This is a genomic window from Burkholderia sp. JKS000303, assembly GCF_002563755.1.
Classification (GTDB): Bacteria; Pseudomonadota; Gammaproteobacteria; order Burkholderiales; family Burkholderiaceae; genus Burkholderia; species Burkholderia anthina_B.
Window position 1 is genome coordinate 4,392,332 of record NZ_PDBZ01000001.1, and the last position, 57,671, is coordinate 4,450,002.

Sequence of the window (57,671 nt, forward strand, 5' to 3'; positions counted from 1 at the left end):
ACGGTGTCGCGCGCGATGCCGCGGCGTTCCTTGCGCGCCATGCGCCGGCGCTCGACCCGTTCGAATTCGCCGATACATGGCGGCGCGAATACTCACCGTCGATGGAGGAGATCCGCAGCGGACGCAGACGCTACGTGCGGCTCGACGTGCTGCATCGCGAGAACCTCGTGCGCACGCTTGATCGCTACGGCGTCGACGGCGTGCCAGACGCGGAGATCGATGCGCTCACCCTCGCGTGGCACCGGCTCGACCCGTGGCCGGATTCCGTCGCGGCGCTGCAGCGCCTGAAACGGCGCTACGTGATCGCCCCGCTGTCGAACGGCAATATCCGGCTGATGATCGACGTCGCGAAACACGCGGGCCTGCCGTGGGACGCGATTCTTGGCGCCGAAGTCGCGCGCGCGTACAAGCCGTCGCCGAAGGTCTATACCGAAGCGGTCGAGATTCTCGGCATCGCGCCGGCCGAGCTGTGCCTGGTCGCCGCGCACAACGGCGACCTCGCCGCCGCCCGGCAACTGGGGCTGTCCACCGCGTTCGTGCTGCGCCCGACCGAACACGGGCCGGCCCAGACGACCGACCTGAAAGCGGATGACGCGTGGGATTTCGACGTCAGGGACCTGAACGAACTCGCGGACCGGCTCGGGTGTCCGGGGTGAGTGCCGGCCGGGCTGTTCCAGGCGATGCGGTAAAGTACCGCCTTCGCAAGGGGCACACACTGAGAGAGCAGCGCCCTTGCTGGATCAGGAGAAAAATAAATGAGTGAAAACCGGTACACCTACGGCACCTGGCAGAATTTGCGGCCCGTCGACGTCTTTGCCCTGGTAGCGATAGACGAGACGCGCAAGCAACTCGGCCTGGACGATCTGGCTGCCGCCTCGGCGATGCTTCTCGGCCAGGCCGACGTGCCAGTTCTCGGCAAGTTTGCAGGGGCAACCGCGGGTACGTCTGTCGCCTCCCTGGCCGCCCGCAAGCTGTTCCCTCAGACGCTGCCGTTTCGCCTGCCGATGATCACAGGCGTGGGGTTGTCCGGTATTCGGATCGCCTACACGCAACGCCTCGGCGCGTGGATCGGCCGGACAATTCCTGTCGTGGGCGAGGTGTTCCTGGCGCGCGACGCGTTCCTGATCATGCGCAACACGGTGTCGACCTACAACCGCATCGTGAAGCCCGAAGACCGGGTGCTCTGAACCATGAAAGACGATACCTGGGAACGCCTGGAAGCCTTCACGCGCGAGGAACTCGGTCGGCCGCTGTTCGGCGGCAAGCTAAAGCTGCAGCCGGAATCCAGGCTTGAGCAGGACCTCGGCGTCACCGGCCTGGACGGGGTGGAATTCATCGACAAGTGGGCAGAGACGTTCGGCGTCGACGCCCAGGGGTTCCCGTACCGGCGCTATTTCGGCCCCGAAGGTCAGGAACTGCTGTCGTCGCTCATCGGGCTGTTCGTGAAGCGACTGCGCCAGCCGGAGCGGCGGCCGCTGACCCTGGGAATGCTGGCCGAGGCAACGCGACGCGGAAAGTGGGACACGGACTCGATCGAGGCTTCGGCAGGGAAGTGATCGTGATGGGAGAGGCCGGTCGACCTGCTGACCGGCCCTTTTCGCTGGCGGAAATGTAATTACGTCATGCGAAATTTTTCGTTCACCGCGGAATGCCGGGGAGGAACGTCGGCGTTCGGCCAAGTCGATCGTCCGCAACGGGTCGTGCGCCGTCGATCATTGACAAGCGCCAGACTGCCGCAGCGATCATTTCGCCGAACTTTTAGAGATGGCCCGGTACTTTGCGGCGTGGCGGCGCCGCGTCATCCGTTCGATTGCAAAGGCTGAAATCGTCGACGTTAGCCCAACGGCACTCGCTGCTGCGTCTATCGTGCTGAACAGAAGTCTGTCCAGCGTGCCACGGCAACGCCAAGGTGCGACCCGAACAATCAGTCAACCCGGTACCAGCGACCCGATTCCGGGCACACAGCGGCGGGTGCGCCGTTCGACCAGACTTGCTCCTCATCCAGGTGCAGCGCGGTCGAAGGGTCGATGTCGAAGACTACCTCAAGTGCTTGCCCGACATGGGCGTCTTCGATGGGAAGCTCCCAAGTCAGGAATATCTGGATGCAATCCTGATCCGGCGCGAAGTCGACCGCATTAAAGCCGCTGCTGCGGCGCTGAATGACGCCATGAGGCTGGCCGGTATCGAATATCACGGCTGTCCCCCGGGTCAAGGGAATGCGATGGCCCGTAGAGGGAAAATGCAAGTCCAGCCCCCGGTCCTCGCTCAGGAAGAGATTGCAGAAGGCCGCACCGCCATATTGCGCGCCGTCATGGTGGTACTTCGCGCCACGACAGGCCATGAGGGCTACGTCACTGGAGGCAAGCACGGTGGGCAGCCCGAGCGCGCACGTCCAGTCGGACATTGCCTGCACGCAGCGCTTGTAGTCCGGCCAGCGCGCTTGCGTTCGCGCCAAAGGCATTGCCTCGACGTCCCCGGGCTCCAGGACGAGCCGCGACGATGTTTCTCTTTCCCAGTCTGCAAGCACGCGTGCGGAGGGAACGGGCACGTCGACCGTGCCTGATAGAACGATGTCACTTACGCGTCGACTGCGAATGGCGTCGCCGCTCCAGAAATAGGAAGTCAGCATGTCTCGAATTCGACGCTGTCGAAGGGGGTATCCGGGCGATTGTAACGATTCAGCCGAATCATGTCGGCGAAAATCGGCCAGTTTCCGGCATTCGATGTCGGCCTTCAGTTTGGTGACAATCGAAAGGCAACGGCGCTCAGTTAGACTTCAACTCTTGCCCAACCTCGTCGAGATGTCATGGACGTCCAGCTTTTCATCATCTGCGGACTTACATTCGTAATCCACGTCATCGCGACGTTAGCCTACGCGGTACGGATAGCTGGCGTCCGCACGCGACGTATCGCTGTGTCGTTCTCTCTGTTCGGGATCATCGCCCTTGCCTCCCGAACGGCGAACTCCTTTCAAGGACCATTCATAGCCAAGCGCGTCGAGCTTGATATCGCCCAGCACCTTGAGGGTGGGCTGCTCGGTGACTTTCGTCTCTTCCTCGTTACGGCCACTGCGGCGAGCGTAGTCGGCGCACTGCTGATCCCAACGTTTCAGCGATATTTCAGTCGTGCTGTCGAACACTTTCAGGCCAACCGTTCGTTGCCACGCCTCACGTTGCATATTTTCAGCCGTGGCGGCATCAACTATCTGCGCGACGGCGCGCGTGTTCCGTCACGCCAAAACATCTCCCAGCTAGCGAGCGGTGCCGGGGTGTCCGGTACGGTGATAGCTCTCAACGTCTTTGCCATGGCCATCTGGACTGTCGGTGTTTTCGCTTCGCTCTACGCGGGATATCTGAAGCCAGACTTGCGCGTGACATGCGCGAATCTTTCGTCGGTGATTAACGGTTTTGCGACGGTGGTGTTAGCAGTGGTCATTGACCCGCAGGTTTCCGTCATGACAGACGACGTGATCGAAGGCCGGATCTCTGAGAATAGCTTTCGGCGAGCTATCACCACACTTGCTGGGGCGCGCGTTCTCGGGACCCTATGTGCGCAAATAATGCTCGTACCGGCCGCGCTGATTATCGTACGCGTCGCCGAACTGATTTAGACCTGAGTACGTCGTCCCGAAACGCGCTGCGATTGACCTCTAACGGGAATAGTATCGCGGCTTCCGACTCACTAGGGTCGCATCTATTGCGCGCAGCCCCAGGACAGTTTGCGCTGCTCGCCATGCGGACCAAATGGTCGACAATTGGGGCGTGGATCTTATGGCGAACGAAATGACAAGCGCCACAATTAATCTAATGGAGGCACAAGCGATGACCTCAAAAAGCATTCGCCGCGCAACAGCAGATGACGTGCAGGTTATTACACAGATCCGAAACGACGCGCATGCGACCAAGGTCGCCCATGGCGATTATGCATGGGGCAAGGACGGAGACGGCTTTTCCGAAAGATGGGTGCTGAATAGTCTCTCGCGAAGAGCGACGTATGTTGTAGAACACGACTGCATGCCGGTGGGGACGTTTTCCCTGGATATGGAGGATGAAGCCTACTGGGGACCTCAGGAGCCAATCGCCGGCTATGTGCATGGACTTTCCGTGAGAAAGGGCTTCAACGGCCGAGGCCTTGGCAGCTTCATGCTCGATTGGTGCGCCAACCAAGTCAACATTCTGAACCGAAGTTTGCTTCGTCTGGGCTGCGACGCGAGAAACACCAAGCTCTGTGCCTACTATGAGTCGCTTGGTTTTGTCCGGGTAGGGGGGAAGCCAATGCCCGAGCTCGGCGACTATGTGGATTCACTGTTTGAAAAAGCGGTGAATCCGATGCGAGGCTCGGGATGCTAGAGAGCGCCGGTGCTTCCAGCTCCGAACGGCCGCTCTGAAGCAAACCGAACGTCCGGAGCGAGTGGCGGCAACCGACGCCCACGAAACTTCACGAAGAACCCAATTTTTCCACGCTGCCTGCGTATCGCGCACAGCTTCACCCGCCGCGCTCTGCGTCATCCACATCGACCGCCCCGCCCACTATTCAGGATCCCCGACGAATCGCAACCGCTCCGACTCCCCCATCAGCAACGCGCGATTCGCGTCCGCCGCCGCGCGCAGGTAATCCCACAGCGCCGTCACGCGCCGCAGCTTGCGCAGATCCTCGCGACAGGTCAGCCAGAAGCAACGCGTGACGACCACGTCGTCCGGCAGCACCGGCACCAGCGCCGGCTGGGTGGCCGCCATGAAGCACGGCAGGATCGCGAGCGCGCCGCCCTGCAGCGCCGCGAACACCTGCGCGATCACGCTCGTCGTGCGCAGCCCGGCGGTGGCGCCCGGCACCGCGCGCTCCAGGTACAGCAGCTCGCTGCTGAACGCGAGATCGTCGACGTAGCTGATGAACGCGTGGTGCGCGAGATTGTCGGTGCACGTGATCCGCGGATGGTTCGCGAGATAGTCGCGCGTCGCATACAGCCGCAGCTGGTAGTCGCACAGCTTCGTGACCACGTAAGGCCCGCGCTCGGGCCGCTCGAGCGTGATCGCGAGATCGGCCTCGCGCTTGGGCAGGTTGACGAAATGCGGGACCGGCAGCAGGTCGACGGTCACATGCGGATGCGCGACGCGAAACCGCGCGAGCTGCGGCGCGAGGAAAAAGCAACCGAACCCTTCGGTCGACCCGATCCGTACATGGCCCGACAGCGCCTCACCGGTATTCGCGACCTGGTCGCAGGCGGACTGCACGGTCGTCTCCATCGCATCCGCGTACGCGACCAGCCGCTGGCCCTCGGCCGTCAGCGTGAAGCCGCCGGAGCGCGACTTGTCGAACAGCAGCGTACCCATCGCGGCCTCGAGCACGCGAATGCGCCGCGCGACGGTCGTGTAGTCGACGCCGAGCCGCTTCGCCGCGCCGCTCGCGCGCTGCGTGCGCGCGACTTCGAGGAAGAAACGCAGGTCGTCCCAGTTCAGGTTGCCGGAAACCGGCTCGGTGGCGTGTCGCATCGGCGGGAAAAAGGGCTGGAGTCTCCGGGCCGGCCGTCGATATGCATAAATGCATATCCAACCGGTTTTCTTGTCGGTACATCATGGATCCGCGCATAACTATACTCGACCGTGACCTGAGGACCATGAGCCGCGGGCAATAAAACCGGAGACACCATGCAGACGCGATCCACCCTCGATGAGCATGCCACCGCCGCGGCGCCGGCACCTGCCCGCACCGCGAAGCACTACCTGCTGGCCGGTTGGGCCAGCATGGCCGGCACCACGATCGAGTGGTACGACTTCTTCCTGTACGGCACCGCCGCCGCGCTCGTGTTCAACCGCATCTTCTTCCCGTCGCTCGACCCGGTCGTCGGCACGCTCGCCGCGTTCGGCACGTTCGCGGTGGGCTTCATCGGCCGGCCGATGGGCGGCATCGTGTTCGGCCACTTCGGCGACCGCATCGGCCGCAAGTCGATGCTGATGATCACGCTGCTGCTGATGGGCGTGCCGAGCATGGTGATCGGGCTGATCCCGTCTTACGACAGCATCGGCTACTGGGCCGCCGCGCTGCTGATCGCGATGCGCTTCCTGCAGGGGATGGCGGTCGGCGGCGAATGGGGCGGCGCGGTGCTGATGGCCGTCGAGCATGCGCCGAAGGGCCGCAAGGGGCTGTTCGGCAGCCTGCCGCAGACGGGCGTCGGGCTCGGCCTGATCCTGTCGTCGGTCGCGATGGCCACGGTCGCCGCGCTGCCGGACGCCGACATGCTGTCGTGGGGCTGGCGCGTGCCGTTCCTCGCGAGCATCGCGCTGGTCGGCCTCGGCTGGTTCATCCGCGCGAAGGTGCCCGAGTCGCCCGACTTCGAAAAGGTCCGCAAGCAGGGCAAGGCCGAGAAGTCGCCGGTGACGGCCGCGCTGCGCCGCCATCCGCGCGAGGTGCTGACGATCGTCGGTGCGCGCGCCGCCGAGAACACGTGGTTCTACATGGTCGTCACGTTCGCGCTCGCCTATGCGACGCAGCAGCTGCATCTGCCGAAGGCCGAGATGCTGCACGCGATCACGGCCGGTGCCGCGCTGTCGCTCGTCACGATGCCGCTGTGCGGGCATCTCAGCGACCGCATCGGCCAGCGCCGGATGTTCGCGATCGGCCTCGTGCTGATGTGCGCGTTCGCCGCGCCGTTCTTCATGATGCTCGGCACGCAGCAGACGTCGTATGCCTGGTGGGCGATCGTGCTCGGCCTCGGCGTCGTGTTCCCGATCCTGTATGCGCCGGAATCGCTGCTGTTCGCGCAGCAGTTCCCGGCGGAAATCCGCTACAGCGGCATCTCGTTGTCGGTGCAGCTCGCCGGCGTGATCGGCGGCGGCTTCGCGCCGATGATCGCGACGTCGCTGCTCAAGGCCGGCGGCGGCCAGCCGCATTACGTGATCGCGTATCTCGTCGGCTTCGGCGTGTTCGCGCTCGTGTGTACCGCCTTGATGCGTCCGCCGCGGGCATGAGCCCACGCAGCAGCCCGCCTCGCCCCGATTTCAGTTCGACCTGCCGTCCGCCGTGGCCGCACGCGCGACGGACGCAGACCACCCTTTTTCTTCGCACCACCGTTTCCCGGAGACATCCATGAACGCCGCAGTTCCCCAGACCACCCTCGCCCTGCCCACCGCCAAGCTGCTGATCGACGGCGCGTTCGTCGAATCGCAAAGCGCCGAATGGGGCGACATCGTGAACCCCGCGACGCAGGAAGTGATCGGCCGCGTGCCGTACGCGACGCTCGACGAGGTCGATGCCGCGATCGCCTCCGCGCAGCGCGCGTTCCAGACCTGGAAGACGACGCCGATCGGCGCGCGCCTGCGCATCATGCTGAAGTTCCAGGACCTGGTGCGCCGCAACCTCGAACGGATCGCGAAAACGCTGACGGCCGAGCAAGGCAAGACGCTGCCCGACGCGCAGGGCGACATCTTCCGCGGCCTCGAAGTGGTCGAGCATGCGTGCTCGATCGGCACGCTGCAGCAAGGCGAATTCGCGGAGAACGTCGCGGGCGGCGTCGACACCTACACGCTGCGCCAGCCGATCGGCGTGTGCGCGGGCATCACGCCGTTCAACTTCCCCGGGATGATCCCGCTGTGGATGTTCCCGATGGCGATCGTGTGCGGCAACACGTTCGTGCTGAAGCCGTCGGAGCAGGATCCGCTGTCGACGATGCAGCTCGTCGAACTCGCGATCGAGGCCGGCGTGCCGCAGGGCGTGCTGAACGTGGTGCATGGCGGCAAGACCGTGGTCGACCGTCTGTGCACGCATCCGGACATCAAGGCGATCTCGTTCGTCGGCTCGACGCGCGTCGGCACGCACGTGTACAACCTCGGCAGCCAGCACGGCAAGCGCGTGCAGTCGATGATGGGCGCGAAGAACCACGCCGTCGTGCTGCCGGATGCGCATCGCGAGCAGTCGATCAACGCACTGGTCGGCGCCGGCTTCGGCGCGGCCGGCCAGCGCTGCATGGCGACGTCGGTCGTCGTGCTCGTCGGCCAGGCACGCGACTGGCTGCCCGACCTCGTCGAGAAGGCGAAGGCGCTGAAGGTCAACGCCGGCGCCGAAGCCGGCACGGACGTCGGTCCGGTCGTGTCGAAGGCCGCGAAGGCACGCATCCTGTCGCTGATCGACGCGGGCGTGAAGGAAGGCGCGACGCTGCTGCTCGACGGCCGCGACGTGAAGGTGCCCGGCTACGAGCAGGGCAACTTCGTCGGCCCGACGATCTTCTCGGGCGTGACGACCGACATGTCGATCTACCAGGAAGAAATCTTCGGGCCGGTGGTGGTAGTGCTCGAAGCGGACACGCTCGACGAAGCGATCGCACTCGTCAACGCAAACCCGATGGGTAACGGCGTGGGGCTGTTCACGCAAAGCGGCGCGGCCGCGCGCAAGTTCCAGAGCGAGATCGACATCGGCCAGGTCGGCATCAACATTCCGATCCCGGTGCCGGTCCCCTATTTCAGCTTCACCGGCTCGCGCGGCTCGAAGCTCGGCGATCTCGGCCCGTACGGCAAGCAGGTCGTGCAGTTCTACACGCAGACGAAGACGGTCACCGCACGCTGGTTCGACGACGACACGACGGCCGGCGGCGTGAACACGACGATCGCGCTGCGCTGAGCGAGGGCCCGCACATGGAAATCGCATTCATCGGACTCGGCAACATGGGCGGCCCGATGGCCGCCAACCTGCTCAAGGCCGGCCACGCGCTGACGGTGTTCGACCTCGACGCGAACGCGGTCGACGCCGCGGTGCGCGCGGGCGCGACGGCGGCCGCCTCGCCGCGCGACGCGGCCGCACGCGGCGCGCTGGTCATCACGATGCTGCCGGCCGCGCAGCACGTGCGCGCCGTCTACCTGGGCGACGACGGCGTGCTGGCCGGCGCGCGCGCCGGCGCGACGTTCGTCGACTGCAGCACGATCGATCCGGGCACCGTGCGCGCGGTGACCGAAGCGGCCGCGCAACGCGACTTCCCGCTCGCCGATGCACCGGTGTCGGGCGGCACCGGCGGTGCGCAGGCCGGCACGCTGACCTTCATGGTCGGCGCGCCCGACGCGCTGTTCGAGCGCATCCGTCCGGTGCTGCTCGACATGGGCAAGAACGTCGTGCATTGCGGCGGCACCGGCACCGGGCAGATCGCGAAGATCTGCAACAACCTGCTGCTCGGGATCTCGATGATGGGCGTGTCGGAAGCGATGGCGCTCGGCGCGGCGCTCGGCATCGAGCCTTCGGTGCTGGCCGGGATCATCAACACGTCGACCGGACGCTGCTGGAGCTCGGACACGTACAACCCGTACCCGGGCGTGAACGACGCGGCGCCTGCCGCGCGCGGCTATACCGGCGGCTTCGCGGCGAACCTGATGCTGAAGGATCTCGGGCTCGCGACAGAGGCCGCACGCAACGCACGGCAGCCGGTGTGGCTGGGCGCGCTCGCGCAGCAGCTCTATCAGTCGATGAGTCAGCAAGGGCTCGGCACGCTGGACTTCTCCGCGTGCGTGAAGCTGTACGAAGCACAGCCCGCGTAACGCAGCGGACGGACGTGCGCCGACCCGCGATGCCCATCAGCGGCATCGCGGGTCGAATCACATTCGGAGGAACGCGAACGCGCGATCGACGCTTACCCGCGCGGGTTCGACGCGGTCTCGAAGGTCGGATGGCACTCGAACGCCAGCTCGGAGCGCGCGTCGACACGGCGGCCGCCGGTCACCGACTCCTGCTTCAGGCTCGCGCGCAACCCGCGCTGCGAGCAGTAGTTGGTGGCCTCGTTGACCGCTTTTTCATGGGCGTCGGCCCACGTCGTCGACACGCCAAGCGTGCGCGTCGTCACGGTGAAAACGTTCGGGTTCGACGTCGCGGTCACGTCGGAAGCGGTCGAACACGCGGCGAGCAAGCATGCAGCAGCCGCGATGGTCAACCATCGCAGGGATCGAAAAGGGACAGGGATAGACATGGGGGGCAAGCGCACGTCGATTCGACGGCATTGAGCAACATAGCCGACAGTATGCCTGTCCGATCGCCGGAGATCATGCCCTTTTCGGTGAACACATTGTTTCGAATGGTTAAACGATGAACCCGCTTCGGCAAGATTTACGGCCTGCGCGGCGTGCCACGCGGCCCGGTGCGTCGCATTTCCCGGTTGCCGCGCGAGGTCGGGCCATCGTGGCCATCATGGCCGTCGAGGCCCGAGCCCGCGTCAGCGCGCGCCCTCGTGCCGGATCCTCGCCGAGGCTTCCTCCAGATTGCGCCACGCCGGTTGCCCCGGCGCGTAGCGCGCGCGAATGTACCCGGCAAGTTCGGCCATCTGCCGGTCGTCGAACGCGTCGCGAAAGCCCGGCATGTAGCCGAGCTGGGCGGTAGCCGGCTGGTCGATCCCGTTGTGCAGCACGCGCAGCAGGTTGTCGGGCGCGGCCTGGCTGACGCTCGTGTTGAGCCCCATCAACGGACGCACGCCGAGATGCCCGACGCCGCCCGATTCCGCGTGACAGACCGCGCACGCGGTCTCGAACGCGCGGCGGCCGCTTTCGAGGCCGAGCGTCGCGACGGCTTCCGTGCCGTGCGCGTGGCGAATCGCCGCATCCGCGGCCGTGGCGGCATCGACGGACGGCGACAGCGACGCCAGATAGTGCGAGATCGCCCGCACGTCGGATTCGGGCAGCGCCGCAAGCCCCGCGACGACGGGCGCCATCGGCCCCGCCGCGACGCCGTGCTGGGCGGAGAAGCCCGTGCGCAGATAGTCGAACAGCGCACCTTCGGTCCACGGCACCGGCGCGGCCGGCGACGCGACGAGCGGCGGCGCGATCCAGCCTTCCGCCTCGCCGCCCGCGAGATACGCGCGCCCGCCCTTCTCCGCGCCGAGCGCATTGCGCGGCGTGTGGCATGCGCCGCAATGGCCGGCCCCGTCGACCAGGTACTTGCCGCGATTCCACATCGCGGAGCGCGCCGGATCCGGCGCGAACGGCTGCGCGTCGCGAGCGTCGTGAAACAGCCAGTTCCATCCGGCAACGAGACGCCGCTGGTCGAGCGGGAACGGCAGCTTCGTCTTCGGCGGCGCATGCTTCACCGCCGGCTGCGACATCAGGTACGCATAGAGCGCGAGCAGGTCGGGCTCGCTCATCTTCGCGAACGCGGTGTACGGGAACGCCGGGTACAGATGCGTGCCGTCGCGGCCGATGCCGTCGCGCATCGCGCGCGCGAACGCCGGATACGACCATGCGCCGATGCCGGTTTCCGGATCGGGCGTGATGTTGGTCGTGTAGATCGTGCCGAACGGCGTGTCGAGCGCGAACCCGCCCGCATTGGTCGCGCCGCCGGGCGCGGTGTGACATACCGCGCAATCGCCGGCCAGCGCGATCAGGCGGCCGCGCTCGAGCGTCGCCGCACTCCACATCGCGCTGTCCGCGCCGCCAGGCGCGAGCGGAGCGATCGGTGCGGGGCCCGGCAGGATCGCGCAGGCGAGCCCGATCAGCCCGCCGACCATGCCGCCCGCACCGCCGCCGGCCAGCCAGCGGCGCCAGCGCGACGGCCGGCGCGGTGCGCCCGGCTGCCCTTCGGCGAGATCGGCCGGCACCGGCCGTGCCAGTGCCGCACGAATGCGCGCGGCGTCGAACGGCGGCGCGCGAAACCGCACGCCCGTCGCGTCGTACAGCGCGTTCGCGATCGCGGCGGCGGCCGGCGCGGCCGCCTGCTCGATCCGTTGCGCGTCGCGGGTCGACAACGGCTGCGCGCGATCGGCACCGGCGGCCGCCGGCTCGAACGCGACGAGCTCATGCGCGATCGCATCCGGCGGCATGCCGTTGCCGGTCTCGTCATGAGCAGGACGCGCGGACAACCGCGCGCCCATCACGCGCGAAATCGCCGCCTCGATCTGCCACGCGGGCAGGCCGGCCATCGCCGGCTGCCCCGGTTCGCCCGCGCCCTGCCCCGCCACCACCCGCCGCACCGCGACGTCGCCCGTCGCGCGATCGACGTCGAGATCGACGACCCAGGCGGACCAGTGCGGGTCGCTGTCGGACGCGGCATCGGCTTGAGGTTGATCGTCGTCGCGCGGCGCCGCGAGCGTGCCGGCGCCGTCGAATGCGAAGCCGCGGCCACTGACACGCGTATCCGGCTGCGCCTGCGCATCGGCTGCGGCCGGTTCGCCCCACGCGGCGCGTTCGCTGACCATCCGGATAATCTCGCGCGGCCCGGCATCGCGCGACGCATCGAGATGCTGCAGACGCAGCGCGACCGGATCGCGGCCCAGCGTACCGGCCAGCTCGTCGACGAAGGATTCGCGTGCGAATGCGTGTGCGTGGCCGGGAATCGCGCGCTCGGCGTCGCTCATTTCGATCGACGTTTGCGCGTGCCGGTAGACGAACGGCGACGACGGCACGGATGCCCCGCTGTCCGTCGCCGTGGGCGGCACCTCCGGCGTCGCGCCGGCTTGCGCGCGATACCGCCACGTCGTCATCCGTCCATCGGGCGCGGTCCGGGTTTCGACGTTGAACGATGCCTGCGCGTGCGCATCGCCGATCGGCCATTCGTAGCGCGCGCGATGCGTGCGCGCCGCATCGTCCCCGCACTGCACGGAATCGGCGACGACTTCACCGCGCTGCGCGTCCCCGGTTGTGTCGGGTTCGGCCCGCGCGGTCAAGCCGAGGTCATGCTTCATCGCCGTCGCCCCGCAGATAACGCGCGGCCCGATGCACCGCGCGGATGATCTCCAGATGCGTGCCGCAGCGGCACAGATTGAAGCGCAGCGCGGCGCGGATCGCCGCATCGTCCGGCGACGGATTGCGCTCGAGCAGCGCCGTCGTGCTCATGATCATCCCGTTCAGGCAATAGCCGCATTGCGCGGCCTGCTCGTCGATGAACGCGCGCTGGACCGGATGCGGCGCAGCGCGCGAGCCGAGCCCTTCGAGCGTCGTCACGTCGCGTCCGTTGGCCGCGGCGGCCGGCACGACGCACGAACGCGTCGGCTGCCCGTCGACGAGCACCGTGCACGCACCGCACTGTCCGAACCCGCAGCCGTATTTCGGGCCGTTGAGCGCGCAGTCGTTGCGCAGGACCAGCAGCAGCGGCGCATCGGGCGCGGCATCGTCGAAAGTGTGCGACGCGCCGTTCACGCGAAATGCGAGCGGCCGCGACGAAGAAGCGGGATGGGACATGAATGGATCCGGAAGGCAGCGTGCGCGCCGGGGCCGGGCCGGCGGCGGGCACGGGCCGCCGGCTCGCGACGTTCGGCGTCGCGCACACTGCTCACGTATAACACGCCGAAATGCGCGCGTACCGCCGCACCGATCCGCGATACGGCCGCGCGCTGCACGGCGCCGGGCTCGCGTGCGTCAGGCGACGGCCGCGACGCTGCTGCGCGACGGCGACTCCAGCGGCACGCCGAACACGTCGTAGCCGAACACCCACGCCGGATCCTCGTTGGTGCGCAGCCACGTGTTGTTGTGCGACACGAGCTGCACCTTCGACGCACGCGCCGCGCGATTCGCCTCGTACAACGCGAACGCACCCGCGTAATCGCCGATGCCGACCTCGTCGAGACAGCGCGCGAGCATCGCGGCATCCTCGATCGCCATCGCGGCGCCCTGCGCCATGTGCGGCTTCATCGGATGGCACGCGTCGCCGAGCAGCACGAGACGGCCGCGGCTCCACAGCGGCAGCGGGTCGCGCTCGAGCAGCGGCCACTTCGTGATCGACGGCGACACGTCGATCAGGTGCTGGATGTCCGCATGAAAACCCGCGAACGCTTCACGCATTTCATCGCGGCTGCTGTCGACCATCGACACGCCTTCCGGCCACTCGGCCTGCGGCACGCCGGTCACGTAGTAATACTCGTCGCGCTTCTCGGTCACGTAGTAGACCATCATGTGGCGATCCTCCGACCACCACTTCACGCACATGTCGTAGGGCTTGTTGCCGAGCAGCGACGCGGGGAACACCGCGCGATGCGCGACGTAGCCCGTATAGCGCGGCGGCTCCGCGCCGAGCAGGTGCTCGCGGATCCGCGAATTCACGCCGTCCGCGCCGATCACGATGTCGGCCGTATCGACGCTGCCGTCCGCGAACGTCAGGCGCACGTCGCTGCCGGTGTCCTCCACCGACGCAAGCCGCTTGCCGAAGCGGATCGTGCCGGGCGTCACCGCCTGCGTCATCAACGCATGGAAATCGCCGCGATGCACGGTCAGGTAGCTCGCGCCGTACGCCTTGCGCGCGTAGTCGCCGAGCGGAATCTGCGACAGCACGTCGGCCGTCTGCCAGTCGCGGCTGTACCAGAAATCCGGATGCGAACCCATCGTCTCCAACGCGTCCTCGCAGCCGATGCGCCGCATGATCTTCATCACGTTCGGGCCGAGATGGATCCCCGCGCCGAGGCGCGAGAACGCCGGCGCCTGCTCGTACAGCGCGACGTCGTAGCCGCCGCGCTGCAGCAGCGCTGCGGCGGCCGTGCCGCCGAGACCGGCGCCGATGATTGCGATACGGGGTTTGCTCATGCGGATCTCCTGATCGTGGGCCCGTCGCCGAACACGGTGCGAGAACGGGCGGATTGAATAGCGTTTATATAGCGTACACACTCAATTTATTCAGAACAAGCAGATTGTTGAGCATGATCGCGACATACGGGAAAACACTAATAAATCCATAGCATTCCGTACACATCAACGCTCTTCGCCGATCGACAATCATTTTGATCCATTGCCATTTTCAAATGTACACACTAGACTTTGCTCGAAATCAGGCGGTCCCGCACCTGCGGGCCGCCCCACCCTTACCGACACGGAGCCTCCCGTCATGAGCAAGACCTACCGCATCGGCCAGATCGTGCCGAGTTCCAACACGACGATGGAAACCGAGATTCCCGCGATGCTGCGGTTGCGCGAAACGATCCGGCCCGAGCGCTTCACGTATCACTCGAGCCGGATGCGGATGAAGAAGGTCGTCAAGGAAGAACTCGCGGCGATGGATGCCGAATCCGACCGCTGCGCGCTGGAGCTGAGCGACGCGCGCGTCGACGTGCTCGGCTACGCATGCCTCGTCGCGATCATGGCGATGGGCCACGGCTATCACCGCGTGTCGCAGAAGCGTCTGGGCGAGCGCACGCAGGAGAACGGCGGCGGCGCGCCCGTCATCACCAGCGCCGGCGCGCTCGTCGACGCACTGAAGGTGATCGGCGCGAAGCGCATCGTGGTGGTCGCGCCGTACATGTTGCCGCTGACCGAACTCGTGGTCGACTACATCCGCAACGAAGGCTACGACGTGATCGCGTACCGCGCGCTGGAAATCCCCGACAACCTCGACGTCGGCCGCCACGACCCGGCGCGCCTGCCCGACATCGTGAAGACGCTGCCGTATCAGGACGCCGATGCGATCGTGCTGTCCGCCTGCGTGCAGATGCCGTCGCTGCCGGCCGTCGCGCAGGTCGAGGCGATGACGGGCAAGCCGGTGATCACGGCCGCGATCGCGACCACCTACGCGATGCTGCGCGAACTCGATCTCGAACCGGTCGTGCCGGGCGCCGGCGCGCTGCTGTCCGGCGCGTACTGATTACGGGTTGCCGCCCTTTCGACGGAGTTTTTTCATGTCTTCAACTTTCCTGTACGGCGCGAATGTCCACGCCAACGGCATCCGCCAGCACTACCTGCGCTACGGCGGCACCGCCGGTGCGCGCGCGTCGCGTCCGGCGGTCGTGCTGATCCCCGGCATCACGAGCCCCGCGATCACGTGGGGCTTCGTCGGCGAGGTGTTCGGCGCGGCGTTCGACACCTATGTGCTCGACGTGCGCGGCCGCGGGCTGTCCGAAGCGTCGTCGACGCTCGACTACGGCCTCGACGCGCAGGCCGACGACATCGCGGCGCTCGTCGCCGCGCTCGGCCTGCCGCGCACGAGCCTCGTCGGTCATTCGATGGGTGCACGGATCGCCGCGCGCGCGGCGCGACGCACTATCCGCGGGCTCGAATCGGTCGTGCTCGTCGACCCGCCGGTGTCGGGCCCGAACCGCCGCGACTATCCGGGCAAGCTGCCGTGGTACATCGACTCGATGGCGCTCGCGCGCGCCGGCATCGACGCCGAAGGGATGCGCGCGTTCTGCCCGACCTGGACCGACGCCGAGCTGCAGTTGCGCGCCGAATGGCTGCACACCTGCGACGAGCGCGCGGTGCGCGCCACGTACGAGAGCTTCCATAACGACGATTTCCACGCGGATGCCGCACGGCTGGCCGTGCCGTCGCTGTTGATCACGGCCGAGCGCGGCGACGTGGTGCGCGACGACGACGTCGCGGAACTGCAGCGCGCCACGCCGTCGATGCAGCACGTCCGCGTGCCCGACGCGGGCCACATGATTCCGTGGGACAACGCGGCGGGCTTCTACGCCGCGTTCGGCGACTTCCTCGGCGCGCCGCTCGTGGCCTGAGCGCGTCGCCCACTCTTTCCTTCACGCCTTTACCGGAGCCGACGATGCCAGTCAGCGACACCCAACTGATCGACGCGTGGAAGCAGGTGCTCACGCTGTCGCGCCTCGAACCCGGCCAGACCGTCACGATCCTGACGAGCGCGGCCACCCATCCGCAAACGCTGTCGTGCGCGCTGATCGCGACGCAATCGATGGGCGCGATCGTCAATCGCCTCGACCTGCCGCCGGTGAACGGCGACAAAGCATTCAGCCGCGACCCGCTCGCCTACCTCGGCACGACGCCGCTGACCGGCAACCGCGCCGCGATCGCCGCGCTGCGCGAGAGCGACCTCGTGCTCGACCTGATGACGCTGCTGTTCTCGCCCGAGCAGCACGACATCCTGAAGTCCGGCACGAAGATCCTGCTCGCGGTCGAGCCGCCCGAAGTGCTGGTGCGGATGGTGCCCACGCTGGCCGATCGCACGCGCGTGCTCGGCGCCGCCAAAAAGATCGCCGCCGCGCGCGAAATGCGCGTGAGCTCCTCGGCCGGCACCGCGCTCGTGTGCCCGCTCGGCGAGTTCCCGCCCACCGCCGAATACGGCTTCGTCGACGCGCCGGGCCGCTGGGACCACTGGCCGAGCGGCTTCGCGCTGACCTACCCGAACGACCGCACCGCGCGCGGCACGATCGTGATCGATCGCGGCGACATCCTGCTGCCGCAGAAGCACTACGTGAGCGAGCCGATCACGCTGACCGTCGAAGGCGGCTACGCGACGCGCATCGAAGGCGGCGTCGACGCCGACCTGCTGCGCGACTACATGGAAACCTTCGCCGACCCGGAAGGCTATGCGATCTCGCACATCGGCTGGGGGCTGCAGCCGCGCGCGCGCTGGTCGACGCTCGGCCTGTACGACCGCGAAGCGACGATCGGAATGGATGCACGCGCCTTCGAAGGCAACTTCCTGTTCTCGCTCGGGCCGAACAACGAAGGCGGCGGCAACCGCACCACCACCTGTCACATCGACATCCCGCTGCGCCGCTGCACGGTCGAGCTCGACGGCGACACCGTCGTGCGCGAAGGCCGCGTGATCGATCAACCTGCCTGACCGACGAGTACCCGACACCATGACCGATCTTTCCCATCACGCCGAAGCGGGCGTCTATCGCCAGCAGGGTTTCGGCACGCCGCTGCCGCCTCACGGCAACATCGGACTGCTGATCGTCGACTTCGTGGTCGGCTTCGCCGATCCCGCGACGTTCGGCGGCGGCAACATCGCGCCGGCGATCGCGCGCACGACGAAAGCCCTCGCACTCGCGCGCGAACGCGGCTGGCCCGTCGCGCACAGCCGCATCGTGTACGCGGACGACGGCAGCGACGACAACGTGTTCTCGCTGAAGGTGCCCGGCATGGCGACGCTGACCGAGCATCATCCGAACAGCGCGATCGTGCCCGAGCTCACGCCTGCCGCCGGCGAACTCGTCGTGCGCAAGACCGTGCCGTCGGCGTTCTTCGGCACGCAACTCGCGCCGTGGCTCGCGCAGCGCGCGGTGCAGACGCTGCTCGTCGCGGGTGCGGTGACGAGCGGCTGCGTGCGCGCGAGCGTGGTCGACGCAATGTCGCACGGGTTCCGTCCGCTGGTGCTCGCCGATTGCGTCGGCGATCGCGCGATCGCGCCGCACGACGCGAACCTGTTCGACATGCAGCAGAAATACGCGGCCGTGATGCCGCTCGACGATGCGATCGCGGCGATCAATGCCGTGCACGCGCGTTGACCCGTCGCCTTCAACCGTCGCGCAGCGCGGGCGCCAACCGTACCGGTTCGCCCGCGCGCGATTGACGCTGCGGTTTTGGCGACCTAGATTGAACGCGTGCGCAGCCGGCGGCGCACGCGCACCCGATCCGCCGCGACCGGCCGCCGGCCGCGCCCTCCCCGACAGGACTCTTCATCCGTGAATCGCTCCGAACTGCTTGCGCGCGACGGCTGCCTGACCGTGATCCGCCCGCCCGCGCCGCCCGTGAAGCCGGCGCCCGGCCAGCCGGGCAGCCTGTCGTCGTACGTACCGGCGCTGCCCGAAGTGTTCGTCGCGATCCTCGACGACGGACGCATCCTCGCATTCAACGGCCACGTCGACCTCGGCACCGGCATCCGCACGTCGCTCGCGCAGATCGTCGCCGAGGAACTCGACGTGCCGGCCGCGCGCGTGACGATGGTGCTCGGCGACACGGCCGCGACGCCGAACCAGGGCCCGACCATCGCAAGCGCGACGATCCAGATTTCCGCGACGCCGCTGCGCTGTGCGGCCGCGCAGGCGCGACATGCGCTGCTGGCGCTGGCCGCCGAGCGCTTCGGCATCGACGCCGCGCAACTCGTCACCGAAGGCGGGACGATCTCGGTTCCCGCCGACGGACGCACCGCGACATTCGCCGCGCTCGTCGCCACGCGCCGCATCGCGCTGACGCTCGACCTGAATGCGCGGACGAAGGATCCCGCGCACTACCGGATCGTCGGCAAATCGTCGCCGCGCGTGGACGTGCCCGCGAAGGCCACCGGCCAGCTCACGTTCGTGCACGACATGCGCGTGCCGGGCATGCTGCACGGCCGCGTGGTACGGCCGCCGTATGCGGGCCACGACAGCGGCGCGTTCGTCGGCACGTCGCTCGTCGACGTCGATCGCGCGTCGGTCGCCGACGTTCCGGGGCTGGTGGCCGTCGTCGCGATCGGCGACTTCGTCGGCGTCGTTGCCGAACGCGAGGAACACGCGATTCGCGCGGCGCGTCAGTTGCGCGTCACGTGGCGACCGCACCCCGCGCTGCCGTCGCTCGACGCGCCGGCCGCCACGATCGCCGCCGCGCCCGCGCAACGTCGCGTCTTGCTGGACGAAGGCAACGTCGATGCGGCGCGCACGCAACCCGACTCGATCACGCTGTCGCGCACCTACGCATGGCCGTTCCAGATGCACGGCTCGATCGGCCCGTCGTGCGCGCTCGCCGACTACCGCGCGCCGGGCGACGGCCGGATCACCGTATAGTCCGGCACGCAGAACCCGGTGTCGCTGCGCTACGACCTCGCAACGCTCGTGACGCGCGACGAAGCGGATTTCGACATCGTGCGGATGGAAGCGGCCGGCTGCTATGGCCGCAACGGCGCGGACGACGTATGCGGCGACGCGCTGCTGCTGTCGCGTGCGGTCGGCCGGCCGGTGCGCGTGCAACTGTCGCGTGCGGACGAACATCTGTGGGAACCAAAGGGTGCCGGCCAACTGATGCAGGTGACGGGCACCGTGACGCGCGACGGCCACCTGCTCGGCTACGACTTCACGACCCGCTATCCGTCGAACGACGCACCGCTGCTCGCGACGCTGCTGACCGGTGCGATCGCACCCGAGCCGCGCGTGTTCGAGATGGGCGACCGGACCGCCGTGTCGCCTTATGCAAGCCCGAATCGCCGCTTCGTCTGCGAGGATCTCGCGCCGCTCGTGCGCGCGTCGTGGCTGCGCGGCGTATCGGCGCTGCCGAACTCGTTCGCGCACGACGCGTTCGTCGACGAATGCGCGGCGCTGGCCGGCATCGACCCGCTCGCGTTCCGGATTCGCCATCTGCAGGACACGCGTGCGATCGAATTGCTGCGGGCCGTGGCCGATCGCGCGGGCTGGACGCCGCGCGCGGCTCGCGACAAGGAACGCGATGAACGTGATGCCGCGCGCGTCGTGCGCGGTCGCGGAATCGCATACGCACGCTACGTGCACAGCCGCTTCCCCGGCTTCGGCGCCGCGTGGTCCGCATGGATCGTCGACCTGAGCGTCGATCGCGTGTCGGGCGAGATCCGGATCGAGCGCGTGACGGTCGGCCAGGACACCGGCACGATGATCAACCCGGACGGCGTGCGCCATCAGATCCACGGCAACGTGATCCAGGTATTGAGCCGCACGCTGAAGGAGCGCGTACGGTTTGCAGACGGCAAGGTCGCGTCGCGCGAATGGGCGAGCTATCCGATCCTGACGTTCGACGAAGTGCCGGACGTCGATGTCGTGCTGATGCCCAGACAAGGCGAGCCGCCGCTCGGCGCGGGCGAATCGGCATCGGTGCCGGGGCCGGCCGCCGTCGCGAATGCGCTGTTCGATGCGACCGGCGTGCGCTTCTACGCGCCGCCGTTCACGCCCGAAACCGTGCGGGCCGCGTTACGCGAAGCCGGCCGGCTTCTGGGCGCCGATACGCCTGCCGTCGCCGGCGCCGTATAGCGCCGGGTTGCGTCGATCGCCGGACGGCGCCGCGCATCACGCGTCGCCGTCGGCCTCCATCATCTTGCGCAGCAGGTATTGCAGCGCGACGCGTTCGCCCGGATTGAGCGGGCCGTACGTGCGCTCCGTCACCTGCCGCGCGAACGGTACCGTGCGGTCGATCAGCGCGTGGCCCGCCGCGGTCGCGCGCACGATCAGCTTGCGGCCGTCGTTCGGATCGGGCAGCACTTCGATCAGCGCGCGTGTCTTCAAGCGGTCGACCACGCCGCGGATCGTCGCCTGGTCGATCGCGGTCGCCTTGACGATGTCGTTCAGCGAACACGCCTGCTTTTCCTTGACCGCACAGAGTGCGACGAACTGGGCGGCCGTCAGGTCCGAATCGGGGATCGCCTCCTGAAAGATCGAAACGTGGCGCTGATATGCGCGGCGCAGCAAGTGGCCGACCTGGTCGTGAAAGTCGTAGGAATCCCTGGAAGACGCCATGAAAGTGAAGGCCCGCGCGGCACGAATAGGAAAGGTAAGGAGTGTACACCCTCAAATCGTCGCAATCGACGGTGCGTGCGCCGCTTCGTTGCGGTGCATCAGGGTTCGTCACACCGCTCCCGCACCGAGCCCGAAGATTCGCTGACCGTTACCTTTCATGCCCGGAACACGCCCACCCGTCGCACGCTGGATCGCACGTCTTCGGGCTGTCGGAGCACTTGCGCGCACACGCTGCACTTTTGAGCGTATACGCACTAATTTTTCGCATGCCACGATGTTTTATCCAATCACTTGAATGTGCACGCAGATTCGCCGCAATCCGCGAAAAATACGCGACTTCCTTCACTTGTCAGTCGATCATGGCGCATCCATTTTCATGCCTGTGCGATTCCGTATTTTCTAGTGTGTACGCTATGTAATTGGCGTGCTATACAGACTCCAGCGCGCGGCGAGATGCTCGCTCGCGTCGATCGGCCACTCACTCATCCGTCACACTTGAACAGGGGCAGTCCCATGTCTACCGCACACCCGAGCGCCGCCGTCTCCGCCGACGACGCGCAGCACGGCACGCTCTACCGCAAAGTCACGCTACGCCTGATCACCCTCTTCTGCCTGTGCTACTTCGCGGCCTACCTCGACCGCATCAACATCGGCCTCGCGAAGCTGCAGATGCTCGATGCGCTGAAGTTCAGCGATACCGTGTACGGGCTCGGCGCCGGCCTGTTCTTCGGCGGCTACATCCTGTTCGAAGTCCCGAGCAACCTGGTGCTGCAACGGGTCGGCGCGAAGCTGTGGATCGCGCGGATCATGATCACGTGGGGCCTGCTGTCGGGCGCGACGATGTTCGTGCACACGCCGATGCAGTTCTACATCGTCCGCTTCCTGCTCGGTGCGGCCGAAGCGGGCTTCCTGCCCGGCGTGCTGCTGTACCTGACGCAGTGGTATCCCGACGCGCGCCGCGCGCGGATCGTCGCGCTGTTCATGGTCGGCCTGCCGCTGTCGAGCATGATCGGCAGCCCGATCTCCGGCTGGATCATGCGCGCGTTCGACGGCACGCACGGGCTCGGCGGCTGGCAGTGGCTGTTCCTGCTCGAGGCGTTGCCGTCGATCCTGCTCGGCTTCGCCGTGCTGCGCTGGCTGCCCAACAGCATCGAGACCGCGCGCTGGCTCGACGACGACGAGAAGCGTGCCCTGCGCGAGAACCTCGATGCCGATCCGGCCGGCAACAAGAGCCACGCGCTCGGCCGCGCGTTCTCCGATCCGAAGGTCTGGGCGCTCGGCCTCATTGATCTGTGCGTGCTGCTGGGGCTGTATGCGGTGAGCTTCTGGCTGCCGACGATCCTGCGCGATACCGGCGTGAAGGACGCGTATCACATCGGCTGGCTGATGGTGATCCCGAACGCCGCGGCCGTGCTCGCGACGCTGTACTGCGGCGCCAGCTCCGACCGCGCGCGCGAACGCCGCTGGCATATCGTCGTGCCGTTCCTGGTGTCGGCCGTCGCGCTCGCGCTTGCGGCCACGTCGACGCACGGCACGCTCACGACCGTGCTGCTGTTCTCGCTGATCAACGCGGGCGTCGCCGCCGCGATGCCGGTGGTCTGGGCGCTGCCGTCCACGTTCCTGAAGGGCTCGGCCGCCGCCGGCGGGATCGCGTTCGCGTGCTCGATCGCGAACCTCGGCGGATTCGGCAGCACCTATTTCATCGGCTGGCTGCGCGACACGTTCCATTCGCAAAGCGCGGGGCTGTACGGCTTCGCCGCCTGCATGCTGGTCGGTTGCGCACTCGCGCTCGCGTATCCGGCAAAGCTCGTGAATCGCTGATGGTTTCGACGCGCGGCGACGCCACGTCGTCTCGCGGTCCTGCCGTTCGCCACAGGTGCGCGTCATGTCGATGCGCACGCAACGACTGCCGAACGCGCATCGTCGCCTTCCACCTCTCGCCGCCACCGCGCCGGTTTGCGCAACGCACACCGATCGGCGTTTGAAACGCCTTTGCCGCGAACGTCGCGCGCGGACACACCACCGCACTACTTTTTTACAAACGCATTGCCCGCCACGCACGATCGCGCGCGGCCTGCAGCGTCCCACCGCCCGCACACGCCGCCACACGGCCGCCCGCGCGCTTCACGCCATGCAGGCACATCGCTTGCGGCATCCTCGCGCCCGTCATCCGGCGGACAGCATTCATCCTTCAACGGCGCTGCGCACCGCGCGATCCTTCGCGCGGCGACCCAGCATCGCAAGCAGGCTCCCCTGAACGAGAGGACGACATGAAATCCATACGAACGATCGCGGCGCTGTGCTCGGTCATTTCCGTGCTCACGGCATGCGGCGGCGACGGCAACGACGTCGGCACCGAGCTCGGGATCTCGAAGCCGCAGGCCCGCTTCATCAATGCGGTGCCGGCCGGCCCGAACCTCGACTACTACCTGAATGCGAAGGTCGACGCATCCGGCGTCGCATACAAGGGCGTCACGCGTTATCACGACGTCGATTCGGGCACGCAGAACGCCAGCTACGACGTATCGGGAACGACCACGACAATCGCATCGCAATCGTTCAGTGCAGCGAACGGCCACCACTACACCACGATCGCGCTGCCGAGCACCTCGTCGCCGATCTCGGTGATCGACGATCCGTACGACAAGGGCCTGCTGTCCAGCAAGGCGCGCGTACGCGCCTTCAACGCATCGCCGAACGCGCAGAACGTCGACGTGTACGTCGTGCCGCCGGGCACCGACATCACGACGCAAAGCCCGACGCTGTCCGGCGCCGCCTATCAGAACGCGTCGCCGGCATCCGGTCAGGACTCCGTTTACCTGAACGGCGGCAACTACCAGGTGATCGTCACCACCGCCGGCAGCAAATCGCCGATCCTGACGACCGCACCAGTGGCCATCAACAACAACGCCGACTGGTTGCTCCTGACGATTCCGTCCGGCGGCATCGGCGACGTGACGCCGAACGACGTCCACGTGCTCGTCGCGCAAGGCAACGACGCCGACACCTCCGCGCAGGAACTCGGCCCGCAATAAGCGGCGCCGCGCGCTCGACGCCCTGCCGGCCGGCGGGGCGTCGCACCGTCACGTCATCGGCCCGTCAGTCGCCGCGCTCGAGGCGGATCACATGCTCGGCGCGCGTCCCGTCGCCATGCTCGATATCGACGTCGCCGACATGATTCACGCGCCAGCCGGGCCGCGTCGCGATCTGCGGCAGGTTGCCGGACGGCCGGCTCTCGATACCGCCGAGCCCTTCGTCCGGCGTGTCGACCGCATCGTCGGTCGACGCGTTCGAATAGATCACGTTGTCGTGCCATTCGGTCGCGCCGGTGCGCGCTTCCATGCCCTTGCCGTCGACGTCGACCGTGTTGTCCGTCATCGCCATGTTTGCGTTGTCGAGCGTCACGATCCGGCCCGCGGCGCGGCGCACCGGATCGCCGCTGTCGACCGCATGCGCATCGACGTCGATCGGCGGCAGGCCGGTCGGATGCTTCGCGGCGATCGACTCGGGCGACTGCGGCCGCCGGCGGGCCTCGGCGGCCTGCGTCGCGGCATCCGGCATGTCGCCGGCCGCCGGCGTCTTCACGGGGCTTCGCTCGATCTGTTCCCGCTGCTGTTTCGGGGTTGGATTCGATTCCGCGTTCTGCATCGCACCTCCTGTTCCGGACGGCGCGCGCCGGCGTGCTGCACGGCGCCGGTCCGGGAATCGCTACAACGGTCCTTGCAAATCTTTCACGCACGGCCCGGCGCGCACGTGCGCCACGGGACGCACGTGCCGCGCCGGCACGACATCATGACGACAGGCAGGCGGCCGCAGCGCACACGGCGCGCCGCCTGCGCTCGCGGGTCAGCCGCCGCTCGCGCCCGCCGGTGCGGAAGCCGCACCCGGCATGCTCGCGCCGCTGTCGCTGCCGGCCGCGTCGCTGCTCGGCGTGCCCGACGGCGCGGTGGACGGCGCAGCCGACATGCCGCCCGTGGCGCTCGTGTCGGAGCTTGCACCGGCGCCGGTGTCGTTGTCGCTCTTCTTCTGACAGCCCGCCCCCGCCGCCAGGCCGGCGATCAGGATGCCGGCGAAGACGGCTCGCGATACGTGACGAATGGAATATCGCTGCATGACACCTCCGCTGATGTCGATGTGGATGGAGCCCGTTGACACGCAATTCGCGTGCCTCCGGACCCGCTCGCCGGTGGTCGCGCCCCATTCATTTTTCCACTGACGCCTAGCCGAATATTTAATTTCCCATCGCCGCGGCCGCCGCCCATACTCGCGAACAAATCCGAGACATAACGTCCACGGTGGCCAGGCCCGCGCTGCGTGCACACGCTGCCGGTTCGCGCCCCGTACATGGAAGGAGACAAGGCGTGCAACTGGAAGCTACTCACGGCGCGGGCATCGTGCTCGGCGCGGACGACGCATTGCATCGAACCGATACGGCCACGCGCGACCCGGCGCTAAGCCCGCGGCTGCACAACCCCGACCTCGCGCCGACCCAGGCCGAAGGCCGCACCTGGGGCCGCTACAGCATCTTTGCGCTGTGGACCAACGACGTGCACAACATCGCGAACTACTCGTTCGCCATCGGCCTGTTCGCGCTCGGCCTGTCGGGCTGGCAGATGCTCGCCTCGCTCGCGATCGGCGCGGTGCTCGTTTACTGTTTCATGAATCTCACCGGCTACATGGGCCAGAAGACCGGCGTGCCGTTCCCGGTGATCAGCCGGATGAGCTTCGGCATCTACGGCGCGATGCTGCCCGCGATGATCCGCGCGGTGATCGCGATCGCCTGGTTCGGCATCCAGACCTATCTCGCGTCGGTCGTGCTGCGCGTGCTGCTCACCGCGATCTGGCCGGGCCTCGCCGCATTCGACCAGAACGCGATCTTCGGGCTGTCATCGCTCGGCTGGATCACGTTCGTCGCGATCTGGCTCGTGCAGATCGGCATCCTCACGTACGGGATGGAAATGGTCCGCAAGTACGAAGGGCTCGCCGGCCCGGTCATCCTCGTCACGACGCTGTCGCTCGCCGCGTGGATGTTCAGCCGCACGGGCGGCCATCTCGCGATGTCGATCGGCAAGCCGATGACCGGCCTGAAGATGTGGACCGAGGTGTTCGCGGGCGGCTCGCTGTGGCTCGCGATCTACGGCACGCTGGTGCTCAATTTCTGCGATTTCGCGCGCTCGTCGCCGAGCGCGAAGACGGTGAAGGTCGGCAACTTCTGGGGCCTGCCGGTCAACATCCTGGTGTTCGCGACGATCAGCTTCGTGCTCGCGGGCGCGCAGTTCAAGCTGAACGGCCACATCATCCACAGCCCGACGGAAATCATCGCGACGGTGCCGAACAAGCTGTTCCTCGTGCTCGGCTGCCTCGCGTTCCTGATCGTGACGGTCGCGGTGAACATCATGGCGAACTTCGTCGCGCCGGCCTTCGTGCTGACGAGCCTCGCGCCGCACCGCCTGTCGTTCCGCCGCGCGGGCCTGATCAGCGCGACGATCGCGGTGCTGATCCTGCCGTGGAACCTGTACAACAGCCCGGTCGTGATCGTCTACTTCCTGTCCGGCCTGGGCGCGCTGCTCGGCCCGCTGTACGGGATCATCACGGTCGACTACTGGCTCGTGCGCAAGCAGCGCGTGAACGTGCCGGACCTCTACACCGAAGCGCCGACCGGCGCGTATTTCTACAAGGGCGGCGTGAACCGCAAGGCGCTCGCGGCGCTCGTGCCGTCCGCGCTGATCTCGATCACGCTCGCCGTCGTGCCGGCCTTCAGCGCGCTGACGCCGTTCTCGTGGCTGCTCGGCGCCGCCATCGCGGGCAGCGTGTACTGGCTGACGGCCGATCGCAAACGGCAATACGAGGAGCGCTCGGGCGAACACATCGCGGTCCCCTGCGCCCAACACTGATGCACGCACACGGAGTACACCGATGAGAATCCTGGTAGTCAACGTCAACACGACCGAATCGATCACCGACGCCATCGCCGCGCAAGCGCAGGCTGCGGCCTCCCCCGGCACGGAGATCGTCGGGCTGACGCCGCGCTTCGGCGCGGAGTCGGTCGAAGGCAACTTCGAGAGCTACCTCGCGGCGATCGCCGTGATGGAGCGCGTGTTGAGCTACGACGAACCGTATGACGCGGTGATCCAGGCCGGCTACGGCGAACACGGCCGCGAAGGGCTGCAGGAACTGCTGACGGTGCCCGTCGTCGACATCACCGAAGCGGCCGCGAGCGTCGCGATGCTGCTCGGCCACCGCTACTCCGTCGTCACGACGCTCGATCGCACGGTGCCGCTGATCGAGGATCGCCTGAAGCTTGCCGGGCTCGATGCGCGCTGCGCGTCGGTGCGCGCGAGCGGTCTCGCGGTGCTCGAGCTCGAGGAAAATCCGGCGCGTGCGATCGAATCGATCGTCGGCGAGGCACAGCGCGCGGTGAAGGACGATCACGCGGAAGTGATCTGCCTCGGCTGCGGCGGGATGGCCGGCCTCGACCGGCAGATCGAGGAATGCACGGGCGTACCCGTCGTCGACGGCGTATCGGCCGCGGTTGCGCTCGCCGAATCGCTGGTGCGCCTGAAGCTGAAGACATCGAAGGTCCGCACGTACGCGCCGCCGCGTCCGAAGCGGATCGTCGGCTGGCCCGGCACCTTCGTCAAATGACCGGCCGCACGAACGCGTAGCGACATGCGGCACGCACCGGCACCGACCAGCCCTCCCTCCGACGCGTGCGACGCCACGGGCGCGCTCGACGTGCTGGACGCGCGGCTGATGCGCATCCTGCTCGTGCTGCTCACCGAACGCACCGTGTCGCGCGCCGCCGTGCGGCTGAACATGTCGCAGCCCGCGACGAGCGCGGCGCTCAAGCGGCTGCGCACGCTGCTCGGCGATCCGCTGCTGGTGCGCGGCCGTTACGGGATGGTGCCGACCGAGTTCGGCGCACGCCTGATCGAGCCGCTGCGCAACGCGCTGCGCGTGATCGACTTCATCCGCATCCAGCAGCCGACGTTCGACGCGCGCACGTCGGTGCGCACCTACCGGATCGGCTGCCCCGACTACCTGAACGTGCTGTTCGTGCCGAAACTCGTCGCGCTGTTCCGCGAACGCGCGCCGAACGCGCAGCTCGTGTTCCATCCGCTCGGCGACGGCTTCGACGACGAGCGCGCGCTCGCCGACGGCGAACTCGACATCGTGATCGACAACCGCGCGGCGCGCCTGTCGCGATTCCGCCAGGACGACCTGTTCGACGATCGCGTCGTGTGCCTGATGCGCGCGACGCATCCGCTCGCGCGGCACGGTGCGATGACGGCGGACGCGTTCGCGCGGGCCGCGCAGCTGTGCCCCACGCCGTCATGGCTCGAAGCGTCCGGCGCGATCGACCGGCAGCTCGAACGCGTCGGCCTGCAGCGGCGGATCGTCGTCACGCTGCCGCACTTCGAACTCGCCGCGCATGCGCTCGTGCGCTCCGACCTGATCCTGACCACCACGTACCGGCTCGCGCGCCATTACGCGAAGCTGCTGCCGCTCGGCGCGGTCGCGCTGCCGGCCGAACCGCCGGACATCGTCTACCGGATGACGTGGAACGAATCGGGGTCGTGCGTCGACGGCGTGCGCTGGTTGCGCGGGTTGATCGCCGAAGCGACGCGCAGCTGGCTCGAAGCCGAAGCCACGCAACCGGCCGTTGCAGCGGTCGCCGCGAACGTGGACGATGCGCGCGCGGATGCGTCAGCCGCGCCCACCTCCGGCTCTACCTCTGCCTCCACCGCTACGGACCCCGCGCGGCGCACGCGCCGCCGGCAGGCGACGCATTGCGATGCGGCACAGCGGCCGCGCGTCGCGCGTGCGGCACGCATTCACCGGATCGCGACGAAGTCGCACTGAGCGTGCCCGCGGCGCGCGCCGCACCGGCCGCACGACGTCACGCGTGCCGCGCGATCATGAGCAGCACCGACAGCGATACGATCGACCCGAGCGTCGACAACAGGATCGTGCGCGACGTCACATGCGCTTCGCGGCCGTAGAATTCGGCCAGCATGTACGGTCCCGTGCCGGTCGGCAGCGCGGCGAGCACGACCGCGATCTGCGCGAGCACCGGCGGCATCGCGAACACGCGCACGCCGAGCCACCACGCCAGCGCCGGCTGCACGAACAGCTTGACCGCCGTCAGCGCGATGCTGCCGCGCGGCGCGGCGCCGGTCGGGTCGCGCTTTTCCGCGAGAAACAGCCCGAGGCTGACGAGCGCACACGGGCTCGCCGCCGCGCCGAGCAGCTTGAGGAAGGTCTCGACCGGCGCACCGAGCGGCACCCGTGCGGCCGACACGCAGACGCCCGCCAGCGGCACGACGATCAGCGGATTGCGCAGCAGCGCGCCGACCACCTTCCACATCAGCTTGAGCGGCGCGCGGTCGCGCTGCAGCCCGATCTCGATCAGCACGATCGCGCCGGCGAACAGCACGCAGGCAACGAGAATGGTCGCGATCGTGGTGGGCGTGAGGCTCTCGGTACCGAACGCGAGCAGGCACAGCGGGAAGCCGAGATAGCCGGTGTTCGGATACGACGCGGCGATCGCGTCGATGCTCGCATCGGCCAGCCCGCGCCCCGCGAACAACCGCCACACCAGCACGCCGACGAACACGAGCGCGCAGGTCAGCGCGAACGTCGCGACGAATGCCGGCTGATAGAGTTGGTGCCACGACGCGTGCGCCATGATCTGGAACAGCAGCGCCGGTAGCGCGAGCCACACGACGAACCGGTTGAGCTCGGAAGCCGCCGCCGGCCCGAGTACGCCCCGTCGGCGGCACAGGAACCCTGCCGCGATCAGCCCGAACACGGGCAACAGAATCTCGATCGTCGATGACATCTTGAACACGCTGCGTGAAACCGGAACGCGCAAGCTTAACGGCTCGGCGTCGTCGCGTGCAATGGGCAACGCGGCCATTGCCGGACAGATCACGCGTCGCGCATCGGTTGTGTAAGCAACTTGTATGCAACGACGGCGGCCACGAGCGCGAGCCCGCCGCTCACCATCAGCGCGGCCGCGAACCCGCTCGCGAACGCCGCGGGCGCCGCCTGTGCGAGCGTGCGCGCGGCCGACGGCGGCACGCGCTCCAGCGCCTGCGCGAGGTCACCGGCCAGCAGGCTCGACATGAATGGCGCATCGACGAACCCGCGCAACCCCGGTGCGGCGGACAGCAGCCGGTCGAGCTGCGCGTGCGTGCTCGCGGCCAGCACCGCGCCGAGCACGCCGACGGCCGTCACGATCGCGGAGAAGCGGGTCGTCGTGCTGATGCCCGACGCCATGCCGGTGCGATTCGGCGGCACGCAGGCCATGATCGCCTTCTGCGTGTCGCCGTTCATGATGCCGGCGCCGCAGCCCGTCACGAACATGCCGAGCGCGACGAGCCGGTAGTCGCCGCTGGCCGTCAGCGCCGCGGTCACGAGATTGCCCGCGCCGATCAGCGCGAGCCCGCCGGCCAGCACGCCGCCGGACGACACGCGCGCCGCCAGCATCGCGCCGAGCGACGGCCCGGCGATCATCGCCGCCGCGAACGGCAGCATGCCGAGCCCCGCGTCGATCGCCGACATCCCGAACGCGTTCTGCAGGTATAGCGGCAGGAAGGTCATCATCACCTGCGCGCACGCCGCATAGCCGAACATCGCGAGCACCGCGCCGACGAAGCGCGGCTGGCGGAACAGCGCGAGCTCGATCATCGGCCGCGCCTGCCAGCGCTCCGCGCCGATGAACGCGGCCAGCAGCGCGGCGGCGAGCGCGAGCCGGCCGAGCGTCGCGGCCGCCAGCCAGCCGTGCGACGGCGCGCCGATCAGCGCCGCGATCGCGCATGCGAGCGCCGCGCCGAACAGCAGGCTGCCCGCCGCATCCACGCGCTTCGCGTGCGGATCGCGCGACTCGTCGATCGCCACCCGCGCGCCGACGGCCAGCAGCGCACACACCGGCAGGTTCAGCAGGAACACCCAGCGCCAGCCGATCCACTGCGTGATCGCGCCGCCGACGAGCGGCGCGACGGCCGTCGCGATCCCCATGCACATTCCCCAGATCGCCCACGCGCGGGCCCGTTCGCGCCCGTCCGGGAAACGGTTCGCGATCACCGCGAGCGCGGCCGTCAGCAACAGCGCGGCGCCTGCGCCCTTCACCGCGCGCGCGGCGATCAGCCAGCCGGCCGACGGTGCGATACCGCAGCCGAGCGACGCGAGCGCGAACAGCGCGAGCCCCGCGCCGAGCATCCGCTTGCGCCCGAAACGGTCCGCAAGGCCGCCGGCCGGCAGCAGGCATGCGGCGAACGCGGTCATGTATGCGCTCACGACCCATTCGATGTCGGCGAAGCTCGCATGAAAACCGCGCGCGATGCTGGGCAGCGACACGGCAACGACGTTCGTGTCGAGCACGATCAGCGAGCACGTCGCCGACGCGACCGCGAGCGTCGCGGCAGCCGGCAGGCGGTTGCGCGCGAGCGCGGCGGCGGACGCGCCCGCGTGCGGCGCGGGGGACAAATCGGACATCGGCGGCTCCGGACCAGGATGGAAGAGCCGTATGCTAGGCTTGATCGGTATTGCCTGTCATTGACACACCGATGCTGTTTAATTGACGAAAATTGCAATCATGAATTCGCTCGAATTCCGCCACGTCCGCGCGTTCCTCAGCGTCGCGCAGCATCTGCATTTCGCGCGCGCGGCCGAAGCGCTCGACATGGCGCCGCCCGCGCTCACGCGGCAGATCCAGGAAGCCGAACGGCTGCTCGGCGTGCGGCTGTTCCATCGGTCGCGCCGCGAGGTCACGCTGAGCGCGGCCGGCGAGGCGTTTCTCGCCGAGGCAAGCGCCGCGTTCGAGCACCTGCAGCGCGGCCGCGAACTCGCCGCGCTGGCAGAGCGCGGCGAACTCGGCCGGATCGAAATCGGCTATGTGTCGTCGGCCGTCTATTCGGGCACGCTGCAGCGCACGGTCGGCGCGTTTCGCGCCGCGCATCCGCGCATCGAACTGAACCTGCGTGAAGTGCCGATGGACGATGTCGCGAAGCAGCTCGACGCCGGCCGCCTCGATCTCGCTTACGTGCGCCCGCCGTTGCCGCTGCCCGGCGGGCTGCGGATCGTCACGCTGCAGCGCGACGTGTTCGTCGCGGCGGTACCGGCCGATTCGCGTTACGCGTCGATGACGACCGTGCGCGCCGCCGATCTCGCCGACGCGCGCTTCGCGGTGCCGGAACAGGAACGCGGCACGCTCGAAGTCGCGCGCCGCGGCCACTTCGCGCCGGTGATCGCCGCGCGGCCGGGCGGCTTGCTGGCGGTGCTCGCGTGCGTGTCGGTGAACGGCTGGGTCGCCGTGATTCCGGATGCGCTCGCCGGCTGCGTGTCGTTGCCGGGCGTCGTGTACCGGCCAATCGCGGGCAAGCCGATCATGTCCGAACTCGCACTCGCGCACCGGCGCTTCGAGAAGGCGCCCGCGGTACGCGCATTCCTGCGCACCGTCCCCGCCGCGGGCTAGGGTCGGTTCACGCCCATCCGTGCTTCCCCGCCTCCCGTTGCGCGAATAAGCATTTCGCGATTCGATGTTTGCCCACGCAAAACCGATTCCGTAATCTGCCCGGCAGCCGCGCGGCCCGCGCGCGGATCTCCGAGGACCTGCCGCCGATGACTTCCCCCTCCGCCCCGGCCCGCCGCCGCGCACTGCTGCGCGTGGCCGCGCTGGCCGCCGCACCGCTCGCCGGCGGCGCATCACCGGCCCGCGCGGCCAATGCCGACCTGTCGAACGTCACGCTGGTGCTCGGCGACCAGGCCGGCGGCCTGCGCGCGCTAGCCGAAGCCGCACGCGTGCTCGACGGTGCGCCGTACCGGTTTCGCTGGGCGAATTTCCAGGGCGCCGCGCCGCTGTTCGAAGCACAGCGCGCGGGCGCGATCGACCTCGCACCGGCCGGCGACCTGCCCGTGCTGACGGCCGCGCTCGGCGATCCGGCGCTGCGGATCGTCGCGACGCGCGTCGGCTCGCCGGCGTCGCTCGGCATCGTCGTCCAGCCGGATTCGCCGGTCCGTACGGTCGCGGACCTGAAGGGGCGCACCGTCGTCGTATCGTCGGCGCGCGGCAGCATCTCGCAATACCAGCTCTACGGCGCATTGCGCGAACACGGCCTCGCGCCGGGCGACGTCGACGTGCGCTTCGTGCTGCCGGTCGATGCGTTCGCCGCGTTCGAGGCAAAGCAGATCGGCATCTGGGCGACCTTCGATCCGTATTACGGAAACGTGGTGCGGCGCGGCGCGCGCATCGTGCGCGACGGCAGCGGGATCAATTCGGGACTCGCGTTCCTCACGTCGCCGGTCGATACGCTCGACGATCGGGCGAAGCGCGCGGCGTTGTCGGACGTGCTCGCGCGGCTCGCCCGCGCCGGCCAGTGGGCGCTCGCGCATCCGGCCGATTACGCGAGCGTCTATGCGTCGCTCACGCGCCTGCCGCGCGATGCGGCCTCCGACATCGCACGCCGTGCGGCGCTTGCACAGCGCGCACTCACTGGCGCGGACATCGACGTGCTGCAACGTGTCGCCGATCGCGCGGCGGCCGATGCGATCCTGCCGAAACGCGTCGACGTCGCGTCGATCGCGGTACGCAACCTGTCGGCCGCATAACGGGCAGGCACCCGAAGGCTGCCGCCCCTATCGCGGCTTCGACATGTCGAGATCCGGCACGTCGTCGCCGAACGTCGATGCGACCAGCGTGCGCATCGCGGCGACCAGCAGCGTCGGCCCCGACTGATTGAACGTGCAGCGCTCGCCGGCCGCCGGCACCGCGCGATGCAGCCCCGCGCGCCACGCGCCGTGGCCGCCGTCACGTTCGAACGCGGCGAACGGCAGCCGCTCGACGAGCGGGCCGCCATCCGCCCACACCGACGACGGCGCATACGGCACCGGCACCCCGCCCGGCTCGCGGACGACCGTGCATCCTGAAGCATCGACGCGCGGCGCGTCGAGCGCTTCCACCATCGCCACCCAGAAATCGAGCGGCGGGCCGGTCAGGTCCTGAACTTGCATGGTGGCCTCCGTGGCCGTCGCCTGAACGACCGGCGCGCTGTTCGTTACCCGCGCAGCCGCACCGGCTGCATTCGATCGCGGCGGGTTTCGTCACCCGCCGCCATGCGATAAGCATAGTTCAAATCGTTGCTTGTCCGCCGCCGGACGCGTCATCGAGAATGATTCGACGTACCGGGCCCCGGCCCGTCCTTTCCAACGTTCTCCTGACCGATCGATTCATGCTTCCACTGCGCCTGCTGCGATCGCTGCTGATCGCGTCCCTCGTCGCACTGCCGGCCGCCGCCGCGCACGCCGACAAACCTGCCACCATCCGCATCGGCGTCGCCCAGCAGGGCGCCGGCGACCCGCCGACCTTCGGCGGGTCGAGCGGGGCCACCGTACAGCTTCAGCAGCTCGTCGAAAAGGAATTCGCGGCCGACGGCATCAAGGTGCAATGGCTGTTCTTCAAGGGCGCGGGCCCGGCCGTCAACGAAGCGATCGCCAACAAGGCGCTCGACTTCGCGTACCAGGGCGACCTGCCGGCCGTGCTTGCGCGCGCGAACGGGATCAAGACGCACCTGCTGCTCGCCGCGAGCGTGCGCTCGGGCATCAAGATCGCCGTGCCGCCCGACTCCGACATCCGCTCGATCACGGACCTGAAAGGCCGCCGCGTGTCGATCTTCCGCGGCACCAACCTGCAGCTCGTCGCCGACAACGCGCTCGCGAAGAACGGCCTGAGCGAGCGCGACCTGCGCGTGATCAATCTCGACTCCGCGAGTGCGCTCGCCGCGCTCGCTTCGAAGGGCATCGACGCATCGGTGGGCGACTATCAGCTGTACAAGCTGCGCGACGCGGGGCTCGCGAAAATCATCTACGAATCGCAGAACGACGGCCCGCAGTTCACGCGCCAGACCCACCTGCTCGTGCTCGACGATTTCGAGCGCGCGCATCCCGACATCGTGCAACGCGTGGTCGACGCGTTCGTGAAGGGCGCGCAATGGTCGTCCGACGAGGCGAACCGTGACGCGCTGTTCAAGCTGTGGGCGAAGAGCGGCGTGCCGTATGCATCGTGGCAGGCCGACTATGCGAACCAGCGCCTGAAGGACCGGCTGTCGCCGCTGATCGATCCGTTCGTGATCGCGCGCTACAAGGCCGTCGCGCAGGATGCGCTGAAGCTGAAGCTGATTCGCCAGCCGGTCGACATCGACGGCTGGTTCGAGCCGAAGTATCTCGACAATGCGCTGCGCGCGCAAAAGCTCGAACACTACTGGCCGCGTTACGACGCGACCGGCAAGCCCCTCTCCTGACCGGACCCGCCCCGATGAGCGACACCGCGATCCCGATTTCGTCGTCCGACCCGCACGCGCTCGCCGCCCGGCCGTCCCGCGCCGCGGCCGTGCAACGCGTCGCGTGGCTGCTCGCGCCGTGGGCGCTGCCCGCGCTGCTGTTCGGGCTGTGGACGGTCGGCAGCGCGCGCGGCTGGATCGCCCCGCAGATCCTGCCGCCGCCCGAACAGGTGGCCGACTCGCTCTCCGAACTCGCGGCAAGCGGCGATCTCGCCCGCCACACGCTGATCAGCCTGCAGCGCGTGCTGGTCGGCTTCGCGGTCGGCACGCTGCTCGGCTTCGCCACCGGCGCGGCGCTCGGCCTGTCGCGCACGCTCGAAGCCTACGTGCTGCCGAGCTTCAACGCGCTCGTGCAGATTCCCGTGCTCGGCTGGCTGCCGTTCCTGCTGCTGCTCGTCGGCGTCGGCGAACCGCTGAAGTACCTGCTGATCGCGCACGCGGCGCTGGTCCCCGTCACGTTGAGCACGCTGCAGGGCTTCCGTCAGACGCCGCCCGCGCTCGACGAAGTCGCGCGCATCTTCGGCTATACGCGACGCCAGCGCATTCTCCATGTCGTGCTGCCCGCCGCGATCCCGACGCTCGCGACCGGCGTGCGGCTCGCATTCACGAAGTCGTGGCTCGCGCTCGTCGTCGTCGAGCTCGTCGCGTCGTCGGAAGGGCTCGGCTACCTGATCGTGTACGGACGCCAGCTGTTCCAGCTCGATCTCGTGATGGCCGCGGTGATCGTGGTCGGCGCGGTCGGCTTCGCGATCAACCGGCTGCTCGATGCGCTCGAAGCCCGGCTGCGCCGCGGCGTGCCGTCCGCGTTCCGCGGCTGAACCCGATTCAAGGAGCTTTTCCGTGACGCATTCCGCCACGTCCACGCCGCACGCCGCGCCCGCACTCACCCGCCGCCTGTCCGCGCCCGACTGGCGCGGCTTCGTCCTGCCGCTCGCGGCGCTCGCGATCTGGTGGGCGATCTCTGCAGCGCATCTCGTCAAAAGCGGGCTGCTGGTCGGCCCGGCCGACGTGCTGCATACCGCATGGACACAGACGACCAGCGGCGCGCTCGCGCGAGCGCTGTCGGCATCGCTCGCGCGCGAAGCGTGCGGCTTCGCGATCGGCGCGACGGGCGGCCTGCTGCTCGGCGCAGCGCTCGGGTTGTCGCGTATCGCGACGCGCATCGTCGGCCCCAGCTTCGACACGTTCAAGCAGATCTCGCTGTTCGCATGGATTCCGCTGATTTCCGTGTGGTTCGGCCTCGGCGACGTCGCCAAGGTCGTGTTCCTGTCGCTCGCCGCGCTGCTGCCGGTAGCGGCCCACACGTGCGACGGCATTCACGCGGTGCCGCGCACCTATGTCGACGTCGCACGCGCGCTGCGCTACTCGCGGCTTCAGCTCGTGCGCTACGTGATCCTGCCGGCCGCGCTGCCGTCGATCTTCACCGGGCTGTATCTCGGTCTCATCTATTCGTGGCTCGCGACGCTCGGCGCCGAATACCTGCTCGTCGCGGGCAGCGGGATCGGCAACACGCTGATCGACGGCAGCGAGCAGTTCCGGATGGACCTCGTGCTGTTCGGGATCATCGTCGTCGGCGTGACCGGCTGGGCGCTGAACGCGGTCGCGCGCGCCGTCGAGCGCAAGGTGCTGGCCCGTCGCGGCGACCTGCAACGGTAATCGCCCTCTTCTTTCCTGTCGCTTCCCTTTCCGCCATGACGACCCTCGCTTCCGATTCGCTCGATATCCTCCATGTGAGCAAGCGCTATGCGCAACGCGGCGCGACGCTCGCCGTACTCGACGACGTGTCGCTGCACGTGCGCGCCGGCGAGTTCGTGACGATCGTCGGCGCGAGCGGCTGCGGCAAGTCGACGTTGCTGCGGTTGATCGCAGGGCTCGATACCGACTATGCGGGCGAAATCCGTGCCGGCGACGCGCTCGTGCGCGATACGTCGCTGCAGCGCGGGATCGTGTTCCAGGATCACCGGCTGTTTCCGTGGCTGACCGTCGCGCAGAACGTCGAGGCCGCGCTGCGCAACGCACCGCTCGACGCCGCGCAAAAGCGGCGCGCGGTGGCCGAGCACATCGCGCTCGTCGGGCTGAACGGCTTCGAGCATGCGTACCCGAACCAGTTGTCGGGCGGGATGGCGCAGCGCGTCGCGATCGCGCGCGGCCTCGTGAACCGGCCGCGCGTGCTGCTGCTCGACGAGCCGTTCGGCGCGCTCGATGCGCAGACGCGCGCGCGCATGCAGAACGAGCTGCTGCGCATCTGGGAGCAGGAGCGCATCACGATGGTGCTCGTCACGCACGATGTCGACGAGGCCGTGTACCTGGGCGATCGCGTCGTCACGATGGCGCCGCGCCCGGGGCGCATCGAGCGAATCGTCGACGTCGCGTTGCCGCGGCCGCGCCGGCGCGATTCGCCGGAATTCGCGCGGCTGCGCGATACGGTGCTCGCCGATTTCGACGATCGCGCGCCGCCGGGTGACGGCGGCGACGGCGGCACGCGGATCGCCGCGGCCGAGACGCACCGCATCGGCGCATGGCGGCTCGCGTGGTAGCACGCGCCTGCACGGCCTGCGTCGCGCGGCAGCGCCGTCCGTCGCGCACGATTCGTTCAGCATGACGACAGATATTGATCATCACGGCGCGCACTAAGGTTGTGACGATTCATCGGTTCCGGTTCCGCGCGGTCCCTGCTTGAATGGAGACTCAACCGACCCGACCAGGAGACTCCCGATGTCCGAAGTCCAGCACGCCGCTCACCCGTCATCGCATGCTTCACACGCTGCCGCACCGCGCACGGCAGCCGATCCGCTTCAGCTTCGCCAGGTCGCCGGCCGGATCGGCGCCGAAATCGCCGGCGTCCGGCTGTCGGGCACGCTCGACGACGCGACGTTCGACGCGATCCACGCCGCGCTGCTGCGCCACAAGGTGCTGTTCTTCCGCAACCAGGGCCATCTCGACGACGCCGCGCAGGAGGCGTTTGCACGCCGCTTCGGCGACACCGTCGCGCACCCGACCGTGCCGTCCGTCGACGGCAGCGCGCATCTGCTCGAACTCGATTCCGCGCACGGCGCGCGCGCCAACTCGTGGCACACCGACGTGACGTTCGTCGATGCCTACCCGAAGGTGTCGATCCTGCGCGCGGTCGTGATCCCGCCGTTCGGCGGCGACACCGTGTGGGCCAACACCGCGGCCGCCTACACGCACCTGCCGGAATCGCTGCGCGCCCTCGTCGACACGCTATGGGCGCTGCACACGAACGCATACGACTACGCGTCGACGCACGTGCATGCCGACGACACGCAATTGAAGCGCTACCGCGAAGTGTTCACGTCGACCGTCTACGAGACCGAGCACCCCGTCGTGCGCGTGCATCCGGAGACCGGCGAGCGCACGCTCGTGCTCGGGCACTTCGTGCAGAAGATCAAGGGGCTGTCGTCGCAGGATTCCGCGCATCTGCAGCAGGTGCTGCACGAACACGTGACACGGCTCGAGAACACCGTGCGCTGGAACTGGCAGCAAGGCGACGTCGCGATCTGGGACAACCGCGCGACGCAGCACTATGCGATCAACGACTACGGCGATGCGCGCCGCGTCGTGCGTCGCGCGACCGTGCACGGCGACGTGCCGGTCGGCATCGACGGCCGCCGCAGCGTCGTGCTGAAGGGGCCGGGCGCCACGCTGCAATGAGGTTCGCGCATGGCGGCGCCGGCCGCCGCCATGCGCGGTCCCGCTTCTGCATCACCGTATCCCTGCCTTCCCGACCGGAGGATCCGACCATGACCTTCCCGCCACCGGGCCGACGCGTGCATGCGCAACGATGTCGCCGGCCGTTCACCCTGCCCACTTCCGCCAGGAGCGTCGCATGAGCGCCCTACTCGAACCCGCCGCCCAGCCGGTCGACGTGATTCCGCTGTCCGCCCACATCGGCGCGGAGATACGCGGTGTCGACCTCACCCAACCGTTGACCACGCCGCAGATCGCCGCGATTCGCGCGGCGCTGCTGAAGTGGCGCGTGATCTTCTTTCGCGAGCAGTTCCTCACGCACGAGCAGCACGTCGCGTTCTCCGCGCAGTTCGGCGAGCCGACGGTCGGCCACCCGGTATTCGGGCACGTCGACGGTCATCCGGCCGTCTATTCGATCGCGAAGCACCGCAAGGCGACGCGTTTCGACGGCGAGCCGGTGCGCCGGCCGTGGACGGGCTGGCACACCGACGTGACGGCCGCCGTCAATCCGCCGTGGGCCTCGATCCTGCGCGGCGTGACGGTTCCGCCGTACGGCGGCGACACGCAGTGGACCAACCTCGTGCGTGCCTATGACACGCTGTCCGCGCCGCTGCGCGGCTTCGTCGACGGCCTGCGCGGCATTCATCGCTTCACGCCGCCGGCCGGCGCCCGCGCGACCGGCGCGTTCGACGCAGCCGTCGAGCGCCGCCCGCTCGTGACCGAGCATCCTTTGGTGCGCGTGCATCCGGAGACCAGCGAACGCGCGCTGTACGCGAGCCCGAGTTTCCTGAAGTCGATCGTCGGGCTCACGCCGCGCGAAAGCCAGGCATTGCTCGAACTGCTGTGGGAACACGTGACGCGGCCGGAATTCACGATCCGCTTCAAGTGGGAGCCGCGCAGCATCGCGTTCTGGGACAACCGCGCGACCGCGCATCTCGCGCCGGTCGACATCTTCGATCTCGACTTCGATCGCCAGCTCTATCGCACCACGCTCGTCGGCGACGTGCCGGTCGGCCCCGACGGCCGCCCGTCCGTCGCACTCGAAGGCTCGCCCGTCGAGGCGGCGGCGGCGGTCGCACTGAACTGACCGTCGTCGCGACGACAACCGGCGCGCACGCGCGCGCCGGCGCCGTCTCCTGCGTTCAATCCAGCCACACGCCGTCGAACCGGTGGCCGCCGAGCGGCGAGAACGTGAGCCCGTGCACGCGCTTCGACAGCGGCAGCGACACGATCGACGTGGCGATCGGCGTGAACGGCACCTGATCCTTGAACACGACCTGCGCCTGCTCGTAGAGCGACGTGCGCTTCGCGACGTCCGCGTTCGTGCGCGCCGCATCGACGAGCCGCTCGAAGTCCGCGTTGCACCATTTCGCGAGATTGCTGCCGTGCACCGCGTCGCAGCCGAGCAGCGTGCCGAGCCAGTTGTCGGGGTCGCCGTTGTCGCCCGACCAGCCGTACAGGATCGCGTCGTGCTGGCCGTCGTGCTTCGCACGGCGGTTGTACTCGCCCCATTCGTAGCTGACGATCTTCGCGCGCACGCCGATCTTCGCCCAGTCCTGCTGGATCAGTTGCGCCATCAGCTGCGCATTCGGGTTGTACGGGCGCTGCACCGGCATCGCCCACAACGTCAGGTCGAAACCGTTCGGGAAGCCCGCCTGCGCGAGCAGCGCCTTCGCGGCGGCCGGATCGCGCGGCGCGTCCTTCAGGCGTGGGTTGTACGACCATTGCGACGGCGGCATCGGGTTCGTCGCGATCTTCGCATCGCCGTTGAACACCGTCCTGATGATCGCCGCCTTGTCGATCGCGATGTCGAGCGCGCGCCGCACGTCGACGCGATCGAGCGGCGGATGCTGCGTGTTGTATGCGACGAAACCGACGTTGAAGCCCATCCCCGAGAACAGCGTCAGCTTCGGGTCGCGCCGCACCGTCTCCAGGTCGGCAGGACGCGGGAACACCGACACCTGGCACTCGCCGGTCACCAGCTTCTGCAGTCGCGCGGCCGGATCCGGCGTGATCGCGAACACCAGATGCGCGAGCTTCACGTCGTCCGGTTTCCAGTAGTCGGGATTCGCGTCGTAGCGGATCAGCGCGTCCTTCTGGTACGCGCGCAACTGGAACGGCCCCGTGCCGACCGGGAACTGGTTGATGTCGGCCTCGCGATGACGCGCCGTGAGCTGTGCGGCATATTCGGCCGACAGGACCGACGCGAACGCCATCGCGAGATTGCGCACGAACACGACGTCGGGCGACTTCAGCACGAAGCGCACCGTGTCATCGTCGACTTTCTCGATGCGCTCGATGTTGCGATCGAAGCCGAGATCGCTGAAATACGGGAAGCTGACCGGGTAGGCCTTGCGGAACGGATCGTCCGGATCGAGCATCCGGCGGAACGTGAACACGACGTCGTCGGCCTGGAACGGGCGCGTCGGCTTGAACCAGGCGGTCGTCTGGAACTTCACGCCGCGCCGCAGGTGGAACGTATAGACGCGCTGGTCGGACGACACGTCCCAGCTCGTCGCGAGCGACGGCGCGAGATCGAGCGTGCCGCGCTTGAACTGCACGAGGCTGTTGTAGACCGTGTACGTGCTCGCGTCGAAATCGGTGCTCGTCGTGTGCTGGCCCGGATCGAAGCCGGCTGGACTGCCTTCGGTGCAGTACACGAGCGTCTTGCCCGCCGGCGCGGCGAATGCGTGCGAAACCGCACCGGCGAGCAGCAGCGACACGGCCACGCCACGCAGCGCCACACCGGCACGCGATGCGCGCCGTGCACGGCGCGCGGTGGATGATACGGATGGAGTCTTCATGATGGCGGAAAGATTGGACGGTCACGTGAATGACGACCGCCGATCTTCGCGCGCCTCCAGCCGATCGCTTACCAATTAATTCGGCGTTGCTTATCGTCGCGCATGCATCCCGCTGCCGCTGCATGAGAACGTCCATGCGAGCGCCGGAAGCCGGCGGCGCGACACGGATCCCGCCCGCACAGCGCCCCGTCTTCCGTCCCCCTGCAGCTTCCGCGGAATGGGTGCATCGTATCGGTTGGCCAACGCCGGCAACGGCGCGCGGGCGTCCGCCCGGCGCGCGCGCACCGGCACGGCGTGCCCGCCGGTGCGCCGCCACGTCCTGGAGAACCTACGATGTCGCTCAGTCCCGATACGCCCGCTCGTCCCGTGAAGTCGCCGGGCCCCGATCATCCGATCACGATCGAACCGCATCCGTCGCGCGTCGTGGTCAAGGTGGCCGGCAAGGTCGTCGCCGATACGCGTCGCGCGCTGGCGCTGCGCGAGGCCAGCTATCCGGCCGTGCTGTACATCCCGCGCGAGGATGCCGACCTGTCGCTGCTGCAACGCACCGACCACGCGACGTACTGCCCGTACAAGGGCGATTGCGCGTACTACTCGATTCCGGCCGGCGGTGCGCGCGCGACCGACGCGGTATGGACGTACGAGCATCCGTACCCGGCCGTCGAATCGATTCGCGCCCATCTTGCGTTCTATCCGGATCGCGTCGACTCGATCGAGGAAAGCCCGCTCGGCACCGACTGAGCAAAGGCCGCCGCCGGGCGCCGCGCCGCCCCTATCGTCCCGCCGCTGATTTGCATATGCGGATTCATTGGTTGGCCGCCAACCCGCGCGGCCGTATCGTCCTGAATCCGGCGCGGGCCGGCTGGCTGCGCGCATCGCCCGCATCCGGCTTCGTCCTGCGCCGACCGCGCCGCACGCCCGCGCGGCCCGTGAACCCGCCAGCAGGACGCCTCGATGAACGACACGCCACACGCACACGTTGAAACGACTCCGGAGAACCCGCGCCGCCGCCGGTTGCTGCATGGCGCGGCCGCCGGGCTGGCCGGGCTCGCGCTCGGCCCGCTCTCAGGGCTCGCCGCGTACGCGCAAGGCGGCACGCGGCTGCGCATCGGTTTCCAGAAATACGGCAACTTCGTCGTGCTCAAGGCGCGCGGCACGCTCGAGAAGCGGCTCGCGAGCCAGGGCGTCACGGTGCAATGGCTGGAGTTTCCGGCCGGCCCGCAATTGCTCGAAGGGCTGAACGCCGGCGCGATCGACGTCGGCACGGTCGGCGAAACGCCACCGATCTTCGCGCAGGCGGCCGGCGTCGATTTCGTCTACATCGGCAACGAACCGCCCGCGCCGCACGGCGAGGCGATCGTCGTGCTGCCCGATTCGCCGATCCGCAACGTCGCGCAGCTGCGCGGCAAGAAGGTCGCGTTCAACAAGGGTTCGAACGTGCATTATCTGCTCGTGAAGGCACTCGAACACGCGGGCCTCACCTATGCCGACATCCAACCGATCTACCTGACGCCTGCCGACGCGCGCGCCGCATTCGTGCAGCGCAGCGTCGACGCGTGGGTGATATGGGATCCGTATCTGGCCGCCGCCGAACGGCAGCTCGGCGCGCGCGTCGTCGCGAACGGCGACGGGCTCGTGCGCAACACGCAGTACTACCTTGCCGCGCGCAAATATGCGGCCGCGCAGCCGCAGGTGGTGCGCACGCTGCTTGAAGAAGTCGACGCGGTCGATCGCTGGGGACGCGACCATATTCCGGAAGTCGCCGCGCAATTGTCGCCGCTCGTCGGCCTCGACGCGCCGACGCTCGAAGTCGCGCTGAAGCGGGCCGGCTACGGCGTGCAGCCGATCACCGACGCGACGCTCGCGTACCAGCAGAACATCGCCGATGCGTTCAGCACGCTGAAGCTGATTCCCGGCAAGGTCACGGTTGCCAACGCGCGTTGACGTTGGCGTCTTGTCGCTGCGCCGCGGTCATGGCGAGCGCGTCGCACCGATGCGCCGCCATTCGTCGTAACCGGTGACGAGGCCCGCGTCGTCGATCGCGATGTCGGCCGCATACGTGCCGCTCTCGTAGCGGTACACCTCCTCCGCGATCCGCGCATAGCGCTGCTCGCCGCGCACGATGTCGAAGTCCGGAAAACGCAGCCATGCCGTGCGGATCACCGCCGCCGCGCCGACGTCCAGCCCGAGACGCCGGATCGGCAGCGTATTGGTCGACGGACTGAAACCGAGATCAATGTCGGTCGCGCCTTCGAGCGCCGGCGCGTCGGCACCGTCGATCGTCCATCGCCCGGCTTCGCACCGGATCTCGCGCTGTCGCGGCGGTGCCGTGTCGAGCCAGTAGTTCACGCGCACCGTCCGCGTCAGCCAGTCCGCATCGCACGCGATAGCATAGTCGACGCGAAACGGCGTGCCGTCGAGCGCACCCGCGACCAAGCCCGACAGGTCGATGCCCGTGCGCGACTCGGCCAGCCGGCACCATTCGACCGCCTGCCAGCTCCGCTCGATCTGCCATGCAACGCAGCGCGTACGCGCCGCTTCGTCCGGTTGCGTCATGTCGTCTCCTGTCGGTCGATGCGTGCGCGCACCGCGAACCGATTTTCGCTCACCGCACCAGCAAACGCACGCGGTGGCGCGACACGACGGCGGGCCGCCGCTCGCAGAGGACACCGCGCGCCCCGCCGCTCGGTGCCGCGGCCTACGGCGCATTACGAACGGGCGGCCTGACCGAGCGCGTCCGCGCAGCTTGCGGGCTCCCACAGGAACGTGCGCGCCAGCCGGTCCTGGTCGAACAGCACCTTGTACTGGCACTGGATCGGGCCGCCCTTCGACTGCAGGTGGAACAGGTAATCCCATTCGCGCACGCCGATCAGCCCTTCGGAGAAATGCGGCGGGCCGAGCAACGCGTAAAGCTGCGGCTTGCTCATGCCGGCGCGCACGCTGCGCAGGTCGTCGAAGTTCGGCCACGCGCCGTCGCTGGCTGTCGCGTGGCTCGCGTCCGGGAACACGGGCTGCTCGGTCGTGCCTTCCGGCGTGACGGTGCTGAGGCTGCCGCAGCCCGCGAGGGCCACGGCGAGACACGCAGCGGCCGCCGCGCGCACGGCCGGCCCGGATGGACGATGTTGCGGGTTGTGCATGGATCGTTGATCTCCAATGTGAATGACGTTCATGAGAGGCGCGTGCTTACCACTGGTAGCCGACGCCGACCGATGCGCCGACGTCCCCGCGCGACGTGCTGCTCGCGCTGCCCTTGACGACCCAGTTGCCGTTGTCGGACACCGTCGACAGGCCGAGCGCGACGCCGCTTTCGCCGCGCCATGTGCCGCCACCGATCGCGACCATGCTCCGGCCCGGCAGGTATGCCTGCGGCAGGCCGGCCATCGCCATCGCCGTGGCGACGCCGGCGGTCAGGCGGTGGTCCATGCTCTGCATGTCGCTGCGCACGCCGGCGATCTGGCTACCGAGGCCGCGCGCTATGTCGTGCAGCTGGTTGACGTTGACTGCGTCGGTGCCGGCCGTGCCGGGCGCGACGTTGACGATCTGGCGCTCCTGGCCTACCGCACCCACCGACACCGCGTTGTCGCGGCTGCCGTCGGAACCCGCGCCCAGCGCGACCGCGTTGTTGCCCGACGCCTTCGCGCCGTTACCGACCGCCGTCGAACTGCTGCCCGTTGCGCTCGCCTGGTTGCCGAGCGCCGTGCTGTTCGAGCCCGACGCGACCGCGCCTGCACCGCCCGCCACCGAATTGCTGCCGCTCGCGGACGGCGCGACCGGCGTCTGATCCTGGCTGACCTGGAACATGCCGCCCGCGCCCTTCTTGATGTTGGTCACGTCGCCTTCGACGTTCGTCACACGATCGCCGAGCTTGTCCAGCTTGTCGCCAACCTCGACGACGTCGCCCGCGACCTTCTTGATGCTGTCGTCGGTGTATTTCTTCGCCTCCTCGACCGCACCGTCGAGCTGGCGCACGTTCACCGCATCCGTCGCCTCGCGGCCGTCGGCCACGTTGCTGATCGTGCGCTCGGCGCCCGGCGCGCCGACCGACACCGTGCCGGCCGTCGTGTTGTCCGCGCCGGAATACTTGCCCTCGTATTTCTCGGCGCCACGATCGGCCACCGAGCCCGCGCCCAGCGCGACGTCGCCATCCTTGTTCGCGACCGCGCCGTTGCCGACCGCGACCGAGTTCGCCCCGTTCGCGGTCGCCGCCGGCCCCATCGCCGTGCTGCCGGCGCCATCCGCCCGGGAATCCGGCAGCGGCGTCGCACCGCCGTTCGCGTGGAAGTACTTGATGCCGCCGCCGTTCGCGATGTTGTCGACCTGGTCACCCAGTCGCGTCACGTTCTGATTCGTCTCGTAGAGTTGCGAGCCGTTGACCGCGTCCGTGCTGGTCGCCGACAGTTCGCCTGCCGCGACGTTCGAGATCGTCGTCGGCGCGCCGCCCGGGTTCAGCGTCACGTGCGTGTAGTCGATCGAGCCGTCGGGATTGCGGTCGTACTTCACGACGCCCGCGCTCAGGTCGCTGACGTTCGCTTCCACCGATTTCAACTGGCTCACGTTCACTGCGTCCGTGTCTTCCGCGCCCGCCGCTACGTTCGTGATCCGGCGTTCCGCACCGCTGCTGCCGATGCTCACTTCGCCGACCGGAGTCGTGCCCGCGAGCGGGCCAGTACCCGGGTTGTACGCGGCGTTGCCGAGCGTCGCGCCGTCCGCGATCGCGTTCGCACCCAGTGCGACGCTGCCCGCATGCGTGGCCGATGCCTCACGGCCCAGCGCCAGTGCGTTGTCTGCACTCGCGGTTGCTGCATAGCCGACAGCCGTGCTGCCCGGTGCTTGCGCAAAGGCATCCGTTTGCGGCAGGCCCGCTTCGTTCGTGCGTGCGTAGCGAATGCCGATTCCGTTCTGATCCGTGTACGACTGGCTCGTGTCACCCGCAATATTCGTGATCGTGTCGCCCAGCTTCGTCACGTTCTGGTTCGTTTCGTACAGCTGTGAACCGTTGACCGCGTCCGTACTGTTGGCCGATACGTCGCCTTGCGCCACGTTCGTGATCTTCGTGCCGCCCGTCTTCCCGCCGTCCGTCGAGGCCGCGCCTTCCAGCGTGATCTGCGTCTTCGGGCCGCCCGGGTTGCCGTCGTATTTCACCGCGCGGTCGCTCACGTCACCGACGCTCGATTGCAATGCCTTCAACTGGCTCACGTTCACCGCGTCCGTGTCTTCCGCGCCCGCCGCTACGTTCGTGATCCGGCGTTCCGCACCGCTGCTGCCGATGCTCACTTCGCCGACCGGAGTCGTGCCCGCGAGCGGGCCAGTACCCGGGTTGTACGCGGCGTTGCCGAGCGTCGCGCCGTCCGCGATCGCGTTCGCACCCAGTGCGACGCTGCCCGCATGCGTGGCCGATGCCTCACGGCCCAGCGCCAGTGCGTTGTCTGCACTCGCGGTTGCTGCATAGCCGACAGCCGTGCTGCCCGGTGCTTGCGCAAAGGCATCCGTTTGCGGCAAGCCCGCTTCGTTCGTGCGTGCGTATCGAATGCCGACCCCGTTCTGATCGGTGTACGACTGGCTCGTGTCACCTGCAATATTCGTGATCGTGTCGCCCAGCTTCGTCACGCTCTGGTTCGTTTCGTACAGCTGTGAACCGTTGACCGCGTCCGTGCTGGTCGCCGACACGTCGCCTGCCGCCACGTTGCCGAGCTTCGCCGGCGAGCCGCCGGGGTTCAGCGTCACGCTGTTGTAGTTGATCGAGCCATCCGGGTTCGTGTCGTACTTCACCGCCTGATCGCTTGCCTGCTTGACTTTCTGATTCGTGTCGTTCAGTTGCGAGCCATTGATTGCGTCTGTACTCGCCGACGACACCTCACCGGGCGCGACATGGGTGATCTTCTGGTTCGCCATGTCGAGACCCGAACCCGACAGCATCGGGCCACCATTGTCGATTCCTACGCTCGTGAACGTCGGTGTGTCGCTCGTCGCAATCGAGATCTTCGAACCGTCCTGCGTCAGCGCAATGTTCTTGCCGCCGTCGACCGTCATCGTGTCGCCCGGCTTGATCGCCGTCATCGATGTACCGCTCGCGTTGCCGCTCGTCGTCACGTTCCAGCCTTGATTCAACGTATTGATCGCATCGCTGATCGTCGTTTGCTGACCACCCGCGATGTTGTACGTCGGGCCCGTGACCTTGCCGGTTGCCGGGTCGTACGATGCACCGCCGCCAATTGCCGAGGCCGTGCTATCGCCCACGTTGTTCACGGTCTGGTTCGTCTGGTGCAACTGCGAACCGTTCACCGCATCCGTGCTGGTCGCCGATACGTCGCCTGCCGCCACGTTCGTGACCTTCTGGCTCGCCATGTCGAGACCCGAACCCGACAGCACCGGGCCGCCATTGTCGATTCCCACGCTCGTGAACGTCGGCGTATCGCTCGTCGCAATCGAGATCGTCGAGCCGTCCTGCGTCAGCGCAATGTTCTTGCCGCCGTCGACCGTCATCGTGTCGCCCGGCTTGATCGCCGTCATCGACGTACCGCTCGCATTACCGCTCGTTGTGACGTTCCAGCCTTGATTCAACGCGTTGATCGCATCGCTGATCGTCGTCTGCTGGCCGCCTGCGATGTTGTATGTCGGGCCCGTGACCTTGCCGGTTGCCGGGTCGTACGATGCGCCGCCGCCAATTGCCGAGGCCGTGCTGTCGCCCACGTTGTTCACGGTCTGGTTCGTCTGGTGCAACTGCGAACCGTTCACCGCGTCCGTGCTGGTCGCCGACACGTCGCCTGCCGCCACGTTGCCGAGCTTCGACGGCACGCCACCCGGGTTCAGCGTCACGCTGCCATAGTTGATCGAGCCGTCCGGGTTCGTGTCGTACTTCACCGCTTGGTCGCTTGCCTGCTTGATCTTTTGATTCGTGTCGTTCAACTGCGAACCGTTGACTGCGTCAGTGCTACTCGCCGAAACGTCACCCGGCGCGACGCTCGTGACCTTCTGGCCGGACATGTCCAGGCCCGAGCCGGACAACACAGGGCCGCCGTTGTCGATCCCCACGCTCGTGAACGTCGGCGTGTCGCTCGTTGCGATCGAGATCTTCGAACCGTCCTGCGTCAGCGCAATGTTCTTGCCACCGTCGACCGTCATCGTGTCGCCCGGCTTGATCGCCGTCACCGACGTACCGCTCGCGTTGCCGCTCGTCGTCACGTTCCAGCCTTGATTCAACGTATTGATCGCGTCGCTGATCGTCGTCTGCTGGCCGCCCGCGATGTTGTACGTCGGCCCCGTGACCTTGCCGGTTGTCGGGTCGTACGATGCACCGCCGCCAATCACCGAGGCCGTGCTGTTGCCTTGGTTGTTCACCGTCTGGTTCGTCTGGTGCAACTGCGAGCCGTTCACCGCGTCCGCGCTCGTCGCCGATACGTCGCCTTGCGCCACGTTCGTAAGCTTCGTGCCACCCGTCTTGCCACCGTCTGTCGAGGCCGGACCTTCGAGCGTGATCTGCGTTTTCGGATCGCCAGGCTTGCCGTCGTACTTCACCGCACGATCGCTCACGTCACCGACGCTCGATTGCAACGCCTTCAACTGGCTCACGTTCACCGCGTCCGTGTCTTCCGCGCCGGCCGCGACGTTCGTGATCCGGCGTTCCGCACCGCTGCTGCCGACGCTCACTTCGCCGACCGGAGTCGTGCCGGCGAGCGGGCCCGTGCCAGGGTTGTAAGCGGCGTTGCCGAGCGTCGCGCCGTCCGCGATGGCGTTCGCGCCCAGTGCGACGCTGCCTGCATGCGAGGCCGTCGTTTCCCGACCCAGGGCCAGTGCGTTGTCCGCACTTGCGGTTGCCGCGTAACCGACTGCAGTGCTGCCCGGGGACTGCGCGAACGCATCGGTCTGCGCGAGGCCGGATTCGTTCGTGCGTGCGTAGCGGATACCGATCCCGTTCTGATCGGTGTACGTCTCGCTCGTATCGCCGGCAATGTTGTTGAGCGTGTCGCCCAACTTCGTCACGCTCTGGTTCGTTTCGTACAGCTGTGAACCGTTGACCGCGTCCGTGCTGGTCGCCGACACATCTCCGGCGGCCACGTTGCCGAGCTTCGCCGGCGAGCCACCCGGGTTCAGCGTCACGCTGCCGTAGTTGACCGAGCCGTCCGGGTTCGTGTCGTAGTGTACTGCCTGATCACTTGCCTGCTTGATCTTCTGGTTCGTGTCGTTCAACTGCGAACCGTTGACTGCGTCGGTGCTAGTCGACGACACGTCACCCGGCGCGATGTTCGTAATCTTCTGGTTCGCCATGTCGAGACCCGAACCCGACAGCACCGGGCCGCCATTGCCGATTCCTACGCTCGCGAACGTCGGCGTGTCGCTCGTCGCAATCGAGATCTTCGAACCGTCCTGCGTCAGCGCAATGTTCTTGCCGCCGTCGACCGTCATCGTGTCGCCCGGCTTGATCGCCGTCATCGACGTGCCGCTCGCGTTGCCGCTCGTCGTCACGTTCCAGCCTTTATTCAACGTATTGATCGCATCGCTGATCGTCGTCTGCTGGCCACCCGCGATGTTGTACGTCGGACCCGTGACCTTGCCGGTTGCCGGGTCATACGATGCCCCACCGCCGATCACCGAGGCCGTGCTGTTGCCTTGGTTGTTCACCGTCTGGTTCGTCTGGTGAAGTTGCGAACCGTTTACGGCGTCAGTGCTACTTGCGGACACGTCCCCAGCTGCCACGTTCGTGATCTTCTGGCTCGCCATGTCGAGACCCGAACCCGACAGCACCGGCCCGCCATTGTCGATTCCCACACTCGCGAACGTCGGCGTATCGCTCGTCGCAATCGAGATCTTCGAACCGTCCTGCGTCAGCGCAATGTTCTTGCCGCCGTCGACCGTCATCGTGTCGCCCGGCTTGATCGCCGTCATCGACGTGCCGCTCGCGTTGCCGCTCGTCGTCACGTTCCAGCCTTGATTCAACACGTTGATCGCATCGCTGATCGTCGTCTGCTGGCCGCCTGCGATGTTGTACGTCGGACCCGTCACCTTGCCGGTTGCCGGGTCATACGATGCACCGCCGCCAATTGCCGAGGCCGTGCTGTTGCCTTGGTTGTTCACGGTCTGGTTCGTCTGGTGAAGTTGCGAACCGTTCACGGCATCCGAACTACTTGCCGATACGTCGCCTTGCGCCACGTTCGTGATCTTCTGGTTCGCCATGTCGAGACCCGAACCCGACAGCATCGGGCCACCATTGTCGATTCCCACACTCGCGAACGTCGGCGTGTCGCTCGTCGCGATCGAGATCTTCGAACCGTCCTGCGTCAGCGCGATGTTCTTGCCACCGTCGACCGTCATCGTGTCGCCCGGCTTGATCGCCGTCACCGACGTGCCGCTTGCATTGCCGCTCGTCGTCACGTTCCAGCCTTGATTCAACACGTTGATCGCATCGCTGATCGTCGTCTGCTGGCCACCTGCGATGTTGTACGTCGGCCCCGTGACCTTGCCGGTTGCCGGGTCGTACGATGCGCCGCCGCCAATCACCGAGGCCGTGCTATCACCTTGGTTGTTCATGGTCTGGTTCATCTGGTGCAACTGCGAACCGTTCACCGCGTCCGTGCTGGTCGCCGACACGTCGCCTGCCGCCACGTTGCCGAGCTTCGACGGCACGCCACCCGGGTTCAGCGTCACGCTGCCATAGTTGATCGAGCCGTCCGGGTTCGTGTCGTACTTCACCGCTTGGTCGCTTGCCTGCTTGATCTTCTGATTCGTGTCGTTCAACTGCGAACCGTTGACTGCGTCGGTGCTGGTCGACGACACGTCACCCGGCGCGACGTTCGTGATCTTCTGGCCAGCCATGTCGAGACCGCTACCCGACAGCACCGGGCCGCCGTTATCGATCCCCACGCTCGCGAACGTCGGCGTGTCGCTCGTCGCGATCGAGATCTTCGAACCGTCCTGCGTCAGCGCAATGTTCTTCCCGCCATCGACCGTCATCGTCGAACCCGGCTTGATCGCGGTTACCGACGTGCCGCTCGCGTTGCCGCTCGTCGTCACGTTCCAACCTTCGTTCAGCGCGTTGATCGCGTCGCTGACCGTCGTCTGCTGACCGCCCGCAATGTTGTACGTCGGACCCGTTACTTTGCCGGTCGCCGGGTCGTACGACGCACCGCCGCCAATTGCCGAGGCCGTGCTATCGCCCACGTTGTTCACGGTCTGGTTCGTCTGGTGAAGTTGCGAACCGTTTACGGCGTCAGTGCTACTTGCGGACACGTCCCCAGCTGCCACGTTCGCCACCTTCTGACCAGCCATGTCGAGACCACTACCCGACAGCACCGGGCCGCCGTTATCGATCCCCACGCTCGTGAACGTCGGCGTGTCGCTCGTCGCGATCGAGATCTTTGAATCGTCCTGCGTCAGCGCAATGTTCTTGCCGCCGTCGACCGTCATCGTGTCGCCCGGCTTGATCGCCGTCATCGACGTACCGCTCGCGTTGCCGCTCGTCGTCACGTTCCAGCCTTGATTCAACACGTCGATCGCGTCGCTGACCGTCGTTTGCTGACCACCCGCGATGTTGTACGTCGGACCCGTCACCTTCCCCGTCGCCGGATCGTACGACGCACCGCCACCAATCGCCGATGCCGCCGTATCACCGAGATTGTCGACGTTCGTGCCGAGCGACCTGAGCTGACTGACGTTCACCGCATCCGTAGCGCCCGCACCGGCTGCGACGTTCGTGATCCGCCGTTCCGCACCGCTGCTGCCGACACTCGCTTCTCCAACCGGGATCGTGCCTGCGATCGCGCCGCTGCCGGGGTTGTATCCCGCATTACCGAGGGTCGCCCCGTCGGCCACCGCGTTCGCACCCAGCGCAACACTGCCCGCATGCGACGCCGTCGCGTTCGAACCGAACGCAATCGCGTTCTGCGCGGCTGACCGGGCGGTATCGCCAAGCGCCAGCGCGCCGGCCGCCGTCGCCGACGATGCGTTGCCCAACGCCACCGCGCCCTGACCGAGCGCCTGGTTGCCGCTACCGATCGCGACCGCGCCATTCGCGGCCGAACCGCCCGCTGCATCGCCCGCCGCAACGTTGTTCGCGCCCAGCGTCACCGCGCCGTCGCCGATCGCCGTCTGGCCGCGCCCGATCGCCACCGCGCCGCCCGACGCGCTGCCGGCATCGGCCGTCGTGCCGTCCGAGCCCATCGCCACGTTCTGCCCGTTGGCACCCGTCGTCGCGCCGTTGCCAACCGCGATGTTGCTGCCGCCGGCATTCGCATTCGTCGCCGCGCCATGACCGATCGCGATATCGTTGGCCTGATTCGCGGCTGCGCCGTCGCCCTGTGCGATCCCGTACTTCGCGGCCCCCGCGACAGTCGAGCCGCGCCCGATCGCCACGCCCGAGATTGCGCCGGCCGCCACCACGGATTCGCCGCCGATCGCGATGCCGTCCGTCGCCGACGACGATGCCGCACGCACCAGGTTGCCGCCGATCGCGACCGATCCGACGCTGCCCGCCTGCGCGCCGACGAACGCACCGGGCACGCCACCGCCGCCGATCGCGACGGCGTTGGTGCCCGCGGCCGTCGCGAAGTTGCCGATCGCCGTCGCCGCGACGCCGCCCGCACTCGACGAGTTGCCGACCGCCAGCGCATTGCGCGCGCTCACCTTCGCGAAATTGCCAAGCGCCGCGCCATAGTCGACCTGTGCGCTCGCCGAATTGCCGAGCGCCAGCGCATCCTGGCCGACCGCGGTCGCCGCGCGCCCGACCGCCACCGCCGACAGATTGCCGACCCCGCCCGATGCATACGACGACGCGCCGAGCGCGAGGTCGCCGCTATTGATCGCGTTCGCGCTGTAACCGACCGCGACGGACGTCGCGCCGACAGCGCTCGCGCCATTGCCGACGGCCAGTGCATCGGCTCCGCCGCAATAAGTCGTCGCATTGGACGAACCGCTCGCCCCGATCGCGACGCAGGTCGACGATCCACGGCTGGTCGAGCCGATCCCGAATCCCTGATTATTGCCGGACGTCGATACCTGCGCGAACGCGCCGGTCGTCACCGTCGCCCACCCTGCGGCGGCCATGCCCAGCGCGAGCAGCCCGCTCGACACGCGCCGGCGCGAACTGCGCGTCGACTTGCCGCAGGCCGCGGCGTTCTCATGAACCGCGACCCACGCGCGGATCGATTCATTCCAGATGGTTTTATAGATCTTGTTCATAGAATTCCAAGGCCTCGGCCCAACAGATAAGTTGTGCGAATCAACCTGTTGATGCGGAAACGAAAAAAGCGAAGAAACCGGGTGACGCCATGCCGGACTTGACACGTACGACGATCGAACCATCGCCGTTGCGGTCGGTGACGAAAACGGGAAATCCGTTTCGCGAGAAAGGGAGAGACGGACAGGTCGCGGTGAAGCTTACGACTCGTCAGGGTTTGTCGCTAGCCACGTACGCCGATATCCAATATCGGCAGAACACGCACCCTTCCGGGAAAGCGGCTTTAGTACTATCTGCCGGTTGGGAAACGGATCGAGATGCGAAATATCTTCCGGATTGTTTCGAGTACGTTGTATTTACCGAAAGATGAAGACCCGTTGACATGCATTGCAAATCAATCGGGAATCAATCGCGCATTTATTCGCGCATTATAAACACACATTGATCATACAAGAGGCGCGACTTCATGGATTTGTTGGCGACGATGCGCATCTACGTCAGGGTCGTCGAGCGCGGCACGATGTCGGGTGCGGCGCGGGATCTGGACATGGGCCAGCCGGCCGTCAGCGAGCGTATCGAAAAGCTCGAGAAATTTCTCGGTGCACGGCTCCTGATGCGCAGCGCGCGCACGCTCACGTGCACGGAGGAAGGCCGGGTCTTCTACGAACGCAGCAAGGAACTGCTCGACGCGGCGGAAGACACGGTCGCATCGGTCTCGAAGACGGAAAACACGCTCAGCGGCACGATCCGGATCGCGGCGCCGCAATGCTTCGGCGAGGTCGTCGTGCCGAAGGTGCTGATGCATATCCGCACCGCATATCCGCGACTGCACATCGACCTGGTGCTGAACGACAACATCGTCGACCCGGTCACCGAAGGGGTCGACATCTCGCTGCGCGTCGGTCAGCTCGGCGACGGCGGCTTCGTCGCGCACGCGCTCGGCTCGATCGGCCGCGTGCTCGTGGCCGCCCCCGGCTATCTCGACCGCTGCGGCCCGATCGCAACGAAAGCCGATCTGATGAACCACCCGTTCATCCGCGTCAAGGGCATCTTCGCGAACGAACAACTGCCGCTGCAAAGCGAAGACGGCACGCTCGAACACGCGCGGATCCAGACGGCGATGACGACGAGCCACTGGCGCCCGATGTTCGACACGATCGTGGCCGGCGGCGGCATCGGCGTGGTGCAGCAGCCGGCCTGCGTCAATGCGCTCGCGCGCGGCGAACTCGTCGAGATCCTGCCGCAGTACACGATCCCCGGCTTCGCGCTGAACGTGCTCGTCGCGCAACGGCCGCTGCCGCCGCGCGTGCGGGTCATCGTCGATCTGCTGAAGCAGGAAATCCCAGCACTGCTGACGAAGCACGAGCGGTAAGCGTCGCACGCCGATACTTGCACGCCGGCTGAGCGTGCGGTACCGTCCTGCTTTCCGGGATAACCGAAGCCTCGCCTCGAAACCCATCCGTCGATTCGATCCGATGCGGCCCCGTCCTTGCCGGCGCCGTCGCGTCGTACGTACAGGAGGGTTCGGGTTTGGACGTTCGCGTATACCTGCTGGCCGCCGCCGTGTTTCTGGCCGGCGTCGCCGAAAACATCTGCGTCGGCATCCTGCCGGCCATCTCCGCCGGCCTTCGCGTATCGATCGCGGCCGCCGGCCAGCTCACCACGATCTTCTCCGCCGTGTTCGCGCTCGCCGCACTCGTCGCGGCCGCCTTCGTCGGGCGCGTCGAACGGCGCACCGCGCTCGTTGCGTCGCTCGGCGCGTTCGCGGCCGCGAACCTGTTCGCCGCGGCCAGCCCCGGCTATGCGAGCCTGTTCGCGGCACGCGTGCTGATGGCCGCGAGCTGCGCGACGCTGATCCTCGTCGCGACGCGCTTCGCGGCCGAACTCGCGCCGGCGTCGCAACGCGGCCGCGCGATCGGCATCGTGTTCATGGGCATCAGCGCGTCGCTCGTGCTCGGCGTGCCGATCGGCATGCGAATCGCCGACTGGGCCGGCTGGCGGGCGGTGTTCGTGTCGATCGCCGCGCCCGCGCTGCCGCTGGCGCTGTTGCTCGTCCGGCGCCTGCCGCGCCTGACGCCCGCCCACGCATCGGCGCGCGAGGCCGCAACCGATACACCCGCATCGCCGTCGTACCGCGCGGTACTCGGCCACCGCCGGCTGCTGGCCGCGCAGCTCGTGTCGATCGCGATGATCGGCGGGCATTTCACGCTGTTTGCCTACCTGACGCCTTATCTGCAGGCCGTGCTGTCGCCGGGCGCCGCCGCGCTCGAAGGCCTGTACGTCGCGTTCGGCGTCGCCGGCGTGAGCGGCGCGTGGCTCGGCGGGCTGCTGTCCGACCGGCTCGGCGCAGCGCGCGCGCTCTGCGCGTGCCCGGCCGTGTTCGTCGTCGCGATGGCCGTGCTGCCGATGACCGGTGCGTCGCCATTCGCGTTCGTGCCGGCGATGATGCTGTGGGGCTGCATCAGCTGGTCGATCTCGCCGATCGTGCAGAACTACCTGATCCATGCCGCACCATCGCTCGCCGATGCCAGCGTCGGCATCAACGTGTCGGCCATGCATGCGGGTGTCGCACTCGGTTCGGCGTTCGGCGGCGTGCTGGTCGAACGCGGTGCGCTGCTCGTCACGCCGTGGGCGGGATGCGCGCTCGCCGCGATCGCGCTGGGATGTGCGTGCGTATCGGCATGGCCGACGCGGCAGGCAGTGCGTGCGTCGTCGTGATCGCGACCGGCCCTCGCCGCACATGACGACGGCGTGTATCATCGCCGCCATCATGCCCATCCGATCGCTCCGAGCACTCCTGATTGCCGCCGCACTCGCAACGCTCGCCGCACCTGTCGCATCGCGCGCGCAGCAGGTCGGCGTGGTCGCGGATGGCGTCTACTACACGCCGAACACACATCTGCCCGCGGGCACATCGCTGCAGATTCTGCCCGACGACGGCAAGGGTATCGCGCATTGCTGCGCAACGATCACCGGGCCGGCCGCGAAACCCGGCAACCCGATTCTCGACGCGCTGCACGACGACCGCACGATCACCGCGTATGCGCTGTCGCTGCCGAAGTCGGTTCCGGCGGATACGACCGGCTTCGGCGTGGCCGGCACCGCGCGCTTCGTGCGTCAGGGCACGCATCCTCAAGCCATGCTCGACGGCGGCCTGCCGCTCGCATTCGCGACCTGCACGTCGACCGAAGGTACGCATTACCTCGGCCGCAAGGTCGGCAGCAACACCTTGCTCGTACACCTGTACCAGTACTTCGACGGTGAGCTCGAATCGACCTGCCGGGATGCCGATCTGAAATAGCCTAAGCCGGCCGGCGGCATCGCACCGTCGACCGCCGCGCCTTCACGCCCGATGCATCACCATGCCTGCCGATAGATCGCCAGCGCGTCGGCTTCCGTCACTTCGCGCGGATTGTTCACGAGCAGGCGCGTCTGCAGCATCGCGTCCGACGCCATTCTCGGCAAGTCGCCCTCGCCGATCCCGACTTCGCGCAGCGTGTTCGGAATGCCCGTCGCCACGATCAGGCGATCGATCTCGTCGATCAGCGCCTGCGTCCGCGCTT

47 protein-coding genes and 1 pseudogene (2 of these 48 running past the window's edge) are annotated in these 57,671 nt (G+C 67.8%); 31 read left to right on the forward strand and 17 right to left on the reverse strand.

Annotation, left to right across the window (positions count from 1 at the left end):
* From BX604_RS20540 to BX604_RS20550, 3 genes are all read left to right on the forward strand, one after another.
* Nucleotides 1–656, forward strand: partial view of a haloacid dehalogenase type II gene (locus BX604_RS20540; protein WP_098552417.1) — the 3' portion only. 67 nt of this gene lie to the left of the window's left edge; only the last 656 of its 723 coding nucleotides appear in the window; the start codon falls outside the window, past its left edge; the stop codon is at nt 654–656.
* A gap of 99 nt (nt 657–755) precedes the next feature.
* Nucleotides 756–1,187 (forward strand): STM2901 family protein, encoded by a 432-nt coding sequence (locus tag BX604_RS20545; protein WP_175802647.1) that lies wholly within the window; start codon nt 756–758, stop codon nt 1,185–1,187.
* Nucleotides 1,188–1,190: 3 nt separating this feature from the next.
* Complete coding sequence (locus BX604_RS20550; protein WP_098552418.1) at nt 1,191–1,556, forward strand: DUF1493 family protein; 366 nt, start codon at nt 1,191–1,193, stop codon at nt 1,554–1,556.
* A 368-nt stretch (nt 1,557–1,924) separates the two neighbouring features.
* On the opposite strand, the gene BX604_RS20555 is transcribed toward BX604_RS20550, so the two are convergent.
* Nucleotides 1,925–2,629, reverse strand: coding sequence for a hypothetical protein (locus tag BX604_RS20555; RefSeq protein WP_098552419.1), 705 nt, complete (start codon nt 2,627–2,629; stop codon nt 1,925–1,927).
* 177 nt (nt 2,630–2,806) lie between these two features.
* Here BX604_RS20555 and BX604_RS20560 point away from each other — a divergent pair, with 177 nt between their 5' ends.
* Together BX604_RS20560 and BX604_RS20565 are read left to right on the forward strand one after the other, a co-directional pair.
* Complete coding sequence (locus tag BX604_RS20560) at nt 2,807–3,610, forward strand: lipid II flippase Amj family protein (protein WP_098552420.1); 804 nt, start codon at nt 2,807–2,809, stop codon at nt 3,608–3,610.
* Between the two features lie 133 nt (nt 3,611–3,743).
* On the forward strand, nt 3,744–4,349 hold the full coding sequence (locus BX604_RS20565; protein WP_257146367.1) for a GNAT family N-acetyltransferase: 606 nt from the start codon (nt 3,744–3,746) through the stop codon (nt 4,347–4,349).
* Between the two features lie 180 nt (nt 4,350–4,529).
* Here BX604_RS20565 and BX604_RS20570 read toward each other — a convergent pair whose 3' ends face one another.
* Complete coding sequence (locus tag BX604_RS20570) at nt 4,530–5,489, reverse strand: LysR family transcriptional regulator (RefSeq protein WP_098552421.1); 960 nt, start codon at nt 5,487–5,489, stop codon at nt 4,530–4,532.
* 156 nt (nt 5,490–5,645) lie between these two features.
* On the opposite strand from BX604_RS20570, the gene BX604_RS20575 reads away from it, so the two are divergent.
* The 3 genes from BX604_RS20575 (at nt 5,646) to mmsB (ending at nt 9,515) form a co-directional block, all read left to right on the forward strand.
* On the forward strand, nt 5,646–6,965 hold the full coding sequence (locus tag BX604_RS20575; RefSeq protein ID WP_098552422.1) for an MFS transporter: 1,320 nt from the start codon (nt 5,646–5,648) through the stop codon (nt 6,963–6,965).
* A gap of 118 nt (nt 6,966–7,083) precedes the next feature.
* On the forward strand, nt 7,084–8,610 hold the full coding sequence (locus tag BX604_RS20580) for a CoA-acylating methylmalonate-semialdehyde dehydrogenase (protein WP_098552423.1): 1,527 nt from the start codon (nt 7,084–7,086) through the stop codon (nt 8,608–8,610).
* Nucleotides 8,611–8,624: 14 nt separating this feature from the next.
* Nucleotides 8,625–9,515, forward strand: a complete 891-nt coding sequence (gene mmsB, locus BX604_RS20585) for a 3-hydroxyisobutyrate dehydrogenase (protein ID WP_098552424.1) — start codon at nt 8,625–8,627, stop codon at nt 9,513–9,515.
* A gap of 92 nt (nt 9,516–9,607) precedes the next feature.
* Here the strand turns inward: mmsB and BX604_RS20590 are convergent, their stop codons facing one another.
* The 4 genes from BX604_RS20590 to BX604_RS20605 form a co-directional block, all read right to left on the reverse strand.
* Nucleotides 9,608–9,940 (reverse strand): hypothetical protein, encoded by a 333-nt coding sequence (locus BX604_RS20590; protein ID WP_098552425.1) that lies wholly within the window; start codon nt 9,938–9,940, stop codon nt 9,608–9,610.
* Between the two features lie 243 nt (nt 9,941–10,183).
* A complete protein-coding gene (locus BX604_RS20595; RefSeq protein ID WP_098552426.1) occupies nt 10,184–12,640 on the reverse strand; it encodes a cytochrome c in 2,457 nt (818 codons plus the stop codon).
* Nucleotides 12,630–13,136 carry a (2Fe-2S)-binding protein gene (locus tag BX604_RS20600; protein WP_098552427.1) on the reverse strand — a complete coding sequence of 169 codons (507 nt, stop codon included), beginning with the start codon at nt 13,134–13,136 and terminating at the stop codon, nt 12,630–12,632. Before BX604_RS20600 ends, BX604_RS20595 begins: the two co-directional genes overlap by 11 nt.
* Before the next feature lie 177 nt (nt 13,137–13,313).
* Nucleotides 13,314–14,471 carry an FAD-dependent monooxygenase gene (locus BX604_RS20605; RefSeq protein WP_098552428.1) on the reverse strand — a complete coding sequence of 386 codons (1,158 nt, stop codon included), beginning with the start codon at nt 14,469–14,471 and terminating at the stop codon, nt 13,314–13,316.
* A 298-nt stretch (nt 14,472–14,769) separates the two neighbouring features.
* On the opposite strand from BX604_RS20605, the gene BX604_RS20610 reads away from it, so the two are divergent.
* From BX604_RS20610 to BX604_RS20630, 5 genes and pseudogenes are all read left to right on the forward strand, one after another.
* Nucleotides 14,770–15,522 carry a maleate cis-trans isomerase family protein gene (locus BX604_RS20610; protein WP_098552429.1) on the forward strand — a complete coding sequence of 251 codons (753 nt, stop codon included), beginning with the start codon at nt 14,770–14,772 and terminating at the stop codon, nt 15,520–15,522.
* A 34-nt stretch (nt 15,523–15,556) separates the two neighbouring features.
* Nucleotides 15,557–16,387, forward strand: a complete 831-nt coding sequence (locus tag BX604_RS20615) for an alpha/beta fold hydrolase (protein WP_098552430.1) — start codon at nt 15,557–15,559, stop codon at nt 16,385–16,387.
* A gap of 44 nt (nt 16,388–16,431) precedes the next feature.
* The gene (locus BX604_RS20620; RefSeq protein ID WP_098552431.1) at nt 16,432–17,472 is read left to right on the forward strand and encodes a 2,5-dihydroxypyridine 5,6-dioxygenase; all 1,041 of its coding nucleotides are present in this window, start codon (nt 16,432–16,434) and stop codon (nt 17,470–17,472) included.
* A 19-nt stretch (nt 17,473–17,491) separates the two neighbouring features.
* Nucleotides 17,492–18,139, forward strand: a complete 648-nt coding sequence (locus BX604_RS20625) for an isochorismatase family protein (RefSeq protein WP_098552432.1) — start codon at nt 17,492–17,494, stop codon at nt 18,137–18,139.
* Nucleotides 18,140–18,316: 177 nt separating this feature from the next.
* Nucleotides 18,317–20,605: pseudogene (locus BX604_RS20630) on the forward strand (molybdopterin cofactor-binding domain-containing protein).
* A 36-nt stretch (nt 20,606–20,641) separates the two neighbouring features.
* Here the strand turns inward: BX604_RS20630 and BX604_RS20635 are convergent.
* Nucleotides 20,642–21,088, reverse strand: coding sequence for a MarR family winged helix-turn-helix transcriptional regulator (locus tag BX604_RS20635; RefSeq protein ID WP_098552433.1), 447 nt, complete (start codon nt 21,086–21,088; stop codon nt 20,642–20,644).
* Between the two features lie 513 nt (nt 21,089–21,601).
* Here BX604_RS20635 and BX604_RS20640 point away from each other — a divergent pair.
* Nucleotides 21,602–22,909 (forward strand): MFS transporter, encoded by a 1,308-nt coding sequence (locus BX604_RS20640; RefSeq protein WP_098552434.1) that lies wholly within the window; start codon nt 21,602–21,604, stop codon nt 22,907–22,909.
* Between the two features lie 449 nt (nt 22,910–23,358).
* Nucleotides 23,359–24,123 (forward strand): DUF4397 domain-containing protein, encoded by a 765-nt coding sequence (locus tag BX604_RS20645; protein WP_098552435.1) that lies wholly within the window; start codon nt 23,359–23,361, stop codon nt 24,121–24,123.
* Nucleotides 24,124–24,187: 64 nt separating this feature from the next.
* On the opposite strand, the gene BX604_RS20650 is transcribed toward BX604_RS20645, so the two are convergent.
* Entirely contained in the window at nt 24,188–24,736 is a 549-nt protein-coding gene (locus BX604_RS20650; protein ID WP_098552436.1) for a DUF3005 domain-containing protein, read from the reverse strand.
* A 198-nt stretch (nt 24,737–24,934) separates the two neighbouring features.
* A complete protein-coding gene (locus tag BX604_RS39035) occupies nt 24,935–25,201 on the reverse strand; it encodes a hypothetical protein (RefSeq protein WP_175802634.1) in 267 nt (88 codons plus the stop codon).
* A 248-nt stretch (nt 25,202–25,449) separates the two neighbouring features.
* On the opposite strand from BX604_RS39035, the gene BX604_RS20665 reads away from it, so the two are divergent.
* The 3 genes from BX604_RS20665 to BX604_RS20675 are packed head-to-tail and all read left to right on the forward strand — an operon-like array spanning nt 25,450 to nt 28,951.
* Nucleotides 25,450–26,982, forward strand: a complete 1,533-nt coding sequence (locus BX604_RS20665; protein ID WP_098552437.1) for an NCS1 family nucleobase:cation symporter-1 — start codon at nt 25,450–25,452, stop codon at nt 26,980–26,982.
* Between the two features lie 22 nt (nt 26,983–27,004).
* On the forward strand, nt 27,005–27,733 hold the full coding sequence (locus tag BX604_RS20670) for an aspartate/glutamate racemase family protein (RefSeq protein ID WP_098552438.1): 729 nt from the start codon (nt 27,005–27,007) through the stop codon (nt 27,731–27,733).
* A gap of 24 nt (nt 27,734–27,757) precedes the next feature.
* Nucleotides 27,758–28,951, forward strand: a complete 1,194-nt coding sequence (locus tag BX604_RS20675) for a LysR family transcriptional regulator (RefSeq protein ID WP_098552439.1) — start codon at nt 27,758–27,760, stop codon at nt 28,949–28,951.
* Between the two features lie 37 nt (nt 28,952–28,988).
* Here the strand turns inward: BX604_RS20675 and BX604_RS20680 are convergent, their stop codons facing one another.
* Nucleotides 28,989–29,930, reverse strand: coding sequence for an AEC family transporter (locus BX604_RS20680; RefSeq protein WP_098552990.1), 942 nt, complete (start codon nt 29,928–29,930; stop codon nt 28,989–28,991).
* A gap of 89 nt (nt 29,931–30,019) precedes the next feature.
* Nucleotides 30,020–31,588, reverse strand: coding sequence for an MFS transporter (locus BX604_RS20685; RefSeq protein WP_098552440.1), 1,569 nt, complete (start codon nt 31,586–31,588; stop codon nt 30,020–30,022).
* Nucleotides 31,589–31,688: 100 nt separating this feature from the next.
* Here BX604_RS20685 and BX604_RS20690 point away from each other — a divergent pair, with 100 nt between their 5' ends.
* Both BX604_RS20690 and BX604_RS20695 read left to right on the forward strand, forming a co-directional pair.
* A complete protein-coding gene (locus BX604_RS20690; protein ID WP_098552441.1) occupies nt 31,689–32,567 on the forward strand; it encodes a LysR family transcriptional regulator in 879 nt (292 codons plus the stop codon).
* A 146-nt stretch (nt 32,568–32,713) separates the two neighbouring features.
* Nucleotides 32,714–33,700 (forward strand): ABC transporter substrate-binding protein, encoded by a 987-nt coding sequence (locus tag BX604_RS20695; protein ID WP_098552442.1) that lies wholly within the window; start codon nt 32,714–32,716, stop codon nt 33,698–33,700.
* A gap of 27 nt (nt 33,701–33,727) precedes the next feature.
* Here BX604_RS20695 and BX604_RS20700 read toward each other — a convergent pair whose 3' ends face one another.
* Nucleotides 33,728–34,102, reverse strand: coding sequence for a phage protein NinX family protein (locus tag BX604_RS20700; protein WP_098552443.1), 375 nt, complete (start codon nt 34,100–34,102; stop codon nt 33,728–33,730).
* Nucleotides 34,103–34,320: 218 nt separating this feature from the next.
* On the opposite strand from BX604_RS20700, the gene BX604_RS20705 reads away from it, so the two are divergent.
* The 6 genes from BX604_RS20705 (at nt 34,321) to BX604_RS20730 (ending at nt 40,222) form a co-directional block, all read left to right on the forward strand.
* On the forward strand, nt 34,321–35,388 hold the full coding sequence (locus tag BX604_RS20705) for an ABC transporter substrate-binding protein (RefSeq protein ID WP_098552444.1): 1,068 nt from the start codon (nt 34,321–34,323) through the stop codon (nt 35,386–35,388).
* 14 nt (nt 35,389–35,402) lie between these two features.
* Nucleotides 35,403–36,245, forward strand: coding sequence for an ABC transporter permease (locus tag BX604_RS20710; protein ID WP_098552445.1), 843 nt, complete (start codon nt 35,403–35,405; stop codon nt 36,243–36,245).
* Nucleotides 36,246–36,267: 22 nt separating this feature from the next.
* Entirely contained in the window at nt 36,268–37,083 is an 816-nt protein-coding gene (locus BX604_RS20715; RefSeq protein WP_098552991.1) for an ABC transporter permease, read from the forward strand.
* Between the two features lie 35 nt (nt 37,084–37,118).
* Complete coding sequence (locus BX604_RS20720) at nt 37,119–37,964, forward strand: ABC transporter ATP-binding protein (protein ID WP_098552446.1); 846 nt, start codon at nt 37,119–37,121, stop codon at nt 37,962–37,964.
* Nucleotides 37,965–38,142: 178 nt separating this feature from the next.
* A complete protein-coding gene (locus BX604_RS20725; protein ID WP_098552447.1) occupies nt 38,143–39,099 on the forward strand; it encodes a TauD/TfdA dioxygenase family protein in 957 nt (318 codons plus the stop codon).
* A 175-nt stretch (nt 39,100–39,274) separates the two neighbouring features.
* Entirely contained in the window at nt 39,275–40,222 is a 948-nt protein-coding gene (locus tag BX604_RS20730; RefSeq protein WP_098552448.1) for a TauD/TfdA dioxygenase family protein, read from the forward strand.
* A 55-nt stretch (nt 40,223–40,277) separates the two neighbouring features.
* Here the strand turns inward: BX604_RS20730 and BX604_RS20735 are convergent, their stop codons facing one another.
* A complete protein-coding gene (locus tag BX604_RS20735; protein ID WP_098552449.1) occupies nt 40,278–41,939 on the reverse strand; it encodes an ABC transporter substrate-binding protein in 1,662 nt (553 codons plus the stop codon).
* A gap of 333 nt (nt 41,940–42,272) precedes the next feature.
* Here BX604_RS20735 and BX604_RS20740 point away from each other — a divergent pair, with 333 nt between their 5' ends.
* Both BX604_RS20740 and BX604_RS20745 read left to right on the forward strand, forming a co-directional pair.
* Nucleotides 42,273–42,680, forward strand: coding sequence for a DUF427 domain-containing protein (locus BX604_RS20740; protein ID WP_098552450.1), 408 nt, complete (start codon nt 42,273–42,275; stop codon nt 42,678–42,680).
* A gap of 213 nt (nt 42,681–42,893) precedes the next feature.
* Nucleotides 42,894–43,883 (forward strand): sulfonate ABC transporter substrate-binding protein, encoded by a 990-nt coding sequence (locus tag BX604_RS20745; RefSeq protein ID WP_098552451.1) that lies wholly within the window; start codon nt 42,894–42,896, stop codon nt 43,881–43,883.
* Nucleotides 43,884–43,910: 27 nt separating this feature from the next.
* On the opposite strand, the gene BX604_RS20750 is transcribed toward BX604_RS20745, so the two are convergent.
* The 3 genes from BX604_RS20750 to BX604_RS39695 form a co-directional block, all read right to left on the reverse strand.
* A complete protein-coding gene (locus tag BX604_RS20750; RefSeq protein WP_098552452.1) occupies nt 43,911–44,495 on the reverse strand; it encodes a putative glycolipid-binding domain-containing protein in 585 nt (194 codons plus the stop codon).
* A 152-nt stretch (nt 44,496–44,647) separates the two neighbouring features.
* Nucleotides 44,648–45,076: an outer membrane protein assembly factor BamE gene (locus BX604_RS20755; protein ID WP_098552453.1), complete on the reverse strand. Its 429-nt coding sequence runs from the start codon at nt 45,074–45,076 to the stop codon at nt 44,648–44,650.
* A gap of 46 nt (nt 45,077–45,122) precedes the next feature.
* Nucleotides 45,123–54,110, reverse strand: a complete 8,988-nt coding sequence (locus BX604_RS39695) for a YadA-like family protein (protein WP_257146368.1) — start codon at nt 54,108–54,110, stop codon at nt 45,123–45,125.
* A gap of 464 nt (nt 54,111–54,574) precedes the next feature.
* Here BX604_RS39695 and BX604_RS20780 point away from each other — a divergent pair, with 464 nt between their 5' ends.
* The 3 genes from BX604_RS20780 to BX604_RS20790 all read left to right on the forward strand — a co-directional run bounded on the left by BX604_RS20780 (nt 54,575) and on the right by BX604_RS20790 (nt 57,409).
* Nucleotides 54,575–55,480: a LysR family transcriptional regulator gene (locus BX604_RS20780; protein ID WP_098552454.1), complete on the forward strand. Its 906-nt coding sequence runs from the start codon at nt 54,575–54,577 to the stop codon at nt 55,478–55,480.
* Nucleotides 55,481–55,638: 158 nt separating this feature from the next.
* Nucleotides 55,639–56,826, forward strand: coding sequence for an MFS transporter (locus BX604_RS20785; protein WP_098552455.1), 1,188 nt, complete (start codon nt 55,639–55,641; stop codon nt 56,824–56,826).
* 52 nt (nt 56,827–56,878) lie between these two features.
* Entirely contained in the window at nt 56,879–57,409 is a 531-nt protein-coding gene (locus tag BX604_RS20790) for a hypothetical protein (RefSeq protein ID WP_098552992.1), read from the forward strand.
* Nucleotides 57,410–57,465: 56 nt separating this feature from the next.
* Here the strand turns inward: BX604_RS20790 and BX604_RS20795 are convergent, their stop codons facing one another.
* Nucleotides 57,466–57,671: the 3' portion of an iron-containing alcohol dehydrogenase gene (locus BX604_RS20795; RefSeq protein WP_098552456.1), read on the reverse strand. Its footprint extends 952 nt past the window's final position; 206 of the gene's 1,158 nt are visible here — the last part of the coding sequence; its start codon lies off the right edge, out of view; the stop codon is at nt 57,466–57,468.

What these genes read in the sequence shown, in the direction of transcription:
- BX604_RS20675 (WP_098552439.1), top strand. Translation starts at nt 27,758, where the DNA reads ATGCGGCACGCACCGGCACCGACCAGCCCTCCCTCCGACGCGTGCGAC.
- BX604_RS20640 (WP_098552434.1), top strand. Translation starts at nt 21,602, where the DNA reads ATGTCTACCGCACACCCGAGCGCCGCCGTCTCCGCCGACGACGCGCAG.
- BX604_RS20550 (WP_098552418.1), top strand. Translation starts at nt 1,191, where the DNA reads ATGAAAGACGATACCTGGGAACGCCTGGAAGCCTTCACGCGCGAGGAA.
- BX604_RS20650 (WP_098552436.1), bottom strand. Translation starts at nt 24,736, where the DNA reads ATGCAGAACGCGGAATCGAATCCAACCCCGAAACAGCAGCGGGAACAG.
- BX604_RS20565 (WP_257146367.1), top strand. Translation starts at nt 3,744, where the DNA reads ATGGTCGACAATTGGGGCGTGGATCTTATGGCGAACGAAATGACAAGC.
- BX604_RS20670 (WP_098552438.1), top strand. Translation starts at nt 27,005, where the DNA reads ATGAGAATCCTGGTAGTCAACGTCAACACGACCGAATCGATCACCGAC.
- mmsB (WP_098552424.1), top strand. Translation starts at nt 8,625, where the DNA reads ATGGAAATCGCATTCATCGGACTCGGCAACATGGGCGGCCCGATGGCC.
- BX604_RS20730 (WP_098552448.1), top strand. Translation starts at nt 39,275, where the DNA reads ATGAGCGCCCTACTCGAACCCGCCGCCCAGCCGGTCGACGTGATTCCG.
- BX604_RS20735 (WP_098552449.1), bottom strand. Translation starts at nt 41,939, where the DNA reads ATGAAGACTCCATCCGTATCATCCACCGCGCGCCGTGCACGGCGCGCA.
- BX604_RS20610 (WP_098552429.1), top strand. Translation starts at nt 14,770, where the DNA reads ATGAGCAAGACCTACCGCATCGGCCAGATCGTGCCGAGTTCCAACACG.
- BX604_RS20615 (WP_098552430.1), top strand. Translation starts at nt 15,557, where the DNA reads ATGTCTTCAACTTTCCTGTACGGCGCGAATGTCCACGCCAACGGCATC.
- BX604_RS20570 (WP_098552421.1), bottom strand. Translation starts at nt 5,489, where the DNA reads ATGCGACACGCCACCGAGCCGGTTTCCGGCAACCTGAACTGGGACGAC.
- BX604_RS20700 (WP_098552443.1), bottom strand. Translation starts at nt 34,102, where the DNA reads ATGCAAGTTCAGGACCTGACCGGCCCGCCGCTCGATTTCTGGGTGGCG.
- BX604_RS39035 (WP_175802634.1), bottom strand. Translation starts at nt 25,201, where the DNA reads ATGCAGCGATATTCCATTCGTCACGTATCGCGAGCCGTCTTCGCCGGC.
- BX604_RS20590 (WP_098552425.1), bottom strand. Translation starts at nt 9,940, where the DNA reads ATGTCTATCCCTGTCCCTTTTCGATCCCTGCGATGGTTGACCATCGCG.
- BX604_RS20695 (WP_098552442.1), top strand. Translation starts at nt 32,714, where the DNA reads ATGACTTCCCCCTCCGCCCCGGCCCGCCGCCGCGCACTGCTGCGCGTG.
- BX604_RS20600 (WP_098552427.1), bottom strand. Translation starts at nt 13,136, where the DNA reads ATGTCCCATCCCGCTTCTTCGTCGCGGCCGCTCGCATTTCGCGTGAAC.
- BX604_RS20580 (WP_098552423.1), top strand. Translation starts at nt 7,084, where the DNA reads ATGAACGCCGCAGTTCCCCAGACCACCCTCGCCCTGCCCACCGCCAAG.
- BX604_RS20755 (WP_098552453.1), bottom strand. Translation starts at nt 45,076, where the DNA reads ATGCACAACCCGCAACATCGTCCATCCGGGCCGGCCGTGCGCGCGGCG.
- BX604_RS20725 (WP_098552447.1), top strand. Translation starts at nt 38,143, where the DNA reads ATGTCCGAAGTCCAGCACGCCGCTCACCCGTCATCGCATGCTTCACAC.
- BX604_RS20625 (WP_098552432.1), top strand. Translation starts at nt 17,492, where the DNA reads ATGACCGATCTTTCCCATCACGCCGAAGCGGGCGTCTATCGCCAGCAG.
- BX604_RS20605 (WP_098552428.1), bottom strand. Translation starts at nt 14,471, where the DNA reads ATGAGCAAACCCCGTATCGCAATCATCGGCGCCGGTCTCGGCGGCACG.
- BX604_RS39695 (WP_257146368.1), bottom strand. Translation starts at nt 54,110, where the DNA reads ATGAACAAGATCTATAAAACCATCTGGAATGAATCGATCCGCGCGTGG.
- BX604_RS20620 (WP_098552431.1), top strand. Translation starts at nt 16,432, where the DNA reads ATGCCAGTCAGCGACACCCAACTGATCGACGCGTGGAAGCAGGTGCTC.
- BX604_RS20575 (WP_098552422.1), top strand. Translation starts at nt 5,646, where the DNA reads ATGCAGACGCGATCCACCCTCGATGAGCATGCCACCGCCGCGGCGCCG.
- BX604_RS20740 (WP_098552450.1), top strand. Translation starts at nt 42,273, where the DNA reads ATGTCGCTCAGTCCCGATACGCCCGCTCGTCCCGTGAAGTCGCCGGGC.
- BX604_RS20545 (WP_175802647.1), top strand. Translation starts at nt 756, where the DNA reads ATGAGTGAAAACCGGTACACCTACGGCACCTGGCAGAATTTGCGGCCC.
- BX604_RS20790 (WP_098552992.1), top strand. Translation starts at nt 56,879, where the DNA reads ATGCCCATCCGATCGCTCCGAGCACTCCTGATTGCCGCCGCACTCGCA.
- BX604_RS20780 (WP_098552454.1), top strand. Translation starts at nt 54,575, where the DNA reads ATGGATTTGTTGGCGACGATGCGCATCTACGTCAGGGTCGTCGAGCGC.
- BX604_RS20645 (WP_098552435.1), top strand. Translation starts at nt 23,359, where the DNA reads ATGAAATCCATACGAACGATCGCGGCGCTGTGCTCGGTCATTTCCGTG.
- BX604_RS20750 (WP_098552452.1), bottom strand. Translation starts at nt 44,495, where the DNA reads ATGACGCAACCGGACGAAGCGGCGCGTACGCGCTGCGTTGCATGGCAG.
- BX604_RS20680 (WP_098552990.1), bottom strand. Translation starts at nt 29,930, where the DNA reads ATGTCATCGACGATCGAGATTCTGTTGCCCGTGTTCGGGCTGATCGCG.
- BX604_RS20690 (WP_098552441.1), top strand. Translation starts at nt 31,689, where the DNA reads ATGAATTCGCTCGAATTCCGCCACGTCCGCGCGTTCCTCAGCGTCGCG.
- BX604_RS20705 (WP_098552444.1), top strand. Translation starts at nt 34,321, where the DNA reads ATGCTTCCACTGCGCCTGCTGCGATCGCTGCTGATCGCGTCCCTCGTC.
- BX604_RS20710 (WP_098552445.1), top strand. Translation starts at nt 35,403, where the DNA reads ATGAGCGACACCGCGATCCCGATTTCGTCGTCCGACCCGCACGCGCTC.
- BX604_RS20745 (WP_098552451.1), top strand. Translation starts at nt 42,894, where the DNA reads ATGAACGACACGCCACACGCACACGTTGAAACGACTCCGGAGAACCCG.
- BX604_RS20685 (WP_098552440.1), bottom strand. Translation starts at nt 31,588, where the DNA reads ATGTCCGATTTGTCCCCCGCGCCGCACGCGGGCGCGTCCGCCGCCGCG.
- BX604_RS20555 (WP_098552419.1), bottom strand. Translation starts at nt 2,629, where the DNA reads ATGCTGACTTCCTATTTCTGGAGCGGCGACGCCATTCGCAGTCGACGC.
- BX604_RS20595 (WP_098552426.1), bottom strand. Translation starts at nt 12,640, where the DNA reads ATGAAGCATGACCTCGGCTTGACCGCGCGGGCCGAACCCGACACAACC.
- BX604_RS20720 (WP_098552446.1), top strand. Translation starts at nt 37,119, where the DNA reads ATGACGACCCTCGCTTCCGATTCGCTCGATATCCTCCATGTGAGCAAG.
- BX604_RS20635 (WP_098552433.1), bottom strand. Translation starts at nt 21,088, where the DNA reads ATGGCGTCTTCCAGGGATTCCTACGACTTTCACGACCAGGTCGGCCAC.
- BX604_RS20560 (WP_098552420.1), top strand. Translation starts at nt 2,807, where the DNA reads ATGGACGTCCAGCTTTTCATCATCTGCGGACTTACATTCGTAATCCAC.